Below are 57671 nucleotides of genomic sequence, written 5' to 3' on the forward strand. Positions count from 1 at the left end.
GTTTGCAGGCTTCCAATAAGGCTTGCTCGCCACGGATATTGAGGAAAGTGTCTTGCTGCCCGGCAAAGCTGGCGGTAGGTAAGTCTTCCGCAGTGGCAGAACTGCGGACGGCAAGGCTCAGATCCTCGCCATACTGGTCTTGAAGCTGGCGATAAGCCGCAAGAATTTGCTGTTCAAGCAAGTGGGGCAAGGGGGCGGCATAAATGATTTCCCTGGCCTTACGGGCACATTTAGCCAAGTCTTCCATGTTATCTGCATCAAGCTCGTCCAACGCCGAATGCAATTCCTTCCAAGCATCTGCTTCATCCAGCATATAGCGATAAGCTTCGGCGGTAATGGCGAAACCGTTAGGGATATTGATGCCTTGCGGTAGCAACTCACGAACCATTTCGCCCAATGAGGCGTTCTTGCCGCCCACTAAGGGAATATCGTCGATAGTCAACTCGTTAAACCAGCGGATGTAGTTTTTTTGCTGAAGCATGCTGTTCTCCTAATGCTCTGGTGGCGCAAACTTATAAACAATCCGTCAGGTCACAAACCATCAATTTTTCGATAGGGCGGAGTGACAAACCTAGGTTTGTCACTCCAAAATGCAAGCGACTCACAGGCACTTGTGACCTTTAGGTTATGAAGCCGACAAGCCCTTCAAAAAATACAGATTTAGCCCACTACCCGATAGGGATATACCACACGATTACAACTACTGCCACGGAATGATCGTTATCTAAGTTGCTGATAATAATTAGCCAACACCTTAATCTCAGCTTCGCTCAGTTGTTTTGCAACCAAGCGCATCCGGCTATAAATGTCGTTATGGCGTTCACCGCTACGGTATTGCATCAGCGTCCGTTCAAAATAATCCGCTTGCTGCCCTGCCAGGCTGGGGATGTCAAGCTTTTCGCCTTGTCCGTTTGCACCGTGACAGACAAAGCAAGGCGGAAGTATGCGTTTGCCGTCACCTGCTTCCACCAAGGTTTCGGCTTTGGCAATATCCTGGCTCTTACCAGCTGATTTTGGCAACGACAAGGACGCATACCAAACCGCCAAATCAGCGGCATCCTGTTCCGATAAGCCTTTGGCGATAGCTGTCATGGTATCGTTGCTGCGGTCATCGTTAAAATAATCGCGCAATTGCTTAAACATATAATTGGCGTTTTGACCTGCCAGTGCCGGAATAGCAGGGAAAGTTTCATCGTCCCTGGTTTCGGCTGGTGTACCTTCGCCCCGGAGACCATGACAGGCTTTGCAAGATTCGGCCAGATTTTTGCCTTTCGCAGCATTGCCGTTTTTGACCAGTTTCAAGGTTTCGGTCGTCCAGGCAATCTGTGATCCAGTTTCGGCAGCATTGACTAGGATAGGCGCAGTAAACGCCATTATCAGTACAAGAATTCGAGCCATCATCAATATCCCCAAGCCGGTGAACCAAAGGTGTCCATAAAGAAGAACTGTAAGATCGGCACACCAAAACTGATCGCCATCAATACGGCAATAACGCGATTCCAAAGTTTAAAGTCATTGAGATATTCGGGTATAGATTCAACTGGATGGATAGGGTCGGCATATTCAATTTGTTGGTTAAATTCTGCTGGGGCTGGGTTTAACTGTGTCTTGACCAGGTTATAGATGAATAAGCAAGCTGATCCCAACAGTATCAAGCCACCAAATATCATGGCAAGCTCATAGGGTTTCCAAGCCAAGGTCAATAAGGTGTTGTAAACCACGGTGGAGATGCGGCGAGGTTGTCCAAGCAAGCCCAACACATGCCATGGCGTGGTCAAGATGCCCATGCCGATAAACCAAGTCCATAATTGAATTAACGCCATTGAATTTGAAAACAAGGGCTTACGCAGGAGTACAGGCCATAAGTAATAAGCAATGGCAAAGTACATAATGACAGTCGTGCCAGCAAAAATCAGGTGGAAGTGGCCTGGAACCCAAGCGGTATTGTGGATCATCGCATTCATGGCGTAACTGGCATTGATGATCCCGCCAAAACCGCCCAGGATGAGCATCAGCAACGACAATATCACTGACAACACCATCGTATTAGTCCAAGGCAATGTGCCAATCCAACCAAACAGCCCTTTACCGCCTCGCAAGCGTCCGGCAATTTCTAATGATGCGATCACGGTGAAACCTGTCACTAATGTGGGCAGGGATACCACGAAAGTACCGATGCCGTGCAACAGTTTCCAGCCGCTGGCCTGTTCGGGATCCATGTAAAGATGATGGAAACCAATGGGCAAGCCAAATACGACCAAGACAATGAATGCTGCCCTCGCCACTTCATCACTAAACAAAAATCCACCCGCTTGTTTAGGGACAAAAACATAAAAGGCGATGTAAGCGGGGATCAACCAGAAATACACGATGGGGTGCAAGGTCCAGGCAAATAAAGTCCTAGCCAAGCCGGCATCGACGGTATCTATCCAACCCAATGCCAGCGGAATCGCTTGGAATAGCACTTCCAAGGCCACGCCCACGCTAGTCCACAGCCATAATAAGGCGTTGGCGGTGGTGGCAAACATGGCTAAGGGTACGGGTTGTTTAGGATGACTTTTTTTCCATTGGCTAAACATCACCAGCATGATGCCGCACCAAAGCCACGAACCAACAACCAGCAATACGGCCCCAAAGTAAAACGCGACATGCGCTTGAATTGGCAAATAGAAAGTATATAGGACGGAAGCCTTGCCCGTAAGTAGCGGCACAGCCGCCATCACAGTGCCCAACAAGGAAATCCAGAAGCCGACCCAAGCCAGTTTGAGATTCCAAACTGGCATTTTCAAGCTAGTCGTCGCAGTGTAATAACCAAATCCCATGATAAAGAAAGTGGTCAGGACAAAGCCCATCAACACGCCGTGCGTACTGACCGAAGCAAAATATACCGTGGGTGAATCCAGCGCGGAAATAAGGCCGCTGCGCTCCAGAACTTGGTATTCACCCATGAAACAGGCCAGGATAAAGGCACCAAAGGCCACCCATAAATGGCTTAATGTCAGTTTACGTTCTGTTGCATCATCCATTGTTGGCTTCCTTGTTGGCAATTGTATGTGTGGGCGCTTGCCAATCTTCTTTGGCGATCACGCTTATGTTGCTCCACATGTGGTTGTGGCCTAAGCCGCAGTACTCATTGCATAACACCGGGTATTCGCCGGGTTTGGGAAAGGACGTTGTTATTTCCGCCACATAGCCTGGGACTATCATCGTGCTCATATTGGTCATAGGTATATGCACACCGTGCAACACATCCATGCTCACCCAACGGAAAGTCAGCTTGGTTTCGGCGGGGACCGAGATATGTTTGGGGAAAAAGGAATAACGCCCCGCCACCATCCTGACAACTATTGCGCCCTTGTCATCCAATTGTACGCCCAAGTTGCTTTCCGCAAACTCCTTGCTCAAATGCAGCCGTGCTGAATCGATGGTCTCAACTTTACTGGGCGGGTTAACGCCATGAAAGAAGGCGTCTATTGTGATAATGCCAACCAATAGGCCAATAATCAGCAGCGCGATCTTGATCCATTTCTGTTCCAAAGAGTCAACATGGACTGTCCGCATTTGGGCAATAAAATCCTGGAGAAAATCCACGGTTTTGCCTGCCAAGTCGTGACATCTTTGGACGATGCTGTCTATCTGCATAAGCTCGCCCTAATTGATGATGCCGCGCGGAATAAACACGCCAAAATAAAGAAACAGCCAAGCAATAACCATGCTACCAATAACAGCAGCCAGTAAAGCAAACGTTCCGACCGGCGTGCTTGCAAGAATACGTAGACGTTCTTCCTCATTCATTTGACTGATTGCCTCGTTGAATTTTTAGAAATAAGGCGGCGTACAAAGCTAGGTAAAAATTTTCTGAATACCTAACTGTAATATGCAGCTTGTTGGTTTAAAAGCCGTTGCAGTTTAACGTAAGCATCGAACGGGAATTTGATTTGGATCAAACAAATGGCTGTAGGTTTTGCATGTTGAGTTGTCAGGAACGGCAATTGCCTTAGTTTTTAGGGAGGGGCATTTCGCGTTTCATCGAGCTTGGAAAGCCCACTAAGGCAAGCACTGTGGTAAAGTTTTGGTACAATCGATGTCAGCTTCCCGCTCAAAAAATCAATACCTAAAGGCAAGGCTATGAACGAATTTTTGCGTAATTCCCCCATTAAATATGCCATTCCTGGAGTATTGCTGGCTGGGCTTATCTGGCTCAGTTATGCCGTATTGCGTGAATTTTTACCCATTATTACCTGGGCATTTATTATTGCTTACATTATGTGGCCGCCTTATCAATGGCTTAAAGAAAAATTAAATAATAATGCAACGTTGAGTGCTGTTGTAATGACAGGAATTATTTCTGCAGTTTTCGCCTTGGCGATCTATTGGCTGGTGATTATGTTGCAAGGAGAGATCAATGTTGTTTATCAGGTCCTACTGACGAATTTTGCCCATCCGCCCAAGCAATTACCCGAAAATATCAGCCAAATTCCCTGGTTAGGTAATTATCTGCAACAGCATCTCGACCAATTAAATGCCGATCAAGCCGGAATGAAAACACAGGTCATTAACTGGGCAAAACAATGGTTAGGCGAATTTGGCAGATTTCTTGGCGGTGTGGGGCGCTACATCATGAAGCTTGGCTTCATTTTAGTGACCTTGTTTTTTTGTTTCCGTGATGGTTGCCAAGGTATCGACCAATTACGGCATGGACTCAGTTATTTTTTGGGCAAATACCAGAATATCTATCTAAAGGCAGCCGGAGACACAGCCCACGCCGTGGTCTATGGCCTAGTGCTTGCCGCTTTGGGGCAGGGCTTGATGGCGGGTGTCGGATATGCTGTCGCGGGAGTGAATGCGCCCGTGTTATTGGCTGCAATTACCGCATTACTAGCCATGATCCCTATGGGAGCCACCTTGATATGGTTGCCTGTTAGTTTCAGCTTGATGCTTTCAGGTCAATTTTGGCAGGGAATAGGCTTGTTGCTTTGGGGGTTTTTTGCCATTAGCACGGTGGATAACGTCATCCGGCCTTTGGTTATCAGCGGCGCTGGGCAGATACCATTTTTAGTTGTGCTGTTCGGTGTTTTCGGCGGACTTGTCGCTTTTGGTGCAGTGGGTCTGTTTTTAGGCCCGATCATCCTGTCGGTTTTACTGGCAGTCTGGCAAGCGTGGTTACGGCAACTTAATACCAATCAGCAAAAATCATCATTACATCAAGATAAGCCAGACTGAAATTCAACAGGTAAATTGACAGACAAACCATTGTGGAAAATTGATTTGAGCTTATTGGTGCAGGTTTATGCTCTTGAACATTTGGAACAAGGCTAGTTTCTACGCCTACCTGATATTAGTTTTGCGACTGACAGGTATCGCGGTGGTTCAACTTACCTGTAACGGGCTGTGGATAAGCTTTTTGCCGAATAACTTAGCTATCTTTGCTCATACGTTGATATACACCATGAGCAAAAAAACCCAGATAGATAGCGCAAACCATTACAACCGCCTCAATATTTACTAATCCCAATCCGGCAACGGATGGCTCTGGGCAGTACCCGCTCATTCCCCATCCGATCCCGAAAATTGCCGCACCTATAATCAGTGGCTTATCAATAGCAGACTTGTTTGATAAGTAAAATTGTTTGTCAAATAGAGATCCAGAGCGTTTAAGTATCTTACTGAACGACAGCAAGGTGACGGCAAGCGCACCAAACATAACGAAAAGCAAGCTGGAATCCCAGTTTCCGGCAAGATCCAGAAAATTAATCACTTTGTCGGGATTAGTCATTTGGGACAAAGCCAAACCTATGCCAAATAAAGTACCGCTCAATAAACTCATCAAGATTAATCTCATACCGAAATCCCCAGAACGTGACGTATACAGTAAACCGTCAAAAAACCGCTTACCATAAAGGTTGATGTCGCCGCAATCGAACGCATGGACAGCCGAGCTATGCCGCAAATCGCGTGTCCGCTAGTGCAACCATTCCCCATACGGGTACCAAAACCAACCAGGAATCCGCTCGATGCCAACAACCAGATCGGGAAATGTTCGCGGGGATGATAAAGCTCAGGCTGAAAATGCTTGAGCAAAAAGGCACTGATAACGATGCCTATCAGAAAAGCGAAACGCCAATAAAACTCTTCTTTGGTCGTGTTAATTAAACCGCCCATGACACCGCTGATCCCAGCAATCCGCCCATTGCACAACAATAGCAAGGAGGCTGCCAGCCCAATAAGGATGCCACCGAACAGGGCAGAATAAGGAGTGAAGTTTTCCATGAATTACCTCGCGTTAGTTACAGAATTTCAATTGTCCGCCGGACTCCCAAGGGCGTATCACCGACAGAATATGTTCTCTACATAAAACCAAATATTTTTACGACACCTATATTTGGTAATCTTTGAACAGATTGATTCCATTCATGGTTTACCAAGAACGGGAACAACACTATACCGTTTGTCTTGAGAATCAAAGGACGTGTTCAGTGTCCATTAGTATTCTCGATGTTTGCCTTTCAACGCATCCGCATTCCGAATGGCTAAATCATCAATGACAGCGGTTAATGAACCCGACTTGTTTATTTTGTCGTTAAAGGTTGAGCGGTAATTTGTCACCAGGCTCACGCCGTCGATCAAAATATCGTAGGTCTTCCATTCACCATTAACCAGAAACATCCGGTAATTGACTTCAACTGGTTGTAGACTGCGCTGCAAGACTGTCGTTTTTACCAGTACTTTTGCGGCATCTTTTGCGACCTCATGCGTCAGGTATTGGATTGTCCAATCACTGTACTCAACAAACGCCCTAGAATACGCCCTGATTAACAGGGTTTGGAATTCTTTTTTAAAGCGTTCTTTTTCCTTTGGGGTGGCGGTTTTCCAGTGCTTGCCCAGCACTAACGGTGCGATCTTGTCGAAATCCGTATGCGGTTCAATTACGTCATTTACGAAACATGTCACTCGGACAAAATCCTGAGTAAAAACCTTAGCCTGGAGTTTTTGCTGTAAGGTTTCTGAGATATGCTTGATGACTTGTTGAGAGGGGTGGAATGCTTCAGAAAATACTTTTTCAATAGGCAACAACGCTAATAATGCCAGAATTAGTCTGATCATTGCATAAGGCTTTGTTTGATTTGGCACAGTATTTAATCCGAAAAAGATAGCACTTGCATATTAAATGCGATTTTCGTTGCAGGCTTTGATTTCGCTCAAAATAAAAACAACTTGCCTTTTGAATTTCGATTCCTTATTAAGCTGAAATTTGACTTTCTTTTGATTCGAAAATGCTATTTTATGGGTCGGTTTGAATTGATTACGTGACCTTTTACAAGGGTAAACGACCTCATTCAAACACGGCTATCAAGCCCTGCTGCATTTTGAGCGGAATTTTTATAGGAAGGCTGTCTAAAAATGTGTCTGGTTTTTGTTGACCATTACAGATTTAACTGGTGCCCCGAGGCGGATTCGAACCACCGGCCTGTCCCTTAGGAGGGGACCGCTCTATCCTACTGAGCTATCGGGGCTTAGTGTGCATATTCTAGCATAGGACTATTATGTGGTTTTATTTTGGAAACTCATGTTAATAAATCAGCGTTGCCAAGATACTGCGCTGCATTATCGAATAGCCCCTCTCTGCTCTCGTAATACCCTCATTAGCATACTGTAAACTTGTGTATAATAAGGGTTTAGAGTTTACAGCCCCTGTTTTTTTGCTATGTACAAATACGATGGTTTGGTGATTTACCAAAACCATGACGATGAAGGTGTCCTTGAGGTTGTCGAAGAAAAGGCGGTCAGATCACTGCATTTTGGCTCAAGTTCTCGGCAAAGCAGTATTTCCCTGTATGATCCCGAAAACCTTCAATTGCCTTACACACGGGCGATGACCAGTTGGTTGTTGTTTAAAGACACGGTGGACGATGCGTTAATTATCGGCTTGGGTGGCGGTTCGTTGGCTAGACACTTGCTGTACCATTTCCCAGAATGCCGTGTTAAAGCAGTTGAATACCGGGCAAGTGTTGTTAAAGTTGCGCGTAGTCACTTCGGTTTGCCACTGAATTCACGTTTGAAGGTTATCGTTGACGATGGCGGCAGTTATGTTTGTCAACACGCTCAAACGGAGGCAGGGCAGCACGATTTGATTCTGGTTGATGCGTTTGACAGTGAAGGTATGGCAGATTCTATTGCGTCTATCGCTTTTTTCGATGCCTGTAAAATCTTGCTGAAACCAGATGGTATTTTGGTCATCAACCTGTGGGGATCGGAAGCGAAGTTGTACGGTTCTTGCTTGCATTGGCTGGAACAGGTTTTTAACGGGAAAGTGTTGATTTTGCCTGTCCGTAATCGCGGCAATATGATAACCGTGGCGTTCAATCAGGACATTCCCCAGTACGACTTGAAGGCACTCAAGGTACGGGCGATTGAACTTGAACAGCAATACCAGATCGAATTTTCCAAATTTTTAAAAGATTTTAATAAGCACAATGCTTACTCCATTCATACAGTTATCTCAAAATGATGTCTCCAGATTCACAAGCCGCACCTAATCTTTTTAGCTATCGCAAGTACTGGGCGCAGCGATTTGGCGTAGCGCCTGTTTTGCCCATGAGCCGTGACGAAATGGACGAACTGGGTTGGGATGCTTGCGATGTCATTCTGGTGACTGGCGATGCGTATATTGACCATCCCAGCTTTGGCATGGCGTTGATCGGGCGGCTGCTGGAAGCGCAAGGCTTTAGGGTGGGCATTATTTCCCAGCCGGATTGGACAAGTGCTAAAGAATTCACCAAGCTGGGTCGCCCCAACCTGTTTTTTGGCGTGACAGGCGGCAATATGGACTCTATGGTCAACCGTTATACGTCCGATAAAAAAATTCGCTCGAACGATGCTTACACACCTGATGGCGCGGCGGGTAAGCGACCCGACCGAGCGGTTAATGTGTATTCGCACCGTTGCCGAGAAGCGTTTAAAGATGTGCCGATTATCATTGGTGGTATAGAAGCCAGTTTAAGGCGCATAGCGCATTATGACTATTGGTCTGATAAGGTTCGCAAATCCGTGTTGCTGGATTCCAAGGCCGACTTGTTGGTTTATGGCAATGCCGAGCGGCAGATTGTGGAAGTTGCCCATCGTTTGGGAAATGGCGAAACAATTACAGACCTCACCGGAATTCGCGGCACAGTCCATTATGTCAAGCAAATTCCGGAAGGCTGGGTAATCAAAGACTCCACCCATTTCGATAAGCCGGGAGCGCTTTCGACCATTGTCGATCCTTATCAGGAACAACCTGCTTGTGATAAAAAACCACCTGACTTGAATGCAGACGAAAATGTAATCCGGTTTGACAGGCATTTGTTAGCAAAGGCGCAAAGGGCAAAAACAGTGATCCGTTTGCCCGCTTATGAAGCGGTTGCCGACGATGCTATCCTGTATGCCCATGCGTCCCGCGTCATGCACGGTGAAACCAATCCCGGTAATGCCCGTCCGTTAATCCAGCAGCACGGCACACGGCAGATTTGGGTCAATCCGCCGCCCATTCCATTGACCACGAAAGAAATGGATGGCGTATATGATTTGCCTTATTCGCGCGTTCCGCATAAAGACTATGGCAATGCCAACGTTCCCGCGTTTGAAATGATCCAACACTCGGTCAACATCATGCGCGGCTGTTTTGGTGGCTGTACTTTTTGTTCGATTACCGAGCATGAAGGGCGCATTATTCAAAGCCGCTCTGAAGATTCCATTATCAAAGAAATTGAAGCCATCCGCGATACTTCGCCCAACTTTACCGGACATATTTCTGATCTAGGTGGCCCCACAGCCAACATGTATCGACTGGCTTGCAAAGACCCAAAGATTGAATCCGCTTGCCGCTTGCCATCGTGCGTTTTTCCAGGTATCTGTCCTAACCTTAATACCGACCATAGCTCGCTTATCAAGCTTTATCGACGGGCGAGGGCTTTGCCTGGAATCAAAAAAATCTTTATCGCCTCAGGCTTGCGTTACGACTTGGCGGTTACATCACCTGAGTACGTTAAGGAATTGGTTACCCACCATGTCGGCGGCTATCTTAAAATTGCTCCCGAACATACCGAACAAGAGCCGCTATCCAAGATGATGAAACCGGGCATGGGGAGTTATGACCGCTTTAAGGAGATGTTCGACAAGTATTCAAAAGAAGCGGGCAAAGAACAATACCTGATTCCCTATTTTATCGCCGCGCACCCAGGTACAACAGATAACGACATGCTCAATCTGGCGTTATGGCTAAAGCGCAATGGTTTCAGGGCGGACCAAGTACAAGCCTTTTTGCCGTCTCCTATGGCAATTGCCACCGCCATGTACCATTCCGGCAAAGATACCTTACGAAAAATCAGCCACAAAGCAGAAGATATTGCTATTCCAAAAGGCGAAAAGCAACGCCGATTGCACAAGGCATTTTTGCGTTATCACGACCCTAAAAACTGGCCGTTATTGCGTGTAGCTCTAAAGGATATGGGCCGCAGCGATCTAATTGGTAACGGTAAGCACCATTTGATACCTACCTTTCAACCAAAAGGTTTTGAAGACGCCCCTAGGAAAGTCCAGTCTTTTAAAACCAAGCACACTGGATTCGATTACAAAAACGGAAGCGTTAAAAAAGTCCGCACCAGCTATCCTGTCAAAGGTAAAAAATGAGTGTGGTATCAGGGTATTCGCCTTGATACCATCTTATTAAGCTATCAGTCTTAGTAAATACAATTGGTTAGAGTACTTAACTAGTCATTTCGGCACATCAAAGTGCTATTCTTGCGATGACAATTATGCAGATACGCTAAATGCGGTTGTGTATTAACACAATCCATCTGCTGCCACATTTATTTAAATAACCAAAAGTGGGGGGTCAGCAAAGCGACTATTAAAACTCAGTCCAAATTCCCTATAGTCCTCCTATAGATAAATGCCACGCTAATCCTAAAAATAACCGTATCCCGTTCAGATGACCAACCCAACATAGCAAAATGTTGATTGGTTCTACCGCATTTCTCGATATTCCCAAATCCCTACCCGCGCAGCAACGCACTTGCGTTTTCATTCTGTAGTTACATTTCATCACTTCCACACCAAAAAAATTAAATCGTACCTGAAACGACGAGGGACTAGGTATTCGTACGGATATTAAACACATCTTTTTAGTAATAAATTACTGCACAAGACATCAGTTCTTACTGAAGCGAGCTTTTAGAGAATCCTTTTAGCTCGAATTACTCAGCAATACCGCTTACTAAAAAGTATTGGAAAGTAAAAATTTGTAATTGGCAAAAAAAGTCGGTGGATTCACGGAAAACAGCCCAAAAAGGTAGTTTTCCACACCGGACTAGGTAGTTGTACGGATATACGAAAAATTTATACGGCGTATTGTATTAAGTAACGAATAAATCCAAATATTTAGCAGTAAAAACAGGTTTTAGTGGTTTTGACGCAACAGTTAATTTGAAGGGAAAATGTCATGTTAAAGAAAATTATCAAAGCAACAAGCTTTAGTCGTCAAGAAAAAGCTGTTGCGCGTTATATGAAAGAAGTCAGAGACATCCAGGATGCAAAAATATCGCGCCGGGAATTGTTCAAAATGGGCTTGACTGCTGGTGTGGGCGGTTTGACTGCTATCGGCGGAGGCGTTTTTCTGCCTAATTTAGCGGAAGCCAAAGATGGTGACTCTTCTGGAAATATTATCAGCCCTCCCTGCACTATGCCCTGGTCTGAACCTTTGCCTATACCCAAAACCCCAGTTTCCGTCGGTGCTTTTTCTGGACCAGAAGGAGATGAAGGCCAGTGCGAATCAAAGCACACGCGTTTAAATCCAGGTAAAGGTGAATTCGGGGAAGATGAAGAATTCTCTGAAGCGCGTACTGAAAAACACCAACGCTGGGAAGAATTAGGCGGCTTCGCTGCCTGCACTAAATACGAAATGATGGCTAAGGAACTCGACTGGAATTTTTATTCCGACAGCGATGGACGCGGTTTGAATTCCAAAGTGTGGGCTTACACAGACCTGAATTCTGATGCTGCCGGTGTTTTGCGTTTCAAAGCACACTACGGCAAGCCCGTTTTGATGCGTATGTACAACGGTTTACCTAAAGATGGCAGGGATAACCAAGGTTTTGGCATCAACCAAATTTCGCCACATTTGCATAACGCTCACAACCCACCTGAATCCGATGGTGGGCCACTGCGTTTTTGGGATTCCGGTAAATGGTACGATTTTTGGTATCCCAATATTCGTGCCGGATTCGCCAGCACCCACAAGAATGGCACTTTCCGTGGTGATAAGTGGTGTCCAGGTGATTGGCAAGAAACCCAAAGCTCACTTTGGTTTCATGACCATCGCTTCGATTTTACGGCGGCGAATGTTTACAAAGGTATGGCCTCTTTTTACACCTTGTTTAGCGATGATATTGATCTCGATACCGGTGATGAAAGTACTGGCTTAAGACTACCTAGCGGTGAATACGATATTCCTTTAATGTTTGCCGACAAGGTGTTCGATCAAAGTGGACAATTGTTTTTTGACACATTTAATCTTGAAGGCATAGTCGGTGACCATCAAACCGTCAACCTTAAGATTAAGCCTTATCTGGACGTTAAGCGCCGTAAATACCGTTTCCGCTTTTTGGATGCAGGCCCTTCACGGTTTATTGAGCTGTCATTAAGCAATGGTTCCAAAATGACCCGCATCGCAAACTGTGGGAATTTGCTTCCTAGAGCACAAGTTGTTTCTAGTATCCGTTTAGGTGTGGCAGAACGTGCCGACGTTATTATTGACTTTAGCCAATATGCGCCAGGTACCGTGATATATCTGGAAAATCGCCTAGAACAAACCGACGGTAAAGGCCCTACTGGAAAGATCTTACCTTCAAGCACTAAAACACAATTGCTCAAATTTATTGTGGGTGATGTCGCTGATGATTTCAGCGCACCGTTGGCTACGTTGCAAACACAAGTGATGGTACCGATGCCAAATCGTTCTGCCAATCCAGTCGTAAAAAAACGCACATTCAGTTTCGATACTAAAAATGGCGCTTGGACAGTTAATGGGGAGTTATTTAACCCGTCAAAAATCAGTGCTTATCCAGTGGAGGGGACTGCGGAAGAATGGACGTTTACTTCCGGTGGTGGCTGGGCACATCCCATCCATACGCATCATGAAGAATTTCAGGTAATAAGCCGTGATGGTGGTAACCCTGCACTCGACGATAAGTCCAGAAAAGATGTGGTCAGGATTGGTAAGGCTGCACAAGGTACATCGAATACAGGCAAGTTGACAGTTTACATGCAGTTTCGTGATTGGTATGGCGATTACCCCTTGCACTGCCACAACGTTGTTCATGAAGACCACGGCATGATGGTTCGCTGGAAGCTGGTGTCTCCAACCGACCCAAATGCCGGCAAGTAACTAGGACAGAAATTTAAGAGGATATAGCCATGAACAAAAGAGATTTTATTAAAAGTATGGGTGGGGCAACCCTGGGGGTTGCGGCATTAGCTACATTGCCAGCGAGTTCAGCCAAATTCGGTGTTGATAGCTTAAGTAAAGCTGATCCTGTACTGCGTAGAAAGCAGGCATTTGCCAATATTCCATTGGTAACTCACGAAGGCAAGGTTGTTAAGTTCTATGACGATTTAATCAAAAACAAAACGGTAATGATTAACTTTATGTACGCACGTTGCGGTGATATTTGCCCAGGCATGACGGCTAACTTGAGACAAGTCCAAAAAGAATTGGGCGATAGGGTGGGTAAGGACGTTTTTATGTATTCCATCTCCCTAGAGCCAGAACACGATACGCCTGAAGTGCTAAAAGCTTATGCGGAACTGTTTCATGTCCAACCGGGCTGGACATTTCTGACTGGCAAAAAAGATGACGTAGAAATGCTTAGAAGGCAGCTTGGCTTTAGTTTTACCGATCCTGCCATCGATAAGGACAGAAGTCAGCACATCGGTGTCGTCAAGTTTGGCATTGAATCTCTGGAAAGATGGGGCATGAGTCCGGCAATGGGTGATCCTAAATACATTGCCGAATACCTGCGCTGGATGGAGCCAAATGGCAGCCGCCCCGTGTTAACTGAAATGATGGGTTAAGGCAGCAGGGGATTTCTAATACTATGCCGTTAAGTTAAGGGCTAATAATAGCAACAATGGAGTGCAAAGCTTGCTTTGCCTGTGGCGGACAAGTGCAAAGCAAGCTTTGCACTTCAAAACATGTTTTAACTTAACGGTATAAGCAACATGCCCCATTTGGTTCTAAGGTTGTCCATCAACGCAATTTACGTTTTCAACTTATAGCCTTCATTTCGCCACTTCCATAGCACACAAAAAATAAATATCTCCAAATACCGGTCGAGACTAGGTATTAGTACGGATATTAAACATCGCTTTTTAAGGATAAATTAGTACACAAGATAGCAATACTTACCGAGTGGTAGTGGCAGACATTATTCCAAATAGTCGCCGTTCAAATGGGCAGTATTGCTGCTTATTCAGTGTTAACAGCGTAGCGGAAATTTACAAAGCTGAGAGCTTGTGATTCAAGAGATCTAGGCGAATTCGAAGGCAAAACCTAAAAGGTAATTTTTCACTACGAACTAGGTGTTTGTACGGATATACGTAGGATTTATAAAGAGTATTCTATTAATCAACTGAAAAATATACGTCACATATGGCGAGTTGAAGCAGTTTTGGAGTTAGAGATTTTTAGGATAAAAATCGAGCATTTGCTCAAATGGTGTAGCGATATTTATGGCTCCCAAATTTTACCTGAGTCGACAGGGATTGACGATTCAGCATTATTTTTTTAATTTGAGGAAAACTGATGAAAACGAAATTTAAGCTAATAACTGCTGCGCTAGCGATGACAAGCTTGGCAGTGCAAGCGGAATTGAACTTGACTGGGCCGGTTTCTGCGGCAACAGGAAGTTTCCCAACTTATTACCAAGACACAAACGGCTTGGCACTAGATCTTTGCCTTCCTGCTGTAGGTCCAGAGCGGGCTTCAGGTATGTGTATTTTGGCAGACCTGCCTAGTCCGAATGCGGCCATAACATTCCCCACTAACTTCCCAGACGAATCGTTTTGGTGGATGGGCGACGGTTCACTTATCTTACCCGACGGCAGCGAAGCCCTCCTGGTCATGGCGATGGAAGCGGCATTTGCCAATGAAGTGCCTATCGCTGGAGACCAAGTGGTTTTTGCTCGTATTCGTGTCCGTTTTGTGGCTCCCACCACCGGCCACTACACCGTTACTCACCCCTACGGTGTTGAAGAATTTGACGCAGTGGCTGGGGAACGGGTATTTTTTACCGATGACCACGGTGTCTTATGCGGGTCAGATTTTTCATGCGCCGCCAACGGACGGATAGGGCCATTCCTGAGGCCATCAGGTCAATTGGGCGGCGGCGGCGAACCTCTGCCGCCTGTTACTGTTGATGGTAAGACTTACATCGCCGATCCAGGCGTTGAAACGACCGTCACTGGAAGTCCGCACGACACTAACTTCTTCAGAATTGAAGGGCCGGATGGTGTCAGCGAAAACGACTTGTTCACCGTAATGGGCAGGGTACACACTGATCCATTACCCAGCAATACCAACGTCGAAAGTGCCACTTACTCAAGGTCGGCAAACGGTGATTCCGTTCAAATAGATGTCCATGCTAAATCGGTAAAAGCACTGGGAGAACCTGTGCAAAAATTGAAATTATTTGGTGAAGGTATACCCGGTACATCGCTGGTAAAAAACTCAAATAATTCAACGCAATTCTATGGTCAATTAGCACTTGATACGAGCAATATACCTGCAGAAATCTATCTTAGCGATCTTAACGAAACGCCGAACAGGATTTTTACGGCAAACTTGGTTGACCACATAACCGTCAAACAAGCTGTTTACGATGGTGTTTCACAAACGCTCCATATCGAAGCAGAATCTAGTGATAAGAAATCTGACGACTTACCAATTTTGTCAGCTCAAGGATCAGATGGCGCTTCTTATGGTCAACTGGTGAATGGAGTCAAAGATGTACCGAGCGTCTCGTTGCCGCCAGCTAAAGTGATTGTCAGGTCTAATAAAGGCGGAAGAGCTGAACTGATTATTACAACGACAGCAAGCACTCCTGCATTGCCAGGCCTAGTGACTGTTGAAGATCATTTTGATGATGCGAGTTCTCCATTTGCTGTGATTGACAATGACTCAGATCACGGGAATCAGTGTCATCCAAGTAATGATAAAGTTAAGATTGTTAAACAGCCTGTTCATGGCACTGTCACGGTCAATGAGGCTGACCAAACCGTGTCTTACACCCAAAATGACAGTGTAAATGGATGGGATACATTCAGTTATTACCTAACCGATGCGGATGGCACAAATGTATCCAACGTTTCAAAAGTTAATTTTGCAATCACCAATGGAAACCTTCCGCCGGTAGCGAATCCAGACTTTGCTTCAGCAGCCGTTGGTGCCACTATCACTATTGATCCATTAACTAATGATACTGATCCAGAAAACGCCGGTCTGACCTTGGTTTCTGTAACGGGTGTAGGTGCGACTAAAGTGGGCAATACGATTAGCTATACCGCAGCATTGCCTGTTGGGGCTAAAACCATTGAATACACTGTTAGCGACGGTGACAAAACGGCAACTAGCAGCATTACGGTTACCGTTGATGCGGCAGAAGTTGTGACTGTAGCCGTAGCTGAGTTTAGGACAGGCAAAACGCAATGGCGGATTTCTGGTACTGATACACCAGCAAGGATCGGAGTCGTGATGAGCGTCTACAGCAACGGTGGCAACTTCCTCTTAGGAACTGCAACGACAGACGTAACTGGTGCTTGGAGCTTTAGAGCTACAGCACCTCAACGCCCCGGCCCTATCGTAGTCAAAAGCAGTCGTGGTGCCCAATCGTTGCCCTTTAACCTTACTGTCAGGAACTAAAGGAATCAACGCTGGGAGAAATCATGAGGTTGTATGATTTCTCCCTGGCAGGTAAATACCTATAGGAACAGATAACAAGGAAGACCAACGCCGACTCTCGCAAGGGAGTCGGCGTTTTTTTGTGCAGCTTTAGAAATCTCTGAGCAAGCTATCATCGGAAGGAATAACCCATGCACTAGGCGGTGATAAGTTGTGGGTCTTCATGTCTACAGTTAAGATGTAAGCACCTTTTGCGCCTTTCCTGTTATTAGGTTCGAACTGGAACGGCGGCACAATGTCCACTGAATAATTTTTGATTTCTCCTAACGCGTGGATAAACTTGTCGCGGCTTAAACGTTTGCCGGAGCGTTTTAATCCTTCAGTCACAAAATTTACCGCCGAACAGGCAATGCGTTGTAAGCCTGGGCTTTGCAAGCTAACTGAATGCTGATTTAGCAGGGCTGCGAATTGGCGCATTGCTGGAGCATACAGGTTAAAGGGGGTCGCTAACAGCATCTTGGATGCTGCCAAATCGGGAGTAGCGATAACATTTGCACCTAACATTGCCAGTAATCCCAATAGTATCGGTTGATGATCGGATTTTGGCATTAATAAATTGAAGTCTTTTAGCTCTTGGGTATTTCCTAAAAAGAAAACAGCATCGGGTTTTGCTGTTTTCAGTTTTATTAGCTGATTAACATCTTGTTTTGAGTTAGCTTGGGATAAGACGATTTCGGTTGGCGCATTTAAATTATTGCGTTGCACTTGTTCACGAATCGCCGCGACCACGTTTAAGTTTGTCAACCCATCACTATAAACGATAGTCAGTTTTGGTTTTGCTGTGCTGTTGTCCTTTGGCATCTGGGCTAGCCAATAATCGACCAAGGCGCGCGATTGATCGGCGTAACTGGGCAGAAAATAGAAAAACGAAGGCGAGGGCGGCGAACTTTCATTAGGTATGAAAGACAGCGGGGCGATTACTGGAATTTTTTCGTTCTGCAAGAGTTGATAAATATCCGTAGTGACTTCTGGAAAATATCCTGAGATCAAAGCAAAGGGTTTGGTTTCAATGATTAATCTCTTGGTGGATGCAAGGATTTCCTCTTTAGTGCCGCCTGAATCCAATGTTGTCAACGTAACTTTGCGTCCATAGATTAGCCCATGTCTGTTCGATTCGGCAATGCAGGCATCCAGGGTGGCCTTCAGTAGTTTTCCGGTAGCAGCTTGAGTGCTGGTTAGTGGCAATACGGTGCCCAATTGCACTTCAGATGCAGTTATACCTGCATCGCCATCGCTTGATGACCCTAAAATTTTTATGTATGCAACTAACGCTTGCGCTTGATAGTCCGTGAATCCATATCTAGGCATGGCGGCGCTTAAGGGTTTGTCTTGGGCATTAATACCTTTGGTAATTGCGCGGATTAATGTGCTTTCGTCATAAGCCTTTTTGGCAGGTGTGTTGGTAAACAAATGCTGCGGACTAATTGTCGGAACATTCAAGCCGCCTTCTTGCTTGCCTTCACCTTTCAGCCCGTGACAATTGGCGCAAGTAAACGTAGTGGCGGAAACGGAATCATCAGTAACACCTAAGGTTGTAGTAATTTCATTTTGGCTACCATCGCTACCTTCCCGATAGATTTTGCGTCCTAATAGTTCTATGGCGGTTAACGACTCATCGGCATTAGCAACGTCAATAATGCCGCTTGATAATGACATCAACACGATGAGTACTTTAATGCTTAAAGTACACTGTTGATAAGGTCTATTTATGCTTGCTTTCACCCGTGATATTTTTCAGTGCTGAGATGATTTCATCGGCTTGGGGGAAGCCATAGAGACGCGTCCATTGGTGGTTGCCATCATTGCCGACAATAATGATATTACTGTGGTCGTTTTTATTAGCGGTGTACACACCAAGATTTTTTAATAATTCGGAAATGATTGTTTTCTCTCCAGTTATAAAACTCCAATCAGGCTCGGCTTTAAATTTTTTGCTGAATTCCAGCAATCTTTCTGGAGTATCATTAACAGGATCGACACTGATGGTGATTAATTGCACCTTTTGTTTGCCCAGTTTCTTCTGGACTTGCCTGAAAACAGCGACAGAAAGCGGACAGCTACTGGTGCAAGCGGTGAAAATAAAATTGATTGCGACGGTTTTGTTTTTGATTAAATCGTTGTGGAACCGATGCCTTTTTCCGGTTTGATCGACTATTGATGCATTAAATTTTGTTTCACTTAAAACAAGTGCTCCTGATGCTATCGCCATTATTGGCGATAGCATCAGGAGCATAATAATGATGCTTTTACAGGGTTTCACCTGGATATTTATTGTTTTTTAATTACAAAAAACACCGCCTAGTCTGCCGTGACCAGATTCAGGCCAAGGGTCTAATGGTTCCAGTGCGGCATCTTCATCATCAGGCCACCAGCCACGGGATAGGAAACATAAGTCCTCAAAATTAGCAGGAATCCAACCTGGCACTGGTTTATTTTTATTGCCGAACACTCTACCTTCAGGGAATATATACTCGCTTACGGGAGCGGTATATTCGCCATAAACTAAACCATTAGCTGCCGTTGATGGTGACGAATCGCTTGAGCCATCAATACCGTTAATGCGTGCACGAATTTCTCGGGGTGGCGGCATAAAAACCTGCTGATCGACAGTGATCTCAAAACGACCTAAGGGTGGCTTTATTGAAGGTGCTGGGCTTGATAAAAGTCTTTCAGTAAATTTGCCTTCTGCTAATGGTCTTACTGGATCTAAGGCAAAAACATCTACGTTTCTGCTGGGGTCGGTGGTAAAACCGACAATACGGAAGCGGGTAACTAATGTTTGACCGGGTATTACCGCACCAAACGCGCCTGCTTTCCCTGGACCCGTTTCTTGATCCAATCCCGGAAACACAGTGCCGCCAGCACCCAGAATTGCCACTTCAATAAACAAGTAGGCAGGATCTTCTCCTTTATCGGTGTAAATACCTAAATCTGCTTCAAGAGCAGAAGCAGAAATATAAGTGCTATTGGGATCAGCCAGTGTCGGGTCTTTAACCAGGATTCCTGTATAAGTCACATAGTCGCCAATTTCAAGGGGAGCCATTTTTTCAGGGTCACAAGCGCCACCACAGGGAGGTGCATCGCTTAAGGCAAATGTCGTACCCATAGTAAAGCGGCGTAAAGGCTTGCCATCCGTTCCTTTAGGTCTATTTGATGATGGACATTCAGCATCAACCGCAGGCGGTGTGTTTCTAGGCACACACAAAGGATAACCTGTCGCAGCATGGACGGTAGGGTTGCCCTGATCTGCTTGAAAACGCGGGTCGGCTGATTGTGCTATGCCATAACGACCTGTACCCGTCCCAATATCGGGATCATTCAATCTTACCCGTGCCGACACGGTTGGGTTGGACAATTCGGGGCCGATGAGCAATTCACCAGTGCTGCTGATTTCTTTAATAAATCCGGAACTGATTTGCAGCGGTATTTGCATGATGTTTGCCAATCCGGCTATGTATTCACCATTGACTATATTGCCAATTAAATCGGCAACATAAGGGAACGGTGGGGGAGGGGTGTCTTCTAGCGCCAATCCACTTCCCACCGTTGTTGTGGGTAGCTTCATGTCAAAAATAGCTTTCGGTCTTAGGTAAGAACCGGGCATGACGATATAACTGTTTTTGGGGATAATGACTTTAGTGCCGTTGACCTTCATGATGGCACCAGCGCGGGCATCACTAGGATTGACGCACCACGAACCATCGCTAGGCTGGCACATCCTGAATTCTTGTATATAGCCAATAAGCCCAAAGGATGTCGTTGGTACGGGATCGGCGGCGTATGCAAATCCTGAATTGCTTAATAATGCCATTGCGATCAGCTTTGGCAATGTGAATCTTTTCATAACATCCTCCAACCTTGAATTAATTAGTGTTAAAAATTTACTTCTGTCCTACGTTTTGGCTCTTGGATAAAGGCTCTTGAACCTTAACAATTAACAGTGCTTGCTTGGTAAATTCCAAACCACTGGATTGCGCTTCCACCAGCAGATTAAAACTCCCCGCATGTGGAAAAGTGACGGCAGCCTGATAAACCCCTGCATCTACTTCTTGTAGCCACGCACGTTTTTGCCAAAGCCCAGGTGGCTCAAACGCCAACAAACGTGCGTCTTGAATACCTGAGATCGGCTTGCCGGAGGCGGCATCTTGTAACTTAAAACTTAATAAGGTTTCTGTGTTTGCAAACGGCTGTGCTGTTAAAGGCAACAGTTCCAGTTTAACTTTTGCCTGTTCTTGTTGTTTAGGTCCGGTGGCCTTGCCTTCAAGTTTTGTTGTGAAGCAATGAATAATGCGCGGCTGGTCTAGCATCACCGCTACGTCGTAATTGCCTGGTTTTTCTACAGTTACTGGGGCTTCGAATACGCCCTGCGCGGTTTCTTTTAAGCTGCGGTCTAATATCATCAAGGCTCTTGGAATTCGGCGGTAATTATCCAGCGTCCCCATAGCCACCATCATGCCTTCGACGTAGTAATAAATGGTCTTGCCAGGCGCATTGGCAACCATTACGCCATTTTGTTCTGGTATCGGCGCGATCATGGCGGCAACACCGACTGAATCGGGCAGGGCAGAAGGCGGTTTTTCGCCAGCTTGAATTTGGGTGACAGACAATTCGGCTAATACCCTATTTTGCTTTTCGCTAGATTGGGCAGGCAATTTTTCCAGTTGTTTCCTGTTCACCAGCGCGAACTTTTCCGAGCCTAGCCCCCGAACATAGGCATAGTCAGCGGTAAACGTAATCTGGTCGGGTTCTGCGGTCACATTGGCAAAAGCAATTTTCGTATTCGTGGCTGAATCAATCACATACGCTTTCGCATCGAGTTGATTGACTACCCATACATAACGACCCTGGGGATCAGCGGCGACATCGACCGCGCCACGACCGACTTCAATTTGGGCTTCGTTCGTAAGTTTAACCGGATCAATAACGCTAAGGGTGTTGTCATTTACGGATGCGACATAAAACCGTTCTGCTTTGTCTACCCAAACCGCTTTTAAGGGCGTATTGCCAACCTTTACGTCACCCAGTCTCTTCAAGCTGGCATTTTCGATGATGGATACTGTATTGGCTTGAGTATTCGTTACAACAGCAAACTTACTGTCCGGCGTAAAACTGATTTGATGTAATCCTTCGTCTACGGTTACAACATTAACTTTAGGTTTTTCGCTCCGATCAATAACGGCAACTTTCGGTGAACCGTCCAAACCCACCCATACCGATTGTTCATCAGGGGATAAGGCAATGCGGGTCGGTTTGCTGCTTGCCCCAGTGGAAATTGTTGTCGCTAGACTATGTGTAGTCGTATCAATCAATGCAACCGCAGCAGCATTCGGCATCGTCACATAAAGCCATTTGCCATCCTTGGTCAACACCCAATCCAAGCCTTGTTCCGGCAATTGCACGATGCCTTCCAGTTTACTGCTTGATGAGACTTGAGGGTTAATAAACGCAACCGTCTTATCCTGGTTAAGCGTCAACAAAAAATAACTGTTCAGGTCAACATCGGCACGAGTCGCCAACTGGCCGCTGGAAAAACTCCGTACCTTGGCTTCACAACTGGTTTCGGTGGCGACTTGTTCGGAGCGGCGCAGGGAGAACCAAGCTTTTGGGCGTAATTGAGTTATCGGTTTTCCGGTTTGTTTTTCATTGAATTTAAGGATTGCTTTTAGCTGTTGACTATCGACAGGATCAGCTTGTTTCCCAACAGGGACATTAACCACTTGCATAGCCAAGTCAATCCCCTGGATTTCAACATGTTGACTCACATTTTGCGTGGCTTGTGCCACCAATGGACAAAATGCGGCAAGCAACAATAGCTTGGCGGTAGCCCTTATCATAGGAATCATATCGTCCTCGTTAATATCCGCCGTTAATTTGAGCTTAATCAACCCGCAAAATCCCCCACATTCCACCTTGGAACTGGAAGTTTTCTTGCACCCTGAATAGGTAATCGCCTGGCACTTCGTTTTTTCCGCCTGCTTTAGTGACTATATTGAAATGTCGGCCAGGCCCAATGCCACCGATAGCACCCAACAGGGCGGTTTTAATTTTCTTTTCCTCATGTGTTGCTATTGAGGTTGAGTCATTCTTCCACGGCTGATAATCCCAATTATGTCCAGATAGTGCAAAAGCATGTTGACGGGAATGCCCATTGGGATGAACCAGCCTAAACCGAATGTCTTCGCCAGCATTGGCTCTAAATACAGGCGTTTCTGGATCGCCGCAAGCCTTACTGTCGCAGCCAGGATTGGGTGCAGTTGAGCTCAGGGTGTTTCTATAATCCAACTCGTTAAGTGCGTTAAAGTCAGCACCGGAAGTTCCTACGCCGTTTCTTGCCCAAAGCGGTTCGGAACGGTAGTTAAACCCTTTTTGCCCGGTGTCTTCGGCATCATCAGCCATCCGGTGATTTGGCATCGGTTGTTTATTTTGTTGTAAGCTAAGGTCATCCTGGAAGACCACGACGAATTCTCGGAAGGAACGGTCTTTACCCAGCTCATCTAGTGTTTTCACGTTAGCGGTGATTTTGGATAATTTATCTGGAAAACTTATCTCCGCATTTTTAGGTTCGATAACTAATGCACCTACCGCACCATGCGAAGATTGTTTGATGACATCGCCAAAACTACGTAACGATGCTACCCCAAATTCAATGGGCTTATGACATAAATAAGCTTCATTCGAGCGAAATTTGGTCTTGATAGGACACTCTGTTTTTTGCTGCTCAGGATTAAAACTGCCAAAGGTTGTTTTATCATATTCTTGACGAGTACCTGCATACCAAATGTATTCGGCAATGTTGTCATCACACGTATTAAAATCAGGTGTGCCGACGGATGATACTTTGCGACAGCCAGGTAAGCCGCTCGACGTGCGCTTATCATCTTTTTTTTGTTTTTCATCACTGGCTGAACCCACTTTGCCAGGTGCTTCATCTCCACTGATAAAATCCGCTTTGTCAAGATCATCATCTCTACTGTTTAAGCCCACATTGCCACCGCCCATGAATTTGACATCATAAGCGACGAGTTGCGGTATTAAATTAATCATGGAAGACATTTGTACTTGGTTAAAATTAAAGCCATTTACTATTGGCGGCATTAAATTGTAACTACTGGAATTTGCTAAAACTGCAGGATTTGTGCTTTCCAGAAAATTTTCTGGCAACAGGTTGTGTAAGGTAACTTGGATACAATCACCTGCTGATGCACGGAGTACCAGCGGTTCGACAGCTTTACCCTCTTCGTAAGCAGTTCTTAACATGCTGACAATTTCATTCGCGCTAAGATGGAAATTGTTGTGAGGATCAATTTGTTTCTTATTTAATTTAGTTATAACCTTTTTGATGTGATTTTCCTGATGTTCTTCAATCCACTTTTCATCAAGTTCAACAAAAACAATGCCATTCGGATCAGTAATGTTAAAGCGTTTGTTGTATACCAAGCCGTTATGGCTAGGCAAAATATCTTTCGCTAAAATGGCGACGACATGCTTCTTATGGCTACTGGATTTAACAAACTCCTGAAATGGACAAACATTTTTTTTCCAGATGTAATTATTGAAGTACTCTTTATACAAGTCTTTAATTGTATTGATATTTTTATTAGCGTTACGCCCTGTCAAGTCAGGAGCATTAAGCGATAATTCCTCATGTAAATAACTTAATAAATGAGGTATCTTGCTGGGGTCTTTTGCAGATTTTTCCAGTAAGTGATTGATAAAAGCTTCCGATTTATAGACAACATCAAATTTGTCGTCAGGGTCTTCTTCGCTCACATCCCATAAGTTTGGAACATCTTCAGTTTGGTTGTTTTTCTTTGTGGGTAAAACAGCGAGAAATTCATCGATTTTATCGGCTTTAGCCATGACAGCTAATTTGCGTTCCTGGACTTTTTCATTTTGATCATATTTGTATTTATTGATTGTTAAATCTGCAAAAGTTTCATTTTTTCCTGGAACACATTTTTTTCCACCATACGCTCTCACTAAACCCCACATACCATCCCAGAAATTTTCAACACTGGGTGAGCCATACCAATAGTCCGTTACACCAGGGTCGTTTGGCAACTTTACATCCATTTCAAAGTGTTCGGAAATGCCGATTTGTTGTCCGTTCATGTATCCAGAGTTAAGTGACTTAGGTTCGGCCAGCCATTTAACGCCGTTCATTGAAAAGACATGCTGCTCTTCCTGTGAGCCTTGGATCAGTTGAATGCTCAAAGGATCGCACGCAAACGCAGGTAGAACAGGGGTTGAGGGGTCGTCATCCAAGCGCCAAGGCTCGTTCTCACGTAATAGACCAGTGAATTTTTTTGTCTTGCTTATTTGTTGATCCAATAAGCGGGTTAATTCTTTTCGATCAATGATTTCATTAGGTACATTGTTTTGCAGTTTCCTCATTCTGTCCGAAGCTGAATCTAGCTGTGAACTATGATGAACTAATGAGCTAAACACATTCGCCATATCGCCTTCAGGAGTTAGCTCTCCTTTGCCATTGCCTAGCGTTGTTTTTTGATGATACTCAAGGCTGTTCCTGTCTTCCTTGGCAATACGCAACGGAATCGGTTCATTACGGTAGTTAAGTAAACGTGTGCCTGGATCTTCGGTAGAAATGCCTTCCGGTTTTGGTTTCAAGCCGTCACGCACATTATGTGGCAGTAGCAGTTCATCCTGCCTGCTCGGCGGGTTGACGGGGCGTAAATCAGCGTTATACAGGATCGCAAAATCGGCAAATGCTAGATTATATTCTCGCCGTATCTCATGTTGATGTTCTTCAATTTTTTCATGTGGATGGTCTTTAGGGAAACCAATATTTGCCGCGTAACTGGTTGGACCACCGTCTGGTCTACAAGGATTATCAATAAAACCGCTCAAAGTGGTGTCGCTGCATTTATTCTGTTTGGTATTGACATCAGCGGGCGAAGCGACCAGTTCGGTCCAAACAGTATTTTTCGGCTCCACAATCAACGCACCATAAAAACCGTGCTGCTGGTGTGAACTGGGGCCGTAGTGGTCATGGGTGAAGACAGTTCTCATGGTTCTGTCTTCCCACTTATCGTTGAGTACGGGATCGGCCCACCAGCGTTGCACGGTGGTTTGTGCGCCACACCAAGGGTGATTTTTATCGTTTTCCTCTGCATTGCCTGAGCATTGACCACGGACATCTCTATTAGTGGTTTTGGGTAAGCTATAGGATTTTGCAATTAATGGCTTATGCGGTTTGTTATTCCAATCTACCACCTTACCACCTAGGTGTTTACTGGCTGTTATGCGCTCCCGAACCTAGTCAGGTGAGAATGTACCGTCTTCATAATTCCAGCCATTGGCCGAACCGTCAGACGAGGTAACATCAAATTTCACCAAATGAATATGCTGACCGATAGTATCGGTAGGGGTGTAAACTTGAAAATCATCCAGATTTAAGACGCTTGGAATTAAATTAGTCGCTTGAAATTGAATGCAATCCCCTGAATTAGCGCGAAAAAACAAGGGTTCTGCAAGCCGTTCGCCAGTTAGCGTTTTAGCGGCATCTTCTTCAAGAACCGGCATCCGTGCTTGCGGATCATGCCAGCCATATTTATTGACGGTCATATCGAATTCGATATATGCGGCTTTGTAAAGACGCGGATTAGTACGGTTAACAAGTGTTTGTTTGTTTGCTTCCTCAAGATAATCCGTTGGGCAAGGGTCGGCAAATGGTGCTCCTTGTGCGGGGGCAAAGCCGTTGACGCGGAAATGTTTGCCAAGATCGAACGCTTTATTAGCGGAATGACCATGAGGATAAGCGGCATTAGCGGTTTCAAAACCCTTACCTGTCCAGAGGGGCTTCGTGGTAGCCCAATGGCTTTGAGGATTTGCTGGGTCAGTATGCTTAGGCCATTGGGTTTCTTCAGATTTAAAGTTCCATGCAAACGATTCCGGTGAATTGGCAGCTTGTAAGACTTTCTTAAATTCATCTTTACACAATGTCCATACTCCTGGGAGCATATTGTCAGGTACGGTGTCGCGCCCTTGCTTCAAGCTTTCAATAGTGGCTTTATCCCAACCGGCATGGTAAGCCATTGCCAGAATTTCATCTTTCGTGCCACATTGCGGCAATATTTTTACAGTAGCGGATTCAATTTTCTTCGCTAAAATGAGGTTATTCGGGTCACTGTTCAATGCCCAGGTGCGTTTGGCGACATAACGCGAAGCTTTGTTGCTTTCTCGATCTCCGTAACCTTCGAGCAGATCTTTTGTCACCGCAGGATTTTTAAGATCAATGTCTTAGATAGTGCCCTCGGTAATAATGTGGCGAGATAAGCCGCCGTCTAGCCATTTGTCGTTTGTACCCGTTGGATGTTTGTTTTCCGCCATATCTAAAGGGGGTTGTGGAGGTCGATGTCCAGGTTCTGCTGCCATAAAGAAAGGATAGCCACGAAATTCAGCACTGGGTAAAGGGGCTAATGGGTGACCTGGAATAGGAACGATTGCTGGATTGGGTGTGCCACCCGTTATTTCTTTATCGGGCAGATTTCTTCCTTTTGGATTGGCTTTTTCGTCAAATAATCCCGGTCTGCCATCCTCAAATACATCATGATTCCGCCACAGCTCCCACATCCCCGCCGCAAAATGTGGATACAAGTGGCAATGGAAAATAGCATCGCCTACGGTTAAATTGTGGTTGCCACCGCCACCGTATTGAATATCGTAAGTGTAGGACGAACCTGGGGAAATAGTTTGCGAATCCAGGTAATTAGCATTGGGATCGTTTTTATCCTGCAACCATTGGTGCGCGTGTAAATGGAAAACATGGGTTTCCTTTGGTCCCGCGTGGATATTACGGAAACGCACTGGATCACCAAGATAAGCATGATGCACGTTTGATGGATCATCGGGGTATAAGGCTTCTACTTCTTTGCCATCCTGGTCGCGGCGTACAATCATCGCTGGATCGCCATTAACCCAAGAGCTTAAAAAGAACTCTTCCAGTTTGCAATCAGGGCAATCTTTTCCTGGCCCTATTTTTTTCTTGTTAGCAAGTACCACGGAACCTGCACCAGATGAGCCGTAGTTGATTGCCATGCCATCCGCAATCGCGCTGATCGGATTGCCCTCATCGGACAATTCTGCAAATGCTTGGAATACTTTATTCTCATCATGAAAAATGGTGGTGAATTCACGGAATGACATGCCGCAACTAGAGCCGGGCGATTGTTTTGAGCAGTCCATACCCGATTCACTCAAATTACCGGATGAATTCGTAGGATTATCCTGATAGATAATAGCGTTAAGGTCGGAGTGTATAATCTGATTGTGAGCATCCAAAATAGCCAGTTTTTCATATTGTAAATCATCATATAGTTGATTAGTGCTTGATTTTGCAGCAACTAATACATCATGCGTTACTTGTGAACGATACCAGATGGAATCTTTGGGTTCGACATTGACTGAACCAAACAACCCCAAACCTAGTTGGCCGCCATCACCTTCGCCACCCGCCAATGCACCGGTGGAATAGAAAAAATACCCACCTTCTTGCTGGGCATACCAGGTATACGTTTTGCTCGCCCCAGGTTCAGCTAGTGACGATGGATTATTGCCCACATTAGCACCGTCTGACTCCATGTTTGCATAATCCAAACCATTAACGTGTATGGATGCCGCCCGTGTGGTGGGGTAATCAGGTTCTTCTTGGCGTGGAAATGGGAACGCTGGATGTTGGGTGCTTATACTATTACGTGGCGGCGTAGAGAGATCAGTTGCAGTGGGGTCACCTGGTTTGGTCGCTTGAATGGAATGTCTTTGTACGCCGCCATCAGGAAAATCAGCGCGTTGAAATGTAGTATGTACGGTTGGTAGTGGCGATAATAAATTCCAAAATTTTACTTGTAGATAATTGCATTCGTTAACTCGAAGCACTAAGGGGCGAGGTCTTTTGTCGTCTTTAAGCCTAACCCTGCCTTTCAATGCTGCCATTTCTGCATCTGATCGAGAAGAAATAGTCTTTCCATGTTCATCGACAACATCTTTTCGTAGTGCATACACCATCCCCGCTGGATTAAATGCGCCAAAGCGATTGAAAGTTATGATTTGTTCTAATGCAATGACTTCGGCAGTAATGGTATTGGAGCTGTTTTGTGAGCTATTTTGGTCGCACTGCTTAGACTGCTGGGAGGAGCTTGCTTGCTCTCCACTCGGCGGGTGGTCTGTTTTTCCATCCGTCAAACATCCCGCTATGAGTGCGGCTGTCACATAACAGATAAGCAGAAGGCACTTATAAGGCGATTTTGTTTTAGACTGAACTTTTGTTGAAAACAGTCCATTGTGATTATGGTGATGTCGTGCTGTCATGGCCGCCCCTCTATTGCTGTTGATTAAATCAACATTTGTTGTTTTTATGTACAACTTGATGGCTAGAGGCCAAGTTCCATTTGAGTTTTGTTGTCGATGCCCGTTTTTCTAACCCATTCCAAGCCTGTTTGGTTCTAAATTTTGCCAATCCCTAATGGCTAAACAGCTAACTTTTATACTGTATTGTGTGAGAAGTAGATTAGCAGTAATGTATCGGATAACAAGGTAATTTCTCACATATTTTTTCATCCATAAGGTGTGGTTTACATCAGCAATTGAAATAACTTTGCGGTCTGATGATTGATGCAAAATTAGGTTTTTAGAATCTGCTGGTGATTATTCAACAGGTAGACAATATTCAAGGCTAAAGCTTTCCAAGGCAAATAAAAAGGAATATAATATTGGGTTTTTCATTGGTGTGTACTGCACCGCCCTTGCTTCACCATCTTCTCTCATAGACGGTGGGAGGCTTTAACCGTAAGGAAAATTATGCGACATTATGAAATTGTTTTTTTAGTGCACCCAGACCAGAGTGCACAAGTACCGGCGATGATTGATCGCTATAAGTCGATTATCGAAACCGCGTCCGGCAAAATTCACCGTCTGGAAGATTGGGGTCGTCGGCATTTGGCTTACCCTATCAAGAAAATCCACAAAGCCCATTACGTGTTGATGAACATTGAATGCGATCAGCCAACTCTCGTTGAATTAGAGAGCGGTTTTCGTTTTAATGATGCGATTTTACGTAGCATGATACTCGTGCAAAAGACGGCGATTACCGAAGTCTCCGCCATCGCGATTGCCACTGCAGAAGAGAGTAAAGCCGCTGAAGCACGGGCTAAAGGCTTATTGGCAAAAGAAGTGGCAGTCGCGGCAGAAGCCGTTGTCCTTGATGACGATATTGATCTGGATGATCTGATAGATGAAGATCTTGATGCAGATGAAATCGATCCAGAAGCTGTTATTTAATTAAGAACATTACAAGGAATATTTATGGCACGTAATATTAGACGCAAAAAATTAAGCCGTTTCGGTGAAGGTGGAACGGAAATTGACTATAAAGATATTGATTTATTGAAAGATTACATCACAGAAACGGGTAAGATTATTCCTAGCCGTATTACTGGCACTAGCGCAAAGCATCAAAGAGCGTTATGCGTCGCTATCAAGCGTGCGCGTATGGTTGCCTTGATGCCTTACTGCGACGCACACAAGTAAAACAGGTAATAAATCGGATGAAATGGCTAGCGGCATATATCATGCGCGGCAGGTTAGAAGCCATGCTTTTGGCTGCTACGCTGGCGATGTTGTCGCTAATCTTGGCTCCATTGAGTGTGTTTAGCTCAGGTGCTGTTGCCTTAGTCACACTCAGGAAAGGTGCTTATGAAGGTCTGATTATTCTTGCGTGCTCAAGTCTGGCAGCGGGAATACTGGCTACATTAATCCAGGTCAGTTATCAGTTCATCCTGATCTATGTGCTTTTTTTGTGGCTACCAATCTGGTTAATCGCGATTGTACTCAGGGAAGGGCGGCATATTTCACTGGCTGTTGAGATAGCGGTTCTAATAGGTATTGTGGGTGTTGTTGCGTACTACCTAGTTAATACCGACCCTGCTTCAATGTGGGCGCAAGTCATGCCTAAAATGGTGCCTGCCAATGCACCCGCAGAAGATGTCAAGCGGACGATAGCTTTTATAGCACCGTATATGACCGGAATAGCCGCCGCTGGAGCCGTGTTCAGCATGATGTTGGGCTTATTCCTGGGGCGTTGGTGGCAGTCCATACTTTACAATCCCGGTGGCTTTAGGCAAGAGTTTCTATCATTAAAGACTGAACCCAGATTGGCTATCATTAGTCTTGCGATCATTGGTATTGCTATGCTTAGTTCTGGAGCTGTGTCTCAAATAGCCTGGAATAGTGCCATTATACTGTTTGTGCTGTATACATTTACTGGCATTGCCGTGTTACATACGGTGTTTTCTAGGATGAAGATAGCGCAATATGCCGTAGCCATGCTTTACATTACCCTGTTTTTGATACCCTACAGCCTATTCCCCGTTGCTATAGTAGGTTTCAGTGATACCTGGCTGGATATACGCAAAAGAAAATTGAATTAAACTTAAATGCCTGATGGCAATGATCGGTTAACAGCCGAGAGGTGATTAAAAATGGAAGTCATACTTCTTGAAAAAATAGTAAACCTGGGTAATCTGGGTGACAAAGTAAGCATTAAGAACGGTTACGGCAGAAATTACCTGGTTCCCCAAGGTAAAGCCGTGCCTGCAACGGTCAAAAAAATAGCTGAATTTGAAGCACGTCGCGCTGATCTTGAAAAAGCAGCGGCTGATAAGTTGGGTGCTGCCCAAGCCCATGCGGACAAGCTGAGTAAGTTGGAAATCGTTATCACGCATAAAGCGGGTGATGAAGGACGTTTGTTCGGTTCTGTAGGCACTCTCAATATAGCCGAAGCCATTAATCAAGCGGGCGGCGCGGTTGAAAAGCAACAAATACGCTTGCCACATGGCACAATCAGACAAGTCGGCGATTACGATATTGATATTAATCTGCATTCCGATGTGATTGTAACGATGTCAATCAAGGTTGCGGCGGAAGCTTAAGTTTTTTTAGACTCGATTGCGATCTGTGTTCAGGCTACACGTTCAATAGAACGTTAGCCTGAGTTCTTCGTGATAAGTGTGGGGCTAAATACCTATCTTTTACGCCAGAAAAGCTAAGACAATCGTCTAATGAGAACTTTTTATTCGGCTGTTTTTTACCTTATCATTCCATTCATCCTGCTCCGCTTGTTTTGGCGAGGTATCAAAGCACCAGATTACCGCCTACGATGGCGTGAACGCTTTGCTTTCTACGATAGAAAATTTCCTCAAAATGTCATCTGGTTTCATGCCGTTTCTGTGGGTGAGGCTGAAGCCTTATTTCCCCTGATTAGACGGTTACAGCAGCAGTTTCCTCAAGCAAAGCTATTAATTACCACAACCACACCGACGGGATCAGCTAGAGTCCGTGCTGTGTTGGGGCAAACAGTTGAACATGTTTATCTGCCTTATGACACGCCCAATGCGGTCAGGCGGTTTATGTGGTGTTTCAAGCCCATACTTGCGGTCATTATGGAAACCGAAATCTGGCCCAACTTGTTTACCTACTGTGGTGATAGCAACATTCCGTTATACGTTGTTAATGCCCGATTATCGGAAAAGTCGTCGCGTGGCTATCAAAAAATTCCCTCATTAATTCATCCGGTTATTGCTAATGTAAAGCAGATCGCCACCCAAACCCAAGACGATGCTGAACGGTTTATCGCCATTGGTGCAAAACCGGAGCAAGTCGTTACGTTAGGTAATATCAAATTCGATCTTGAAATACCTGAACACATTATTGATAAAGGAAAACGACTGAAAACCACTGTTTTTAAAGATCGTTTTGTTTGGATTGCCGCCAGCACGCACAAGGGCGAAGAGCAGATTTTCTTGGATGTCTACAAGCAACTCAAACCGAAAATATCTGAATTATTATTGGTAATTGTTCCCAGACATCCCGAACGTTTTGCCGAAGTCAGTGCATTATGCAGCCAAAACACAATGGTGGTTGTCACCCGCACATCGAAACAACCCTGCGAGCTGGACACCGATATTTTCCTCGCAGATACCATGGGGGAGCTGAAAATGCTGTATGCAGCAGCAGACGTGGCATTTGTGGGTGGCAGCATGGTATCTGTCGGCGGACATAACCTGCTGGAAGCCTCAGTCGTTGGTATACCTGTGTTATTCGGTCCTTACATGGCTAATTTTAAAGAAATAGCTAATAAGGTGTTGGTACACCATGCGGCGATACAATGCCAAGATAATGCGGCACTTGTTAAGGCAATTCAAACTGTGTATTCAGATATGGGCTACCGAAACTTGCTTATTGATAACGGCAAAGCGTTTGTACATAACAACCGTGGAGCGGTTGAGAAGCTTTGTAACATGTTAGCTGCGGAAATCCGCCATCGGTAGTATTGACTGCTACGGTTCTTCGAGCGCATTTTTTACTAAACGGGTTATATCCGTAATCTCTTGTTCAGAATATGCAACCGCAGGAAACTTTCCCCATACTGGCGCCGGCCAGGCCTTATCCGTGCGATAACGCACAACATGATGGATATGTAGCTGCGGGACTAGATTGCCAATTGCTGCAATATTGAGCTTATCTGGTCTGTAAAGCTCGCTCAATCGTTCGGCAAGAAAGCTTGATTCTTCAATCAACAACCTCTGTTGTTGCTTATTTAGTTGATAAATCTCCGTAATTCCTGCTATTTCAGGAGCCAGGACAAACCAAGGAAATTGGCTGTCGTTCATAAGTAACAACCGACATAACACCAGCTTGCCGATATAAATGCAGTCTTTTTGCAGTTGTGGATGTAGGTGAAATGGCATAATTAGGTTGTCGTGAAAAAATCTTGAAAACTCAAAATTTGCTTGAAATTTTCTGTATTTTTGGTTTAATTTGCAACTTTATCTTAACCCTAATAATAACTAAACTAGATAAAGAGTAAAGCACTATGTCAGCGTCGTCCGTTTCCATTCACGATTCTTTATGTGATCAAAAACAGGCGGTATCGTTTTGCCTTTTGTTAGGGCTTTACGGCATTATCCCACTGTGTTTGCTGCTGCAATTTCTCGATCACGGGTTTTGGCAAGATTATTTACGGAGCAATCTACCTAGCAGCCCTTACCATTTTGTGCTGTTCCAAATCTTATTTGGAACGCCACATATTATCGCCAGCAATATTTTACTGGTGAGCAATCCAGATTACCTAAAGCATTATAAACGTCAAATAACCTTGATGACGGTAGCCATTGCGGTTGCCTATATTGTGGGCAATATGTTGTTGCCGTATCGCTTGCTGTATGTCGTTGTAGCGACTTGGACGGTTTACCATGTGCTTAAGCAGCAATATGGAATTGCGCGGGGCGTGTGCCAATTGCCGGAGTCGGTGTTTAAGTTGTTGTTAACGCTTAGTGTGGCGGCTGGCGTTGCCATTTATATCAGCATTTTTTTGAGGAACAGCCTGACGGCAGACCAGGTTGTTTGGATTAAACATGTTGCCGCTTTGGGCTGTTTGCTGCTGGTGATAGCGGCATTTGTTTATCAGCATTTGGTCACTACTTCGTTTGGATTGTGGTTTTATTGGTCGAATGTGTTTTTGGTGCTGACCAGTTTTTACTTGTTTCTTCAGCAACACTATTTTATGGCGATTTTAGTGCCGCGTTTTGTGCATGATGCGACGGCGTATCTGTTTTACGTAACGCATGACTACAATAAACATAATCGACAGCCGCAGAATTTTCTTTATCGTTTTACTGCACGATATGAGTTGCACATCTTTATCGTATTACCGGTAATTTCGTTTTTACTGGCTTTCCTACTGCAAGCTTATGGTGATGATCTCGTCAATCTGATAACCCGCCACCTATTAGGCAAAGAGTTTTATAAAGTAATTACGTTGGGATTCCTAGGTTATCTGGCGTTGATGCACTATTACATGGAAGGTTTGACGTGGCAGAAAGATTCCCCGTACCGGAAATTTATTGCGTTTAGTAAGTAAGCGGTGGGTATCTTTAAAGCTTACGTAGATGCACGTCCAACTCTTGCAATCGCTCAGGCGTTCCAATATCCATCCAAAATCCAGAGTAATGTTGCCCTGTCACTTTTTTTGCCGAAATAGCCTCACGTAATAAAGGTGCTAATTTGCTTTTTCCTGTCGGCGTGTTGTTGAATAAGCTGGGATGGTACAGACCAATTCCGCTAAATGTATAGCGTTGGTGGCCGTCTTCCGTGACCTTGCCCGAGTGGTTCAAAGCAAAATCACCTTGTGGGTGATGCGGTGGATTATCAATCAGCACAATATGCGCTAAATCTACCTTGATTTTCTGCAACTCAGTATATGGAAAATCCGTGGCAATATCCCCGTTGACGACCAGAAACGGCTCGTTTCCTAATAACGGTAAGGCATTGATGATGCCGCCAGCGGTTTCCACGGCTTGTTCGCCTTCGGGTGAATACACAATGTTCGCGCCTAAATGCTTGCCGTCACCCAACTTATCCTCAATCTGTTGACCTAAGTGGGCGTGGTTGATGACAATGTCGGTAAATCCCGCTGCAACCAGTTGGTTTATAGTGTGTACAATCAATGGCTTGCCAGCCACAGGCAGCAAAGGTTTTGGGATGTGGTCGGTTAAAGGTCGCATCCGTTCGCCGCGACCTGCGGCCAGTATCATCGCTTTCATTGGGTTTCCGAAGATGTTAGCAAGACGTGCTGCTGCAAAAAATCATGAAAATCAGCCAGTTCTGGATAAACCTGGGCTTGCGCCATGACGTAATTCAAAGTACGAGGAATATCTTTAAGATAGCCAGATTTACCGTCCCTAAGATTAAGCCTGGAAAAAATGCCGATGGCTTTAAGATGTCGTTGCATTCCCATCAGGTCAAACCAGCGGGTAAATTGGGGTAGATCACAAGCTATGATGTCCGCTTGTTTGAGTTTTTGGTAATATTGGGACAACCAAAGACCGACCTGATCCTTCGGCCAATCTATATAGCAATCCCGTAACAATGATGCCAGATCGTATGTCACTGGACCAATAACAGCATCTTGAAAATCAATAATACCAATGGAATCATCTTTTAAGACCATTAGGTTACGGGAATGGTAGTCGCGGTGAACGCAGGTAACAGGTTGCTCCAGCGCAGAATTGATTAAAATGTTGCAGACCTTATCCCAGATTGCAGTAGGTATTTCTAAGCCTAATGCTTGCTTGATAAACCAGTCTTCAAATATACCCAGTTCTCGTTGCAATAAGGCTTCATCGTAGCGGGGCAGGGCGCAGTTGTTGAGGTCAGCATGAGTTTGTAGCGTTAACAAGCTGTCCAAAGCATTGCCGTATAACGCATTAGCATTATCAGAATTGACTTTATCCAAAAACGAGACAGAACCAAAATCTTCTAACACCAGAAAGCCGTCAAGCAGGTTTTGATGGTAAATGCGTGGCACATTAACCTTTGAAAACCTCAGAAATTCAGCGACTTTAATAAATTGCGCGGTATTTTCCTTGTCCGGTGGCGCATCCATCACGATTAATGGCTGATCTGGCAAAGTAATTCTGAAATAACGCCGAAAACTGGCATCACTCGATGCCGGTTCACAGCTTTTGACAGGCAAAAGCAAGTCATTCTCCAGCCAAGCAAGTAGGCTTATTTTACGGAAGTCGTCGGGTATCATGTCTGGATGCGGTCAGATTAGTTATAACGCTGGGTCAAATTGAGGTAGAATTCGCGCTGGCATTCTATTCGATTTTTGACCCGTTAAGCTACTAAACTTCCATTACTCATGTTCGCCCGATTGTATCTGGTTTATTTTTTATCGCTTTTTGCGTCAATCAGCTTTGCTAGTGAAGCCAATTGGAACTGCCAACAAGACAAAAACACCAAAGAATGGGTTTGTGTGGGGTCAGCAGCTGCTGCTAGCCCATCTTCTAGCACCACACCTAAAAGCATTGCACCCAAAATAGCCGAGACTGCGGAAAAAGCTCAGACATTCGATACAAAACCTCTTCAAGCTATTAAGCCTGTCGAAATTAAAACCCAGGAAAAATTGGTAGAACAACGACCTGCACCGATTAGCAATCCTATTTCGGCTAAACCTAAGCCATCTCCAATCATTTCAGAAGCACCACCTCGAGCTCTACCGGCCACTCAAAAACCCGTGGCAGCAAGCAGTAAACCAGCAGCAGGCGATAATACCAAGCCGCGCGGCTGGAATTGTGACACCAAAGGTGAAGAAGGTAAGTGGAATTGCCAGTTGGAAGGTGCGGATCCTAAAGGCGAAGCGCGTGTTGTTGATGCTGAAGAACACAGTCGATTAAGCTTGCTCAACCCCGCATTTGATTATAAAGAAGAACGTATTTTCAATACCTTAAGGGATCGCTTTAAAAATAATCCTTGGGGTAATTGCTCTATTCAACTCGGCACACAGAAATATTATGTGCCTGATAAAAAGCAGCGCGACAAAGCCGATTTGGATATGGATTCCAATGCTGCCGAAATCTACGATAATGAAGTCGGTAACTATCAGGGCAATGTCGAGATGAAACGTGCCGACCAGCAAGCTTCTTCCAATTCGGCAAATTATGATTCGGTTTCAGAGAATTTAGATTTACACGGCAATGTCTTCTACAGCGAGGATGAGTTGTCTTTATTTGCCGACACCGCAACGTTAAAGCTAGCCAGTGATGAGGCACGTTTGCGAGATACCCTATTTATTTCACCGACGACACCTATCAGAGGCAAGGCCAGTGCGGTGTATCGTGATAGTGCCACCTTATCCAGATACAAGGGTGCATCCTATACATCCTGCGAACCTGGTAATCAGGATTGGATTGTCCATGCCACCGATTTAAAAATGAACAAAAAAACCGGAGATGGCTCGGCAAAAAATGCTTGGATTGAGTTTAAAGGCGTGCCGGTGTTTTATTCGCCTTATCTATCTTTTCCGATTGACGATAGAAGAAAGACCGGTTTCCTTGCGCCATCTTTCGGACGAATTCAAAAAGGTGGCTTTAACTTTTCAGCACCTTTTTACTGGAATATAGCACCTAACTATGATGCAACGATAAGGCCGCGATATTACACTAATCGAGGGCCATTACTGGCAGGTGATTTCCGTTATCTGACCAAAAAATCAAAAGGTTTGGTGAGTGCTGAGTTCATGCCCGATGACAGCATCGATAATAAATCAAGATATTTAGCAACGATTAAGAATACCACGCGGTATACGCCTAATATTAGTTCCAACCTTGACTTAAATATCGTTTCTGACAGAGCTTATTTCTCAGAACTTGGAAATGCACTGAGTTTTCCAAACTTCAGTCACGTTAGAAGTTATGCAGATGCGTCTTATGTCGATAAAGGCATCTCCTTTACGGGGATCGTAGAAAACTTTCAAACTATAGACCCTACGTTATTACTCTTAGGAGGTAGGCTAAAACCGTATCGTCGCTTACCGCAACTTAATTTAAACCTCGACCACGCATTTGAATCCGTTGTTCCTGCCAACACGGGGATGGAAAGTGAATATGTATATTTCCAGCATGACGACAGCAGATTACCCGACGGACACCGATTTAATGTCAAACCGTATGTTAGCTTTCCGCTAAAGACTGCAAGTGCCTACGTAACACCAAAACTGTCCTTGCAGCATACGGAATTTTTAATCAGTAAAGAAAATTCTGGTTTCAAAGATGCCAATGTGAGCCGAACTGTGCCGATTGCCTCAATAGACAGCGGTTTATTTATAGAAAAAGATGTTAATTTGTTCGGAAGCAAATACTTACATACCTTAGAGCCCAGACTTTTTTACCTATACATTCCTAAAGTTGATCAAAGCAATATCCCTATTTTCGATACCTCTTTGTATGATTTCCAATATGACAGCTTGTTTAGAGAAAACCGTTACAGTGGTGGCGACAGAATTCAGGATGGCAACCAAGTTTCTGCTGCGTTAACGACACGTTTGGTTGATTCAGAAACGGGATTGGAAAAATTAAAATTAAATCTCGGTGAGATTTTTTATTTCCAAAACCGCGATGTGACGGGGCCACTCATACGCGTTGGTACAGATTTTTTGAATAATGCCGTACAAACCAGCACTTATTCGCCAGTCGTGGCGGAGTTAAGCAGCCAACTTAATAATCATTTTTCTGTTCAAACCGGAATTCAATGGGACCCTGATGTTAATGAGATAGTCAGAGCTAATGCGGCATTACATATCGTTAACAATCCCGGTGAGCTAATAAATATTGGCTACACGTACAGAAAAAGTAACTTGATTAAGGATGCCCTCGATGATGCGTTGGCTGATAACACATTAAGTTCCGGTGATAGAGCTCGCTTCCAATTGTTCAGGGACGACAATCCTACAATACGCAGTAATGATATTATCCAGAGTGATGTTTCCATCCGTTGGCCCATTTATGACGATTGGTTTGCGGTTGGACGTTGGCAATATTCCTTGTTATATAACCAAACGCAAGAAGCTTTTGTTGGGCTAGAAAAGGAAAATTGTTGTTGGCGGTTTAGGGTAATTGGTAGGCGTTATATCAATAACTTAACCACCGCTAATTCTATTACTGGACAAACCAGTAATACCCAAACCGGTCTGTTTTTTCAACTCGAACTTAAAGGCTTGACGGGTATTGGGGAAAAACTGGATGATTTCTTCACACAAAGTATTTTTGGTTATCGGAAATCCGAACAATGATGTATTTGAATGACTTAAAAAAACTATTTACCACGCTATTGGTACTGTGCGGCTTATTCTTGGTTAGTCAAAACCTCTATGCAGAGGTTTTGGATAGAATGATTGCCAATGTCGAAGGCGAGGCGATTCTTGAAAGCGAGCTGCAACGTGAAATTATGACGATTGTGCAACGGATTCAAGCCAGCAACACCGCCATGCCGCCTGATTACGTGTTAAAAAAACAGGTGCTGGAGAAAATAATTATTGAAAAGCTCCAGCGCCAGTTAGCTGAAAAAGCGGGCATTAATCTAAGCGAAGAGATGCTAAATAATTCAGCGACTGACATCGCCCAAAGAAACAATATGTCGCTTGAGCAATTCAAACAAGAGCTGCAAAAGCAGGGCATGTCTTACCAAAGCTTTCAAGACAATATGCGTAATGAAATCGTCATCAATCAACTTAGAGGCAAGGAAATTGGTGAGCGTATTAAAGTTACCGACCGAGAAATCGAACACTTTATAGAAACGGAAGACAAAGGCGGTACAGGAATGGGGCAATACCATCTGGGGCATATCCTGATAGCTGTTAAAGAAGGCGCGTCATCCGCAGTCATTCAAAAAGCCAAAATAAAGGCAGATGAATTAGTTAAGGAGCTGCGTTCCGGTCAGGATTTTACCAAGACGGCAATGAGCAATTCCGACGATGACAACGCGTTAAAAGGTGGCGACTTAGGCTGGCGCGGTAAGGCCGATGTGCCAACATTATTTGCTGATGCAGTCAGCGCAATGAAAGCAGGTGATGTGTCTGATCCCATACGCAGCCCAAGTGGTTTTCATATTGTTAAAATGCTAGAGATGAAAGGCGTAGGCGCACACACGATAACCAAGTCAAAAGTTAGGCATATCCTGATTAAAACCAATGAGTTGATAGATGATGCCGAAGCCCAAAAACGACTACTTGCACTAAAGCAACGCATGGTTGATGGTGATGATTTCGCCACACTTGCACGCGCGCACTCCGACGACAAAGGGTCAGCACTAAAAGGTGGCTCGCTAGATTGGGTAGGGCCAGATGATTTGGTCAAACCGTTTCAGGAGGCCATGGAAAAGTTGGCGATCAATGACATCAGCGAACCTGTTCAAACCCAGTTCGGTTGGCATTTAATCCAGGTTTTGGAACGTGAAAACAAAGACGACACCAGCGACTTCAAAAAAAATGAGATCAGGGATGTCATCCGCAAACGAAAAATCGAGGAAGAAACCGAGCTGTGGTTGCGCCGCTTACGTGACGAATCATCGGTAGAAATCTATCAGGATAGACTTTGATTTGCGTTACGGCAATTCGCCTTGTATAACAGCAATAGGATGAATAAAAACGACTCAACATTGCCATTAAATTTGCAGAACGAGCAGCTAAAAATGCTGAAGGATAAGGTGCAAGATATTTTTGCCACCCAAAGCTTTGAGCATCAGCGGCGACTGGTTGAATCCATTGCAGCAGAATTAAACATCACTGTTCTCGATTGTGCGGCAGCGCTAGTGATGATACTGAATGACGAAAACCCCAGCAACATAGTTCCGAGCAAAATCAGCCAGCCACAAATCGTAGCCGAAAAGCCCTTACCTCATAATTTAGCTACGAGCATCAGGTTGGTTCGCTATCGTCTTGATGTCGGTTATCAGCATAAAGTGACGCTGGATGAAATTAAAATAGTGTTGGTTGAAGAATCCGGCGTTGACATCAAAAATATTGCCAATTTGCGTATGCAGGATTGTTACACCCTGATAGATCTACCTGATGAAATGCCGCAGGAAATATTTCATCACCTGAAAACGGTCGAGATAAACCAGCAAAAGCTCGACATCAGGCGCGTTAAGCCGCGTAACAAAAAGCGTGGCAACCGTATGCACCGTCGTCCCCGCCCCGTCAATTCATCACCTACCAAAGAAGTGAGCCAAGATTGAAACACTGCTATCGGAAAGCTAGTGCGTTAACGGCTTAATACCGATACGGTATGTTTTCTGCTTGATAAAGGATTAAATGACAAATATTCAATACATTAACACCCCTGAACAATTGGCTGCGCTGTGTGAACACATAAAAAAAGCGCCCTGGCTGGCTTTGGACACCGAATTTTTAAGGGAAAAAACCTATTATTCCAAGTTTTGCCTATTACAAATAGCAACGCCGGAATGGGTGTCCTGCGTAGATCCCATTGCGTTGCCTGAGTTAGACACGCTTTTTGATGCCATCTATAACCCCGCTATCGTCAAAGTATTTCATTCCTGCCATCAGGATTTAGAAATCTTTTATCAGATGACCGGAAAAGTGCCAAGTCCGATATTCGATACCCAAGTTGCTGCGCCATTACTGGGTTATCAGGACAATCCCGGTTATGCCATGCTGGTTTCCAGCCTATTGAACATCAACCTCAACAAAGCCCACACCCGCGCCGATTGGAGCAAACGGCCATTGTCTAAAGAAGAAATCCAATATGCCGCAGATGATGTCATTTATTTGTGCCAAATCTACCAGATTATGCTAAAAAAATTGGCAGAACTCGGTCGGGCAGACTGGCTAAAACATGACTTCAAAGAACTGGAAAACCCCAATAATTACCAAGTCGTGCCGGAAAAGGCGTGGCTTAAGATTAGGGGCAAAAACAAACTCACGGGTAAGCAATTATCCATCGTGCAAACCTTAGCGGAATGGCGGGAAATAACAGCCCAAGCTGAAAATCGCCCCAAAACCTGGTTGCTGCGTGATGAACTGCTATTTGACATGGCAAAGCTGCAACCGGAAACAGTCGCTGACTTGGAAAACATTCGTAGCATTAACGAACGGACTGTTCACCGTTACGGCAAAAAATTGTGCGAATTAATCACCAAAGCAAAAAATACCGAACCCCAGCCGCAGCAGGACAAAGACAAAACCACCAAGAAAAATCAACAGCACGAAGCTATTTTGGACATATTAACGGCATTGGTACGTATCCGCGCCGAAGAAAATTCACTTAATCCAACCATATTAGCGACTCGAAAAGATCTGGAAATGCTAATGTTAAATGAAGAGGAAGGCTGTCCCTTACTGCACGGTTGGCGCTATTCCATGGCAGGTAAAGAACTGGTTGGCTTATTGAAAGGCGAGCTACTATTCGGCATTCAAGCAGACCGACTAAGCGTTATCGAAAAACAATAAAGTGGGTTGTAATTTTCGAGATAGCCAAGGAGTGCAAACCTAGGTTTGCAACGCCATAATTATTAGCGACACGGCAATTAAGCCTGTTGTGATTTGCGGGTAGGCTATAGTTGGTTACACTCCACAGGGGCATTAGTAGGTCAAGGCTCAGGTTGTGATTTGCGGGTAGGCTATAGTTGGTTACACTGTTATTGGCTTTATACCACATATATATACTGTTGTGATTTGCGGGTAGGCTATAGTTGGTTACACTACATCATACAGACCGCACAATAATACCCGGGTTGTGATTTGCGGGTAGGCTATAGTTGGTTACACTTGAAAAATAAACATTAGTAGTCGCCCTTCTGTTGTGATTTGCGGGTAGGCTATAGTTGGTTACACTGGATTTGGCTATTCGCGAACTTATTAAGCGGTTGTGATTTGCGGGTAGGCTATAGTTGGTTACACTTTGCCACTATAACGGGACGTATTGGCACGGGGTTGTGATTTGCGGGTAGGCTATAGTTGGTTACACTCCGACAAGAAAGCCCATGAGGACGCAGTCGTTGTGATTTGCGGGTAGGCTATAGTTGGTTACACTAGGTTATTGGGTATAACAAGCACGCCAAGGTTGTGATTTGCGGGTAGGCTATAGTTGGTTACACTATAGTATTTTTTTCATATTGCTATCCCTTGGTTGTGATTTGCGGGTAGGCTATAGTTGGTTACACTAACTACCCAAAGCTATGCCCAAGCTGATAAGTTGTGATTTGCGGGTAGGCTATAGTTGGTTACACTTGCGGGTGGAGCGGGCGGTGACGACCTACCAGTTGTGATTTGCGGGTAGGCTATAGTTGGTTACACTAATGGGTTGGTCCGACATTAATGCCTCCTTGTTGTGATTTGCGGGTAGGCTATAGTTGGTTACACTTTAAAGAAGTCGGCGGGTTGCCCCCAGCTAGTTGTGATTTGCGGGTAGGCTATAGTTGGTTACACTACTTACTAAGCTCATGCTGCTTGTTCCATAGTTGTGATTTGCGGGTAGGCTATAGTTGGTTACACTCGGCGTACATGTACGGGCCAGGGCGCATCGGTTGTGATTTGCGGGTAGGCTATAGTTGGTTACACTTTTTTTTTGAAGTTGTCTTGAGTAGAATCTGTTGTGATTTGCGGGTAGGCTATAGTTGGTTACACTGAGCCAATGGTATTGAATATTGTTATGTATGTTGTGATTTGCGGGTAGGCTATAGTTGGTTACACTGATACTGTTGTCGATACTCTTACCCAAGATGTTGTGATTTGCGGGTAGGCTATAGTTGGTTACACTTAGGTCGTCCGTGTGCCAGCGGGTCATCAGTTGTGATTTGCGGGTAGGCTATAGTTGGTTACACTAACAGGATAGCCTTAAAGTACGTTGTCTATGTTGTGATTTGCGGGTAGGCTATAGTTGGTTACACTCCGCCTACACGCTTGACGCAGGCAATCATGTTGTGATTTGCGGGTAGGCTATAGTTGGTTACACTATGAATTTTAATAGGGATGCTAGGCGACTGGTTGTGATTTGCGGGTAGGCTATAGTTGGTTACACTGGGAAAATAACGCTTAGGGATTTGTTAGACGTTGTGATTTGCGGGTAGGCTATAGTTGGTTACACTTGTGACCACAACTGGGACACTCTCTAACAAGTTGTGATTTGCGGGTAGGCTATAGTTGGTTACACTTATCGGTATTTCGTTTAGATAGCACATGTCGTTGTGATTTGCGGGTAGGCTATAGTTGGTTACACTATATATTTAAAAATTATGATTACTGTAGACGTTGTGATTTGCGGGTAGGCTATAGTTGGTTACACTAATCGTTTATTTGATAGACAACGTACTTTTGTTGTGATTTGCGGGTAGGCTATAGTTGGTTACACTTAGCCCTTTCGTAATAGCTTGTTTACAAAGGAGTAGTTGTCGTTTTTGCAGTCAGAAAAGCGACAATTGCTCCGGCGGTTCTTCGATTTTCCTGCGTTTTTTGCCATAAAAAACTTCAATCCTGCCAAATTGTTTATCGGTTATTTTAATAATACGTACCTCGCCATCAGGCGGTAGCCGTAATTTTACCCGTTTTGCGTGGACTTGGGCGTTTTCTTCGCTGGCGCTGTGCCTCATATAGACGGAATATTGCATCATGGTGAAGCCGTCGGTCAGCAGATGTTTCCTGAAGTCCGTATATTGCTTTCTCGCTTCCGGCGTATCGGTAGGCAAATCGAATAAAACAATCACCCACATTGAGTTGAGTCCGCCAAAACTCATGGTTGCCGCAGGGTTTCTAATAACCCCTTCTCCCTTTGGGAGAAGGTTGGGATGAGGGTTATATAATACCCCCTCACCCTAGCCCTCTCCCTGAGGGAGAGGGGATTTTATGTGTTGGGGGTAGTTGAGTATAACCGTGCTGTCTTCATAAGCCCGTTTAAGATTTGTCAGCAAGTAATGGCAAGCAACCATCAACGGCAAGGTTTGCTGTTCCCATAAAACGGGTTCAGCCAATAAATTAAGCAAGGGGATTTTGGTTTCCTTGTTCACAATCAGCTCCGGGTTTTCAATTGCCATTAAGTACACTTTGTAATCCACCCACGGCCTAAACGGTTCCATCAGGTCGTCCGCCAAACACAAGCCGTTGTACTGGTTGCTGTGGAATAAACCTAATGCGGGATGTAGGCCGCTGCCGACGATGGCGCGGGCAATTAGGGCGCGGATAATGGCATAGCCATAATTCAGCAAGCTATTGATGCCTTCCAATTCAGTATCGCGGCGGAATTGCTCGCCAAATAACAGCCGCCAGTATTTTTGTGCGGCCTGGGCTTCCAGGTTTTCAGGATCGCCCGTTTTGACTTTAGTGGCTAGACGTTCCAGTGGCAGGTAGGTTTTGTCCAAACTTTTCAAGGTTTCCGTCTGGTTAATGATTTTTTGCTTGACGATTTGGCTCCACAGGCGTTTTTTCGTTGGCAGTGTTAAGGCGATTTGTTGTTTCAGGATTTTGGCGTGTAAGTTGTTGCCATCACTGATGGGCAATAACAGCGAATACGGCAGATAGCGTTCGTCACAAAACACCAGGGCAACGTTATGTTTCTGGCAAGCAATAATCGCTGCTTGCGTAATCACAATCGCCGGATTTTGCAAAATCAACGCGCCGATGTCTTCAATCGGTATTTGGGCGACGGTTTCGCCTTTTTTGTCGATCAGCAATTGCTGGTGTTTGAGGTGCAAATATGCCTGTTCGCTGATGTCAATGGTGCGTTTTATCATTCGATTAATTTCCCAATTGCGTTTATCGAATGCTTTTTCAGCTTCCAAATATTTATTAATTTTTCATTGATAGTAAGATGTAGTTCTTCATTTTTGTTAGTCAAAATGGTTGTTGAATGCAAGCGAAACATTACCATATTGATACCTGAGTCCAATTTTTGTACTCTATAAAACAATTGCTTACCTTCTTTCTCAATACTCACCAAGTCATTGATATGCAATGCCAGCACAAATTCATAATCCGCACCATGATCGGTCTTGATAATCGGCTGGCGTTGCATGGTGATGCCTTTGGCGCGTTTTGAGGCTTCCATCATCGTCACAAATTTCCCTGAATAACTGCCGTTTTCCTTGTGCTTGATGATTTCCACATGGTGCATATTGCCGTAAGCCAGCCATTTGAATACTTTGCCTTGTTTGTCCCGTGCGCCAAATTTGGATTTCTCCAACTTTGCCAGTGTGGTTTTAGATTGCAGGACACGAACCCGTTTGATCGGGGTCTTGCCATCTTGATGCAAGACCTTAACGCCTTCGGCAAACGCCAGTTTAGGGTTGTTGCTGTAATCTTGAAGATGCTGGGCGATGATTTCCTTAACAACCGGATCAATGATTTTCTCGACTTGGGTAAAACTGCCGTCCAGGTCTTTACGGTTGACATTGCCTACGCCTTCGATAAAACCTGCGCCAGTTACTTCGTGCAACTCGCCGCTGAGTTTGAGTTGCGGGGTATGGGCAATAATGATGCCGTCTAGCCGCTGTTCTAAGTCATCGCGCAAATTCAGCCAAGGCGGGTCAATATGGATGTCTTTCATATTGAGTTCCGACTGCCTGCGTTCCAGGTCTTGGGCGGTTTTTACCAAGGTTTGATACAAACGCCTGTCCACACAGGCAATCACGACAGCGTCAATGGCATGATGGCGGTGGTCGGTGCGTTCTTTTTTGTTGGTTTCCCCGATCAAGTCATTCAACCCCCACTGATGCCTAAGCCATGCGGTGGTAATGCCTTTGCTGACGGAAATATCCGCGCCCAGTTGCGCCAGATAAGTTTGGGCTTCACGGCTGATATAGCGGGTATCGTTAAGTTGGCTGTTGATAAAGTCCCGCTTTTGCAGTTCCGCTGCCGTGGTAAAAAAGCGGGTTTTTTTGGCTTTCAGCGACCTGTCCCAACGGTTGATGGCCTGGGTAATCTGATTCCATTTGTCGCTATTGCCACTAAACGCATCAACTGGGGTTTTCTGGCCTTTGTTCCGGTTTTCAGCAGCATAGCAAACCACTTTATTCATGTAAGAATCATCAAGGGATTCGCTGTACGGCAGGATGTGGTCTACCTCAATAGCTGCACTGAACAATTCGGATAAATTAATCGTCTTGCCACTGTAGGCACAAAGTTGTTTCTGGTCTTGCCACAGCCGATATTTGAGCTTGTCGGTTTTGCTGGGATACTTGGATAGCTTTAAATGTGGGCTAAGTTGCGATTGTTGCTTATATTTTTCCTCTGCTTCATCGTTGGCTTTGGTATTTTTGCCTTGTTGCTTGATAAAGTCCTGGTAGCGTTTGGTGTTCATTTCCAAGTCACGCGCCATTTCTACCCGTATGGCATCGGGTTTACCGTATTCAGCAATAATGGCGTTGATAAGTCGCCTTAGCTCGTGCAGGGCTTTTTGTACGATGGGGTTGGGTAATTCGGGCGGTATGCCTAGTTTATCGGTTGCTATGATGTCTTTAACTTCATAACCGTAACCCGCGCTCACGCGAGCATCAGAATAAATCTGCCCTTGTTGCAAAAACGGTAGCAATTTGTTGATAGCTTTCAGGGATAGGTTGCCGTGTCCTGGTTCAAACTCTAACAGGCAAAGTTGCACAGCGGTATTAGGGTTAAATCCCCAATGTTTAACCAAGCGGTTTTTCAGCACTGATTTTTTGGTGATGGTGAGCAGGTCTTCAACTAGGGCGTGTTGTTTTTCGTCAGTAAATTGATCCCATTCCGGTAGTTGTTTACGGATTTCACAGGCGGTAATGTTGCCTTTGAGTTTTTTATTGCCGATTTCCAAATTAAATTCGTAAGATTTATCCAGACCTAAAGCTTTTCTTACGGCAGCAAAACTTATGCTTTGGGTGGTTTCGAACAGCTTCACCAGTTTCTGTTTGTCTTGTTCGTTAAGCGATAGCGACTTTTCCGTATATGGATCAAAGTATTGCACATTATTAATATCTTGCAGATACCGAAAGCGTTGGCTTTCGAGCCAAGCGAGTTTTGCTCGGTTTTTGGTGGGTTCCAACGAGCATTTGCCAATCCTGTCTGCGCGGAGCTTTAACGGGCGTTGGTAAAAAATGATTTGCTCTATTTCCTCTTTAACAGCATCGGTCAAAACGCTGTGGTGTTGTTTTTGTTGTTGCCAGATTAAATCCAGTTCATCGCGGTACATTTGGCGGTCGGTACGGAGATGACCACCGTCGGTTTTCCGGTTGCGTTTGCAGTCATGATGATCTAACGAGGCAAGATATTCGCCCAAGGTACGCTTACCCGATTCAGCAATGGTGTTTTTTAATTTGCTGATGTCAGCCTTGAAGGCGGTTTCTTCCTTGGCGCGTTCGGAACTGGTGTCATCTTCACCTTCCAATTCAGCCAAAACATCCAGCACATCAGGGTCGTCTGCCATATCGCCCAACAGTGTTTTGCGGTTACTTAAAAAGCCGCGTCGTTGCACTAAATGCAGGAAAACGCGGCCTAACTCAAAAGGCTGTACAGGATAATCTAATGCTTTCGCCCTTAATTGGTAAGGGTTGCCTAGATCGTTCAGGATAATTTCCGGTGTAAGGTTGCCAGTCAGTTCAGGTGGCAATAACTTTAGTGTTATCAGATAATTGAGCATCCGCAACTTGCGTCTGCCACGACGTTGCAATACTCGCCGAGTCAAACGAGCATTCCGGCGTTTTACATTTTTGGGCGTGGGTGTTTTTTCTTCCACTGCTTTGGTAAAAATTCGACTACCCAAGTCGATAATTATCTGGGGTTTACCTTCGGTTTCTTCAAGTAATGCCCAGCCAATTGAATTAGTGCCTAAATCCAAACCTAGAATTTTCTTGCCCATTTTTAACCTTCGTCTATAATCAGTTGCGTAGTGTAACCAACTATAGCCTATTGCTTTGCTTTTCATACCAATGGAATGTTTTTCCGTAGGCTCCGCCTTCAAGCGACCCAAGCCCTCACGAGGTTGAAAAACCGACGGGGGCTTTTTATTGCCTGGATTTTGTCAGTCCAGAGCATAGGCGGGAAAATTTACCGGAATAGTCTTTTTGGGTTCTATGCTCGAAGGATTAGTAGCGAATTATTGGCTTAAGGTTATGCCAGCGTGAGTGAAAATACGAGTACTGGAGCGTTTCAGAGCTGCCTATTTAGGCAATCCCGGATGAAATAACACATTGCCGTCTTTTTTGAAGTTGCCAATGATAGTTTGGCCTTCCGCGCCAACCACATAATCTATGTATTTTTTGGCAAGCCCGTATTTGATATGGGCATGACGTTTTGGGTTGACGGCAATGACATGATAAGGATTCAGCAGTCCCGCGCCGCCCTCAAATAAGATGACCAGTTGGGTCTTATCTTGATAAGCAAGGAAAGTGCCTCGATCTGTCAAGGTATAAGCCAGTTTGTCATCAGCCATTCTTAACACGGCGCTCATGCCTTGACCTGCCGAAATATACCAATTCCCCGCTGGTTTGATGCTGATTTTCTCCCATAATTCTAGCTCTTTTTTATGGGTGCCGGAATCATCGCCCCTAGAAATAAAAGGCGTTTTGCCCAGGCTGATTTTCTTCAAGGCTTCCTCGGCGCTCGATGCTGATTTAATCGCTTCGGGATCAGATTTTGGCCCGACTAGGATGAAATCATTGTACATAACAGCCGTGCGGTCTAAGCCAAAACCATCCGCAACGAATTTTTCCTCGGCTTTGGGGGCATGCACCAATAGCACATCGACATCACCGTTCTCGCCCAGTTTCAGGGCCTTACCGCTGCCAACGGCGATAACATCAAGTCGGACGTTATTTTTTGCGGCAAAAGGCGCATTCAAAACTGGCAACAAGCCGGTGTTTTCAGTGCTGGTTGTGGTCGCCATTCGTAATATTTCTTCGGCATGGATAGAAGAAAAACTAAAAAAAGCACTTAATACTGCAATTATTTTTAACAATTTCATAACACCAAATCCTATTTATTTTATCGGGCAAGTTAAAACCGAAACTCTGTGTTGACAAAGAAATAATCGGAATCTTTCTGTCCACCAGCGGGTAATCCGGCTGAGGCAGGGAGACGGTCGAAATAATCACCCTTAAACCAGTGTTCGTAGCCAGCCTCAACAACGATGTTGCTTTTTAATTTCCATGACCCAACCAGTTCGATGTCATGCCCTAAAAAACGGCCTGCATTGCCGGATTTGTCCCTTAGCGCTTTAAAGTCATTATTAAGGTTCGATCCGGCGAACGCATCTTTGGCTTCGGCTAGATACCAAACATGATGTTTGACAAATAGCTTGAGGTCATCCCGTGGCTGTAGCGTGAACCGTGACCCAACTGACTCGATGTTGGAGCGGAAAAACGGCCCGAAAATACCCGTTTGCATCATATCACCGCGACGTACGCCAAATAGCCTGTCGAAAGTGTGGTTGTTGTTGCCGTTGGGATTATTTGTTCCGCTGGCGTAATCATATTCGGCATTGAACCTGGGAAACCATGGGGCATTGAAGGTATAGCCAATTTCGGCATGACCCATGTAATCGAGCAAGTCTTTACCATTGGACTTACCAGTTTGCACATCGCCTTCAAATTCATAATCCACTTTACCGAAGTCCTGTTTTTGGAATCTGGCAGTTTTTGCCGGGCTTTGGTAGCCCCTTATGCCAAAAGTCGAGAATGTCCTGGCGTTAGTGGCAATTTTTTTGTCGTTGATGCCATAGTAATAAGCCTCGCCATTTAGCCAAGACACTTGGCTTGTTTCAAAAACGGCTCCCCAAAACAAACGACTGCTACTGCCTTCGTCCAAATGGGTGGGATCAATTTGCACGGGCGATGTCAAAAATGCCCGCACCCGCCAATCCTTGTCGTTGCCTATGGCAAAGTGTGCGCCGTCAAAGCTGTTAGTCGTGTTGCGGTAACCGTTTCGTCCTACCAAACGACCCGAGCCAATATGCAAGGTCATTCGCCCGACATGAAAATCAGTCCTCAGTCCAGTATCGTTGATATTACGGAACGTTGCCGACCCGAATAACTGTAAAACGTCAAAATTATTGGTGATCGTAAAGTTATTGAAATCATTGGGGCCAGCAAAATGCGTACGGGAATCCTGACCTTCAAACATCAACCAGAACGGGCCATGATTTACGCCTAAATGCACCCGCGATTGCAGCGGCAATTGCACATCGGTGTTGCTGGACTGGCCGTTACGCCAAGGGTGCGAGACCGATTCATAACGGGTGCGTTGGCTTAAGCTGAATTCCATCCATTCGGGTAGGTTTAACGCCGCTTTAGCCAAGCGATTCCATTTGATTTTGGATGATGGGATCAAGGCTTCGTCAGGCAGTTCTTGCCATTTTTTGGAGTGGTATTCCTTCGCTACGCGATCACCTGCGTCATCCCAGAATCCTTGAGAAGCCAGTACATTCTCTGGGCTGATTAACAGAATATTAACCGTACTTACGATTAATGCTTGTTTAAAGATATTCATTGTAGATCTAAGAAAGGGTTAAAAATCGCAGTTTTCCAATAGATAAATGCGGATTGGCGATAAGTATAATGTAAAAAAAACAGGAATAAACGTTTAAAAACAAAAATAATTGTTTATGAACGCGGGACGAGGTTTGAAACCCCGTTCCAACCGTTTTGTTTGTGTTGTCATTTGTGAACCACGCGGAAACGCTACGGACGGGGCAAAATGCCCCGTCCAGCTGGGGAGTGCAAAGCTCGTTTCACTCCATTGATATTTACTTATTGCGTAACAAACTTAAGTCCAATCAGCAGTAATACCGAAGCCAGCACTGGTCGCAAATAATATTCGGGAATTTTTGCACTTAAATGACTACCTATCCAGATGCCAGGTAAGGAGCCGACCAACAAGCTGCCCAGTAACGTCAGGTCAACATTGCCCAGCATAAGATGTCCCCAGCCAGCCACGGCAGTAAGAGGGATAGCATGGGCGAGATCAGTGCCGACAATTTTTAGCGTACTCTCTCGTGGAAAAAGAAACAGCAAAGCGACAGTACCTAGCGCACCAGCACCCACAGATGACAAAGTCACTAGCACACCTAAAATCGCGCCGGTAAGTATCGTTATGGGTATTTGCCAACGAGGTGAGAAACGTCCAGCATTCATCATATTGCTGTAATCGTCATCAAGTTGCCCCAAGGCTTTGGATTTACGCAATATGACGGCACGAATTAACAAGGCGCAGGCAGTCAGTATGAGGGCAATTCCCAGGGCGTAAGTAATCAACCCGCTAGTTTCCTTGCCAATCTCCATATAATGTTTAATGGCAAACAGGGTCAAGACAGCAAAAGGTAAGCTGCCCAACGCAAGCCAAGCGACAATCGGCCAGTCCACAGAACGGTGCTTGCCATGATGTACGAAAACCCCAGCCGTTTTGGTGATGGCGGCATATAAGAGATCGGTCCCCACAGCTACTGATGCCTTAAAACCGAATAAAAACACCAGCAACGGTGTCATCAGTGAGCCGCCGCCGACACCGGTAATACCGACCAATAAGCCCACTGCAAAACCCGAAGCCGAGTACATCAAATTCATGAAAAGTAATCCCTGTTGAATGTTTGATTGAGATGAAGGTGCATTATACCTGCCACATACCCCGTCTTTTAATAATATGTTATGCTAACTTTATGCAATTTTGTCATAAAGAAAGATCTAATGAACCTAATTCAATTACGTTACATTCGTGAGATAGTCCATCAAAACCTCAGCATTTCAAATGCTTCCGAAGCCTTGCATACCTCGCAATCAGGGGTTAGCAGGCAGGTTCAATTGCTGGAAGAAGAGCTTAAGCTGCTGATATTCCAGCGCAATGGCAAACGGCTGATTAGCGTTACTGAGCCAGGTAAAATTATTGTCAATCTTGCCGAACGGGTGTTGCGTGAACTGGATAACATCAAGCGGGTTGGTGAAGAATTCACCCAAAAGGATCGTGGAACATTAACCATAGCCACAACCCACACCCAAGCGCGTTATTTCTTACCGCCAGCCGTCAAGCAATTCATGCAGGAATATCCCAACGTTACTTTGACGATACATCAAGGTAATCCAACGCAAGTGGCGGAACAAGTCGTGAGTGGCGGGGCGGATATAGGCATTGCAACGGAGTCTATCAGTACTTACGAAAACCTTTTGTGTTTGCCTTGCTATCAGTGGAATCGCTGTGTTGTCGCACCTTTTGAGCATCCCTTATGGAATGATCTCCCGCTTACCTTGGAAAAAATTGTCCGTTATCCTCTGATTACTTATGATTTTTCTTTTACTGGCGGGTCAGTTGTCAAACGTGTGTTCAATCAAGCTGGTCTTGAGCCAAATGTGGTGCTGACCGCCATTGATGCGGATGTTATTAAGACTTATGTGAACCTGGGCTTGGGTGTCGGTCTGCTGGCTACGATGGCATACGACCCAGAGCGTGATGGGAACTTGCGGATGTTGGATGTCGGTCATTTATTTCCCGCCAGTACCACCTATCTTGGCTTGCGCCGCGATGCTTTTTTACGTGATTATATTTATGATTTTATTCATATATTAGTGCCGGAATTAAACCGAAACACCGTTTTGGCAGCACTTAAATGAGTGCTGCTTATCAGCTAAATTCCATCCGATTCGACTATGGCAACAAGATAGTTTTGTCATTACCGGAGTTAAAGATTGCTTCAAAGAAGGTCACTGCCTTAATTGGCCCAAACGGTTGTGGAAAAAGCACCTTATTGAATTTGCTGGCTTTTGTCGAACAGCCGAACAATGGGGACATCCTGTTTTTTGATGAGCAAGTGAAAGCGGAAAAATTGTTCGGATACCGACAACGTATCGGTTATTTGCCACAAAAGCCTTACATGCTGCGTGGCACTGTGGAGAATAACCTCAAGCTGGCGTTAAAATTAAGGGGCGTACCGAAAGACTGTTGGCAAAACCGGACTAGTAAGGTTTTAAGCAGCCTAAACATTAGTCATCTCAAAACGCACAAAGCGGCGAGCTTATCGGGTGGCGAACTGCAAAAAGCCGCTTTGGCACGGATACTGGTCATTGAACCAAACGTGTTGTTGCTTGACGAGCCATTCAGTTATCTCGATCAAGCCAGCAATCAGTTACTACAACAAGTCATTAGCGAATACCTACACGAAATGCAAGCAACGCTGGTGTTCAGTACCCATGATAGATTGCAGGCTTTGGCACTTGCCGATGATGTTATTTCGCTGGTAGATGGCGAGCAGGTCAAATCACCTCTAGTCAACCTCTATCATGGCACATGTAAACAGCATGTGTTCAGCACCGGTAAAATAGACATCGTTCTGACTTCCGATATAACCGAGTGCCAGCATGTTTCAGTTGATCCGCATGAAATTGTATTGTCCAGGCAAGCCTTGGTGTCCAGTATCCGTAACCAGTTTCAGGGAAAAGTATCGGCAATCTCGGATGAAATGGGCAAAGTCAGGGTTGCGGTTGACGCAGGTGAGCTATTTCAGGTATTAATTACTTATGAAGCGCTGAATGACTTAAAAATGCAGCTTGGCGATCAGGTTTGGGTAAGTTTTAAATCGAATTCAGTTGTTGCTTTCTGATGCCTTTTGTTGCATTTCAGCTTATCATGCCACTGTTATGACTAAATGTTAATCAATGCCATGAAAAACACAGGATTTGCGTTGTATTTTGTACTGTCACTTCTATCGGGTTGTGGGCAACCAGGGCCTTTGTATTTGCCGACCAATAAGCCGCCCATGTACGTGGAACCAGAGGCAGAGCCAGAAACTAAGGATGCTGCGCCTAAACAGGAAACAAAACCACAACCGCCGCCGCAACCCGAAATAAAACCACCAGCAACAGAGCAATAACAATGGATTATTTTAATTACCGCAACGACGAACTCTATGTCGAAGACATATCGGTGCAGGACATTGTCTATCAACACGGCAGCCCTTGCTATATATACTCTAGGGCGACCTTGGAACGGCACTGGAAGGCTTTCGACAATGCTTTTGGCGAACAGCCGCACCTTATCTGCTATGCGGTAAAAGCCAATTCCAATCTTGCCATCTTAAACTTGCTGGCGCGCTTGGGTTCAGGTTTCGATATTGTCTCCCTGGGCGAATTGGAGCGGGTCATTGCGGCGGGCGGCGACCCGAAAAAAATCGTTTTTTCGGGTGTCGGTAAGCGCGAAGACGAAATACTGGCGGCATTGAAAATGGGCATACGCTGTTTCAATGTCGAAGTCAGCGGTGAACTTGACCGGATTGACATTCTAGCCGAGCAGTTAGGCGTGATTGCCCCCGTGTCTTTCCGCGTGAACCCAGATGTGGACGCAAAAACCCATCCTTATATTTCGACGGGCTTGAAGGAAAACAAGTTCGGGATTGATTTCGAGCTAGCCTTGTCCGAATACCGCCGTGCGGCGGCAATGCCCAATATAAAAGTGGTGGGTATCGATTGCCACATCGGCTCGCAACTGACCGAATCCAAACCGTTCCTGGATGCCTTAGATAAGGTGCTGGAGTTGGTCAACGCCCTTGAAGCGGAAGGCATCCACCTCCATCATATCGACTTAGGCGGTGGCCTGGGGATTTGTTATAAGGACGAACAGCCACCAGAACCCGCCGACTATATCCAGGCGGTTTTGGCTCGGTTAGGCAGCCATACTTATGAAATCCTGCTCGAGCCCGGTCGCGCCATCGTTGGCAATGCCGGAATTTTAGTGACGCAAGTGGAATACCTTAAAACCACGCCGCACAAAAACTTCGCCATCGTCGATGCAGCAATGAACGACCTCGTGCGCCCCGCTCTTTACGATGCCTGGCAGGAAATCATCCCCGTCACCCAACCAAGCGACGCACCCGAACTGCATTGGGACATCGTCGGCCCCGTCTGCGAAACCGGCGATTTCCTCGGCAAAGACCGCGTTTTAGCCATCAAACAAGGCGATTTGTTGGCAATCCGTTCATCCGGTGCGTACGGTTTCAGCATGAGTTCCAACTACAACACCAGGCCGCGAGTGCCTGAGATCATGGTTGATGGCAGTAAAGTTCGGGTGATTCGTGATAGGGAGCGCATATCGCATTTGTGGGCTGGGGAGCATTTGTTGGCGTTATGAAAATTAATATCCAACTGTTTGGTGGGCAACTTGATGTCGCCCACCCTACTTAGATATTGAAATTAATATGAGTTCAGTAAGCAATGTTATTGTTTGTTCAGAATGCTTTGCTGATCAAGGGTTGAAACTTGATGCTGAACAAATCGGTATTGAAGAAATTGGCGTTTGCCCGAACTGCAGTAATGCTAAAGGGCGGAAATTATCAATCTCAGAGCTTTTTGAACTAGCTCATCGTTTTTTTGTATGGGGATCAATTCTGAGATGTAAATACGGGGCAGTGCCATTAATTCAATTCAACGAGCATCAAAAGACAAGCATTGATTTTTCACCGTGGCTTAAACCTGATGTAGAGATATTTGAACGCCTACTGGGCATTGGATTCTTCGACTATGGCCCTAGATTATGGATGATTGGTGAAGTTGAGCCACTTAAGGCACTACAGGCCACAAAGAAGCGTTTATCAATTGTCGAGCGGATAATCAGCGAGTACCCAAAACGAGTTATTGAGCCTCATGAGGCTTTTTACAGAATTAGAAAAAATCCAAAAAAACCTTCAAACCCTCTTGAATATGACAGTCCTCCATCTGATCATTCTTGTAAGGGGCGGTTAGAAACTAAGACAAATCCTGTCCTATATGCTTCTCAAGATTTGCAGGTTTGTGTACACGAATGCAGAGTTACAGCAGAGGACGAACTTTATGTCGCAACCCTAAAGCCTAAGCGGTCTCTGAAGTTTCTGGATTTATCGATTCTGCTTGAGGAAGAAAACGTTACCGAATTTGAAAGCCTTGATATGACAGTACACATGTTATTTTTTGCAACCAAGCATTCTTACAAAATAACAAGAAACATAGCAATCATGGCGCAAGATGCTGGTTTTGATGGGATAGTTTTCCCATCATACTTTAGTCTATTGCGTATTGGTGTTATGCCGTTTCAAACGGTATATGGAATATCTCATCGCATAATACCTGAGCTTCAGGAGTCTGAAAGTAACAAAGCAATTCCAAATTTAGCTATTTTTGGTCGCCCTATCGAACGGGGTGATATTACAATAGAATGTATTAACAAGCTCATCCTTAACCGTGTTTCATATGACATTCATTTTGGACCGATTAGGTAAGATTTACAGCCGAGTAGGGTACGCACCGCGTACCTTTTAGGTGCTTGATAACTATTCGACTTGGGATATGGTATGCGGTGCATACCCTACATGATTTTTAATCTTCGCGATTACGGCAG

General features: G+C 45.0%; 45 protein-coding genes, 1 tRNA gene and 1 CRISPR repeat array. Of the genes, 21 read left to right on the forward strand and 25 right to left on the reverse strand.

The window, feature by feature from the left end:
• The 5 genes from AC1YY3_RS05845 to AC1YY3_RS05865 form a co-directional block, all read right to left on the reverse strand.
• A partial coding sequence (locus AC1YY3_RS05845; RefSeq protein ID WP_482194357.1) for a PEP/pyruvate-binding domain-containing protein occupies positions 1–481 on the reverse strand: 481 nt, incomplete at its 3' end.
• 239 nt (positions 482–720) lie between these two features.
• Positions 721–1398 carry a c-type cytochrome gene (locus tag AC1YY3_RS05850; RefSeq protein ID WP_482194358.1) on the reverse strand — a complete coding sequence of 226 codons (678 nt, stop codon included), beginning with the start codon at positions 1396–1398 and terminating at the stop codon, positions 721–723.
• A gap of 2 nt (positions 1399–1400) precedes the next feature.
• The gene (locus tag AC1YY3_RS05855) at positions 1401–3026 is read right to left on the reverse strand and encodes a b(o/a)3-type cytochrome-c oxidase subunit 1 (protein ID WP_482194359.1); all 1626 of its coding nucleotides are present in this window, start codon (positions 3024–3026) and stop codon (positions 1401–1403) included.
• Positions 3019–3561, reverse strand: a complete 543-nt coding sequence (locus AC1YY3_RS05860) for a cupredoxin domain-containing protein (RefSeq protein ID WP_482194367.1) — start codon at positions 3559–3561, stop codon at positions 3019–3021. The genes AC1YY3_RS05855 and AC1YY3_RS05860 overlap by 8 nt, the downstream gene beginning before the upstream one ends.
• 90 nt (positions 3562–3651) lie before the next feature.
• Positions 3652–3795: a hypothetical protein gene (locus AC1YY3_RS05865; protein WP_482194360.1), complete on the reverse strand. Its 144-nt coding sequence runs from the start codon at positions 3793–3795 to the stop codon at positions 3652–3654.
• 333 nt (positions 3796–4128) lie between these two features.
• Between AC1YY3_RS05865 and AC1YY3_RS05870 the strand changes: the two genes are divergently transcribed.
• A complete protein-coding gene (locus tag AC1YY3_RS05870; RefSeq protein WP_482194361.1) occupies positions 4129–5223 on the forward strand; it encodes an AI-2E family transporter in 1095 nt (364 codons plus the stop codon).
• A 193-nt stretch (positions 5224–5416) separates the two neighbouring features.
• On the opposite strand, the gene AC1YY3_RS05875 is transcribed toward AC1YY3_RS05870, so the two are convergent.
• The 4 genes from AC1YY3_RS05875 to AC1YY3_RS05890 form a co-directional block, all read right to left on the reverse strand.
• Positions 5417–5827 carry a DUF6691 family protein gene (locus tag AC1YY3_RS05875; protein ID WP_481824497.1) on the reverse strand — a complete coding sequence of 137 codons (411 nt, stop codon included), beginning with the start codon at positions 5825–5827 and terminating at the stop codon, positions 5417–5419.
• 11 nt (positions 5828–5838) lie between these two features.
• Positions 5839–6270: a YeeE/YedE family protein gene (locus AC1YY3_RS05880; protein WP_481824472.1), complete on the reverse strand. Its 432-nt coding sequence runs from the start codon at positions 6268–6270 to the stop codon at positions 5839–5841.
• 213 nt (positions 6271–6483) lie between these two features.
• The gene (locus tag AC1YY3_RS05885; RefSeq protein ID WP_481824473.1) at positions 6484–7104 is read right to left on the reverse strand and encodes an MlaC/ttg2D family ABC transporter substrate-binding protein; all 621 of its coding nucleotides are present in this window, start codon (positions 7102–7104) and stop codon (positions 6484–6486) included.
• A 333-nt stretch (positions 7105–7437) separates the two neighbouring features.
• A tRNA-Arg gene (locus tag AC1YY3_RS05890) sits at positions 7438–7514 on the reverse strand.
• Between the two features lie 191 nt (positions 7515–7705).
• Here AC1YY3_RS05890 and AC1YY3_RS05895 point away from each other — a divergent pair.
• The 5 genes from AC1YY3_RS05895 to AC1YY3_RS05915 all read left to right on the forward strand — a co-directional run bounded on the left by AC1YY3_RS05895 (position 7706) and on the right by AC1YY3_RS05915 (position 16954).
• On the forward strand, positions 7706–8509 hold the full coding sequence (locus AC1YY3_RS05895; RefSeq protein WP_481824474.1) for a spermine/spermidine synthase domain-containing protein: 804 nt from the start codon (positions 7706–7708) through the stop codon (positions 8507–8509).
• Positions 8506–10668 carry a YgiQ family radical SAM protein gene (locus AC1YY3_RS05900; RefSeq protein ID WP_481824475.1) on the forward strand — a complete coding sequence of 721 codons (2163 nt, stop codon included), beginning with the start codon at positions 8506–8508 and terminating at the stop codon, positions 10666–10668. The genes AC1YY3_RS05895 and AC1YY3_RS05900 overlap by 4 nt, the downstream gene beginning before the upstream one ends.
• 811 nt (positions 10669–11479) lie before the next feature.
• On the forward strand, positions 11480–13423 hold the full coding sequence (locus tag AC1YY3_RS05905; RefSeq protein ID WP_481824476.1) for a multicopper oxidase family protein: 1944 nt from the start codon (positions 11480–11482) through the stop codon (positions 13421–13423).
• Positions 13424–13452: 29 nt separating this feature from the next.
• Positions 13453–14109, forward strand: a complete 657-nt coding sequence (locus AC1YY3_RS05910; protein ID WP_481824477.1) for an SCO family protein — start codon at positions 13453–13455, stop codon at positions 14107–14109.
• Between the two features lie 730 nt (positions 14110–14839).
• Positions 14840–16954 carry an Ig-like domain-containing protein gene (locus tag AC1YY3_RS05915; protein ID WP_481824478.1) on the forward strand — a complete coding sequence of 705 codons (2115 nt, stop codon included), beginning with the start codon at positions 14840–14842 and terminating at the stop codon, positions 16952–16954.
• Between the two features lie 129 nt (positions 16955–17083).
• On the opposite strand, the gene AC1YY3_RS05920 is transcribed toward AC1YY3_RS05915, so the two are convergent.
• The 7 genes from AC1YY3_RS05920 to AC1YY3_RS05950 are packed head-to-tail and all read right to left on the reverse strand — an operon-like array spanning position 17084 to position 29320.
• Positions 17084–18715, reverse strand: coding sequence for a cytochrome c/ABC transporter substrate-binding protein (locus AC1YY3_RS05920; RefSeq protein WP_481824479.1), 1632 nt, complete (start codon positions 18713–18715; stop codon positions 17084–17086).
• Positions 18696–19226 carry an SCO family protein gene (locus tag AC1YY3_RS05925; RefSeq protein ID WP_481824480.1) on the reverse strand — a complete coding sequence of 177 codons (531 nt, stop codon included), beginning with the start codon at positions 19224–19226 and terminating at the stop codon, positions 18696–18698. The genes AC1YY3_RS05920 and AC1YY3_RS05925 overlap by 20 nt, the downstream gene beginning before the upstream one ends.
• A gap of 45 nt (positions 19227–19271) precedes the next feature.
• Positions 19272–20837 (reverse strand): hypothetical protein, encoded by a 1566-nt coding sequence (locus AC1YY3_RS05930; RefSeq protein ID WP_481824481.1) that lies wholly within the window; start codon positions 20835–20837, stop codon positions 19272–19274.
• Between the two features lie 37 nt (positions 20838–20874).
• On the reverse strand, positions 20875–22836 hold the full coding sequence (locus tag AC1YY3_RS05935) for a YncE family protein (protein ID WP_482194362.1): 1962 nt from the start codon (positions 22834–22836) through the stop codon (positions 20875–20877).
• Between the two features lie 34 nt (positions 22837–22870).
• Positions 22871–26227, reverse strand: coding sequence for a cupredoxin domain-containing protein (locus AC1YY3_RS05940; protein WP_482194363.1), 3357 nt, complete (start codon positions 26225–26227; stop codon positions 22871–22873).
• A 42-nt stretch (positions 26228–26269) separates the two neighbouring features.
• Positions 26270–27229 (reverse strand): hypothetical protein, encoded by a 960-nt coding sequence (locus tag AC1YY3_RS05945; RefSeq protein WP_482194364.1) that lies wholly within the window; start codon positions 27227–27229, stop codon positions 26270–26272.
• Positions 27230–27253: 24 nt separating this feature from the next.
• Entirely contained in the window at positions 27254–29320 is a 2067-nt protein-coding gene (locus AC1YY3_RS05950; RefSeq protein WP_482194365.1) for a hypothetical protein, read from the reverse strand.
• 489 nt (positions 29321–29809) lie between these two features.
• On the opposite strand from AC1YY3_RS05950, the gene rpsF reads away from it, so the two are divergent.
• The 5 genes from rpsF to waaA all read left to right on the forward strand — a co-directional run bounded on the left by rpsF (position 29810) and on the right by waaA (position 33336).
• On the forward strand, positions 29810–30289 hold the full coding sequence (gene rpsF, locus AC1YY3_RS05955) for a 30S ribosomal protein S6 (RefSeq protein ID WP_481824485.1): 480 nt from the start codon (positions 29810–29812) through the stop codon (positions 30287–30289).
• A gap of 24 nt (positions 30290–30313) precedes the next feature.
• Positions 30314–30538, forward strand: a complete 225-nt coding sequence (rpsR, locus tag AC1YY3_RS05960; RefSeq protein WP_349027254.1) for a 30S ribosomal protein S18 — start codon at positions 30314–30316, stop codon at positions 30536–30538.
• 17 nt (positions 30539–30555) lie between these two features.
• Positions 30556–31437 carry a DUF2232 domain-containing protein gene (locus AC1YY3_RS05965; protein ID WP_481824486.1) on the forward strand — a complete coding sequence of 294 codons (882 nt, stop codon included), beginning with the start codon at positions 30556–30558 and terminating at the stop codon, positions 31435–31437.
• A 51-nt stretch (positions 31438–31488) separates the two neighbouring features.
• Positions 31489–31938: a 50S ribosomal protein L9 gene (rplI, locus tag AC1YY3_RS05970; protein WP_481824487.1), complete on the forward strand. Its 450-nt coding sequence runs from the start codon at positions 31489–31491 to the stop codon at positions 31936–31938.
• A gap of 129 nt (positions 31939–32067) precedes the next feature.
• Positions 32068–33336 carry a lipid IV(A) 3-deoxy-D-manno-octulosonic acid transferase gene (gene waaA / locus AC1YY3_RS05975; protein WP_481824488.1) on the forward strand — a complete coding sequence of 423 codons (1269 nt, stop codon included), beginning with the start codon at positions 32068–32070 and terminating at the stop codon, positions 33334–33336.
• Between the two features lie 9 nt (positions 33337–33345).
• On the opposite strand, the gene AC1YY3_RS05980 is transcribed toward waaA, so the two are convergent.
• Positions 33346–33756 (reverse strand): HIT domain-containing protein, encoded by a 411-nt coding sequence (locus AC1YY3_RS05980; RefSeq protein WP_481824489.1) that lies wholly within the window; start codon positions 33754–33756, stop codon positions 33346–33348.
• A 125-nt stretch (positions 33757–33881) separates the two neighbouring features.
• On the opposite strand from AC1YY3_RS05980, the gene AC1YY3_RS05985 reads away from it, so the two are divergent.
• Positions 33882–34928, forward strand: coding sequence for a hypothetical protein (locus tag AC1YY3_RS05985; RefSeq protein ID WP_481824490.1), 1047 nt, complete (start codon positions 33882–33884; stop codon positions 34926–34928).
• Positions 34929–34941: 13 nt separating this feature from the next.
• Here the strand turns inward: AC1YY3_RS05985 and murU are convergent, their stop codons facing one another.
• Both murU and AC1YY3_RS05995 read right to left on the reverse strand, forming a co-directional pair.
• On the reverse strand, positions 34942–35610 hold the full coding sequence (murU, locus tag AC1YY3_RS05990; RefSeq protein WP_481824491.1) for an N-acetylmuramate alpha-1-phosphate uridylyltransferase MurU: 669 nt from the start codon (positions 35608–35610) through the stop codon (positions 34942–34944).
• Positions 35607–36602 carry an aminoglycoside phosphotransferase family protein gene (locus tag AC1YY3_RS05995; RefSeq protein ID WP_481824492.1) on the reverse strand — a complete coding sequence of 332 codons (996 nt, stop codon included), beginning with the start codon at positions 36600–36602 and terminating at the stop codon, positions 35607–35609. The genes murU and AC1YY3_RS05995 overlap by 4 nt, the downstream gene beginning before the upstream one ends.
• Before the next feature lie 108 nt (positions 36603–36710).
• Here AC1YY3_RS05995 and AC1YY3_RS06000 point away from each other — a divergent pair, with 108 nt between their 5' ends.
• The 4 genes from AC1YY3_RS06000 to rnd all read left to right on the forward strand — a co-directional run bounded on the left by AC1YY3_RS06000 (position 36711) and on the right by rnd (position 42815).
• Positions 36711–39638: an LPS-assembly protein LptD gene (locus AC1YY3_RS06000; RefSeq protein WP_481824493.1), complete on the forward strand. Its 2928-nt coding sequence runs from the start codon at positions 36711–36713 to the stop codon at positions 39636–39638.
• Positions 39635–40942: a peptidylprolyl isomerase gene (locus tag AC1YY3_RS06005; protein WP_481824494.1), complete on the forward strand. Its 1308-nt coding sequence runs from the start codon at positions 39635–39637 to the stop codon at positions 40940–40942. The genes AC1YY3_RS06000 and AC1YY3_RS06005 overlap by 4 nt, the downstream gene beginning before the upstream one ends.
• A gap of 39 nt (positions 40943–40981) precedes the next feature.
• Complete coding sequence (locus AC1YY3_RS06010; protein WP_481824495.1) at positions 40982–41581, forward strand: DbpA RNA binding domain-containing protein; 600 nt, start codon at positions 40982–40984, stop codon at positions 41579–41581.
• A gap of 76 nt (positions 41582–41657) precedes the next feature.
• Entirely contained in the window at positions 41658–42815 is a 1158-nt protein-coding gene (gene rnd / locus AC1YY3_RS06015; protein WP_481824496.1) for a ribonuclease D, read from the forward strand.
• 85 nt (positions 42816–42900) lie between these two features.
• Positions 42901–44716: a CRISPR direct-repeat array (repeat unit 36 nt; unit sequence GTTGTGATTTGCGGGTAGGCTATAGTTGGTTACACT).
• 51 nt (positions 44717–44767) lie between these two features.
• Here the strand turns inward: rnd and cas2 are convergent.
• The 6 genes from cas2 to AC1YY3_RS06045 all read right to left on the reverse strand — a co-directional run bounded on the left by cas2 (position 44768) and on the right by AC1YY3_RS06045 (position 52882).
• Complete coding sequence (gene cas2, locus AC1YY3_RS06020) at positions 44768–45097, reverse strand: CRISPR-associated endonuclease Cas2 (RefSeq protein ID WP_481824602.1); 330 nt, start codon at positions 45095–45097, stop codon at positions 44768–44770.
• Between the two features lie 78 nt (positions 45098–45175).
• Entirely contained in the window at positions 45176–46090 is a 915-nt protein-coding gene (gene cas1 / locus AC1YY3_RS06025) for a type II CRISPR-associated endonuclease Cas1 (protein WP_481824601.1), read from the reverse strand.
• Positions 46087–49182 (reverse strand): type II CRISPR RNA-guided endonuclease Cas9, encoded by a 3096-nt coding sequence (gene cas9, locus AC1YY3_RS06030; protein WP_482194366.1) that lies wholly within the window; start codon positions 49180–49182, stop codon positions 46087–46089. The genes cas1 and cas9 overlap by 4 nt, the downstream gene beginning before the upstream one ends.
• A 300-nt stretch (positions 49183–49482) precedes the next feature.
• Positions 49483–50286, reverse strand: a complete 804-nt coding sequence (locus tag AC1YY3_RS06035) for an ABC transporter substrate-binding protein (protein WP_481824599.1) — start codon at positions 50284–50286, stop codon at positions 49483–49485.
• Between the two features lie 32 nt (positions 50287–50318).
• Positions 50319–51809, reverse strand: coding sequence for an alginate export family protein (locus tag AC1YY3_RS06040; protein ID WP_481824598.1), 1491 nt, complete (start codon positions 51807–51809; stop codon positions 50319–50321).
• A 260-nt stretch (positions 51810–52069) separates the two neighbouring features.
• The gene (locus tag AC1YY3_RS06045) at positions 52070–52882 is read right to left on the reverse strand and encodes a sulfite exporter TauE/SafE family protein (RefSeq protein WP_481824597.1); all 813 of its coding nucleotides are present in this window, start codon (positions 52880–52882) and stop codon (positions 52070–52072) included.
• Positions 52883–53002: 120 nt separating this feature from the next.
• On the opposite strand from AC1YY3_RS06045, the gene AC1YY3_RS06050 reads away from it, so the two are divergent.
• From AC1YY3_RS06050 to AC1YY3_RS06070, 5 genes are all read left to right on the forward strand, one after another.
• Positions 53003–53920, forward strand: a complete 918-nt coding sequence (locus AC1YY3_RS06050; protein ID WP_481824596.1) for a CysB family HTH-type transcriptional regulator — start codon at positions 53003–53005, stop codon at positions 53918–53920.
• Positions 53917–54906: an ATP-binding cassette domain-containing protein gene (locus AC1YY3_RS06055; protein ID WP_481824595.1), complete on the forward strand. Its 990-nt coding sequence runs from the start codon at positions 53917–53919 to the stop codon at positions 54904–54906. The genes AC1YY3_RS06050 and AC1YY3_RS06055 overlap by 4 nt, the downstream gene beginning before the upstream one ends.
• 60 nt (positions 54907–54966) lie before the next feature.
• Positions 54967–55176: an LPS translocon maturation chaperone LptM gene (gene lptM / locus AC1YY3_RS06060; RefSeq protein ID WP_481824594.1), complete on the forward strand. Its 210-nt coding sequence runs from the start codon at positions 54967–54969 to the stop codon at positions 55174–55176.
• Between the two features lie 2 nt (positions 55177–55178).
• Positions 55179–56429, forward strand: a complete 1251-nt coding sequence (gene lysA, locus AC1YY3_RS06065) for a diaminopimelate decarboxylase (RefSeq protein ID WP_481824593.1) — start codon at positions 55179–55181, stop codon at positions 56427–56429.
• A gap of 67 nt (positions 56430–56496) precedes the next feature.
• Positions 56497–57552 (forward strand): RES family NAD+ phosphorylase, encoded by a 1056-nt coding sequence (locus AC1YY3_RS06070; protein WP_481824592.1) that lies wholly within the window; start codon positions 56497–56499, stop codon positions 57550–57552.
• Positions 57553–57671: the final 119 nt, after the last annotated feature.

This window comes from Methyloglobulus sp. (genome assembly GCF_964779595.1).

Excerpts from the sequence above, each read along its gene's own strand:
- rpsF (WP_481824485.1), top strand. The coding sequence starts at position 29,810 with ATGCGACATTATGAAATTGTTTTTTTAGTGCACCCAGACCAGAGTGCA.
- AC1YY3_RS05885 (WP_481824473.1), bottom strand. The coding sequence starts at position 7,104 with ATGATCAGACTAATTCTGGCATTATTAGCGTTGTTGCCTATTGAAAAA.
- AC1YY3_RS05950 (WP_482194365.1), bottom strand. The coding sequence starts at position 29,320 with ATGACAGCACGACATCACCATAATCACAATGGACTGTTTTCAACAAAA.
- AC1YY3_RS05915 (WP_481824478.1), top strand. The coding sequence starts at position 14,840 with ATGAAAACGAAATTTAAGCTAATAACTGCTGCGCTAGCGATGACAAGC.
- AC1YY3_RS05905 (WP_481824476.1), top strand. The coding sequence starts at position 11,480 with ATGTTAAAGAAAATTATCAAAGCAACAAGCTTTAGTCGTCAAGAAAAA.
- AC1YY3_RS05910 (WP_481824477.1), top strand. The coding sequence starts at position 13,453 with ATGAACAAAAGAGATTTTATTAAAAGTATGGGTGGGGCAACCCTGGGG.
- AC1YY3_RS05995 (WP_481824492.1), bottom strand. The coding sequence starts at position 36,602 with ATGATACCCGACGACTTCCGTAAAATAAGCCTACTTGCTTGGCTGGAG.
- AC1YY3_RS05880 (WP_481824472.1), bottom strand. The coding sequence starts at position 6,270 with ATGGAAAACTTCACTCCTTATTCTGCCCTGTTCGGTGGCATCCTTATT.
- cas2 (WP_481824602.1), bottom strand. The coding sequence starts at position 45,097 with ATGAGTTTTGGCGGACTCAACTCAATGTGGGTGATTGTTTTATTCGAT.
- rpsR (WP_349027254.1), top strand. The coding sequence starts at position 30,314 with ATGGCACGTAATATTAGACGCAAAAAATTAAGCCGTTTCGGTGAAGGT.
- AC1YY3_RS05985 (WP_481824490.1), top strand. The coding sequence starts at position 33,882 with ATGTCAGCGTCGTCCGTTTCCATTCACGATTCTTTATGTGATCAAAAA.
- cas1 (WP_481824601.1), bottom strand. The coding sequence starts at position 46,090 with ATGATAAAACGCACCATTGACATCAGCGAACAGGCATATTTGCACCTC.
- AC1YY3_RS05860 (WP_482194367.1), bottom strand. The coding sequence starts at position 3,561 with ATGCGGACAGTCCATGTTGACTCTTTGGAACAGAAATGGATCAAGATC.
- murU (WP_481824491.1), bottom strand. The coding sequence starts at position 35,610 with ATGAAAGCGATGATACTGGCCGCAGGTCGCGGCGAACGGATGCGACCT.
- AC1YY3_RS05865 (WP_482194360.1), bottom strand. The coding sequence starts at position 3,795 with ATGAATGAGGAAGAACGTCTACGTATTCTTGCAAGCACGCCGGTCGGA.
- AC1YY3_RS06000 (WP_481824493.1), top strand. The coding sequence starts at position 36,711 with ATGTTCGCCCGATTGTATCTGGTTTATTTTTTATCGCTTTTTGCGTCA.
- AC1YY3_RS06045 (WP_481824597.1), bottom strand. The coding sequence starts at position 52,882 with ATGAATTTGATGTACTCGGCTTCGGGTTTTGCAGTGGGCTTATTGGTC.
- AC1YY3_RS05935 (WP_482194362.1), bottom strand. The coding sequence starts at position 22,836 with ATGATTCCTATGATAAGGGCTACCGCCAAGCTATTGTTGCTTGCCGCA.
- AC1YY3_RS05965 (WP_481824486.1), top strand. The coding sequence starts at position 30,556 with ATGAAATGGCTAGCGGCATATATCATGCGCGGCAGGTTAGAAGCCATG.
- AC1YY3_RS06055 (WP_481824595.1), top strand. The coding sequence starts at position 53,917 with ATGAGTGCTGCTTATCAGCTAAATTCCATCCGATTCGACTATGGCAAC.
- AC1YY3_RS05870 (WP_482194361.1), top strand. The coding sequence starts at position 4,129 with ATGAACGAATTTTTGCGTAATTCCCCCATTAAATATGCCATTCCTGGA.
- AC1YY3_RS06010 (WP_481824495.1), top strand. The coding sequence starts at position 40,982 with ATGAATAAAAACGACTCAACATTGCCATTAAATTTGCAGAACGAGCAG.
- rplI (WP_481824487.1), top strand. The coding sequence starts at position 31,489 with ATGGAAGTCATACTTCTTGAAAAAATAGTAAACCTGGGTAATCTGGGT.
- AC1YY3_RS05850 (WP_482194358.1), bottom strand. The coding sequence starts at position 1,398 with ATGGCTCGAATTCTTGTACTGATAATGGCGTTTACTGCGCCTATCCTA.
- AC1YY3_RS05930 (WP_481824481.1), bottom strand. The coding sequence starts at position 20,837 with ATGAAAAGATTCACATTGCCAAAGCTGATCGCAATGGCATTATTAAGC.
- AC1YY3_RS06005 (WP_481824494.1), top strand. The coding sequence starts at position 39,635 with ATGATGTATTTGAATGACTTAAAAAAACTATTTACCACGCTATTGGTA.
- rnd (WP_481824496.1), top strand. The coding sequence starts at position 41,658 with ATGACAAATATTCAATACATTAACACCCCTGAACAATTGGCTGCGCTG.
- AC1YY3_RS06070 (WP_481824592.1), top strand. The coding sequence starts at position 56,497 with ATGAGTTCAGTAAGCAATGTTATTGTTTGTTCAGAATGCTTTGCTGAT.
- AC1YY3_RS05980 (WP_481824489.1), bottom strand. The coding sequence starts at position 33,756 with ATGCCATTTCACCTACATCCACAACTGCAAAAAGACTGCATTTATATC.
- AC1YY3_RS05855 (WP_482194359.1), bottom strand. The coding sequence starts at position 3,026 with ATGGATGATGCAACAGAACGTAAACTGACATTAAGCCATTTATGGGTG.
- AC1YY3_RS06035 (WP_481824599.1), bottom strand. The coding sequence starts at position 50,286 with ATGAAATTGTTAAAAATAATTGCAGTATTAAGTGCTTTTTTTAGTTTT.
- AC1YY3_RS05925 (WP_481824480.1), bottom strand. The coding sequence starts at position 19,226 with ATGCTCCTGATGCTATCGCCAATAATGGCGATAGCATCAGGAGCACTT.
- waaA (WP_481824488.1), top strand. The coding sequence starts at position 32,068 with ATGAGAACTTTTTATTCGGCTGTTTTTTACCTTATCATTCCATTCATC.
- AC1YY3_RS06040 (WP_481824598.1), bottom strand. The coding sequence starts at position 51,809 with ATGAATATCTTTAAACAAGCATTAATCGTAAGTACGGTTAATATTCTG.
- cas9 (WP_482194366.1), bottom strand. The coding sequence starts at position 49,182 with ATGGGCAAGAAAATTCTAGGTTTGGATTTAGGCACTAATTCAATTGGC.
- lptM (WP_481824594.1), top strand. The coding sequence starts at position 54,967 with ATGAAAAACACAGGATTTGCGTTGTATTTTGTACTGTCACTTCTATCG.
- AC1YY3_RS05875 (WP_481824497.1), bottom strand. The coding sequence starts at position 5,827 with ATGAGTTTATTGAGCGGTACTTTATTTGGCATAGGTTTGGCTTTGTCC.
- lysA (WP_481824593.1), top strand. The coding sequence starts at position 55,179 with ATGGATTATTTTAATTACCGCAACGACGAACTCTATGTCGAAGACATA.
- AC1YY3_RS05900 (WP_481824475.1), top strand. The coding sequence starts at position 8,506 with ATGATGTCTCCAGATTCACAAGCCGCACCTAATCTTTTTAGCTATCGC.
- AC1YY3_RS06050 (WP_481824596.1), top strand. The coding sequence starts at position 53,003 with ATGAACCTAATTCAATTACGTTACATTCGTGAGATAGTCCATCAAAAC.
- AC1YY3_RS05895 (WP_481824474.1), top strand. The coding sequence starts at position 7,706 with ATGTACAAATACGATGGTTTGGTGATTTACCAAAACCATGACGATGAA.